Consider the following 42387-nt stretch of genomic DNA (forward strand, 5'->3'; position numbering starts at 1 on the left):
TCCGCACGCAAACTGTTGATGTCGATCGGTTGCATGGCCTGTCCTGTATTCGCCGGCGCCCATGGCATCGACGACCACAGCACCGATCCCGCCTATGCGAAGTACTACCAGCAGCCGGTGAACTGGGGAGGGTGCCCGCCGTCGCTGTTCACCGACGGCACGACCATCCAATGCGCCCTGGTCACGGTGCCCGTCGACTGGGCCGACCCGGGGCAGGGCGACATCGCCATCGGCATCTCCAGGCCGCTCGATCCGCCGCCGCACAGCCGTCTCCTGCTGGTGAATGCGGGTGGCCCGGACAACTCCAGCGCTTCCATGGCGGAGATGCTGGAACAGCTGCATCCGGAAGTGCAGACCGGTCACCTCGTGGTCGGCGTCGACCTGCGCGGCATCACCGACGGCACCGGTACCCAGGTCAGTTGCGACTACGCACCGCGCAGCGGTGCCGAGAATTTCATGGACGGCGACAGCCGCAATCCCACGGTCGCCGGCGTGCGGGCGCAGCAGGACTGGTGGAACCGCTCGATGAGCGCCTGCCTGCAACAGCACGCGACCTTACTGAAGGGCATCAACACGCCCAATCATGTTCGCGACCTGAACCTGGTGCGCGCCATCCTCGGCTTCCGTCGCGCCGACCTGTTCGGCGTGTCGAGCGGCAGCAGCTTGATGGCTTATGCAACGCGCATGTTTCCCGGCATGTTCGAGCGCGTGGTGCTCGACAGCAACATGAACTGGGAACACCTCGACTGGCAGCGCCAGTCGCTCAAGCGCATGGCGATGGACCAGTTGAGCGTGCAGCAGGCCTTCATGCCGTTCATTGCGCGGCACGACGACCAGTTCCATATGGGTACGACGCCGCAACAGGTGCTGACGACGTTCCAGCGCATCTACCGTGCCGCCTCGGAGCACCGCATGGGCAGCGTGACGCCGGACCAGGCATTGGGGGCGCTCGACGGCACCGGCATGTGGGTCTTCTGGGATCTGCTGGTGTCGCCCTCGCTGAGCGCGATGTCCCAGGCGCTGGATGGCGATCCCGCCCATATCGCCTATGCCGAGCAGATCGCCGCAATGACCTTTGCCGACCTGCGGACCCGGTCCAGCTTCAATCCCATGGCGTTCGCGCTGCAATGCAATGACTCCGGCTCGTCCGATCCGCGCGGTATCGCTCAGAAGATCGCCGACGTCCGCAGGTACTGGGCCATCGGTGCGTCCACGCTGGTGGACTACTGCCAGAACTGGCCCTGGCGCCCGGTCGTCGACCGCGCGCTGGAACGGCGTACCGTCGTACACGGCCTGATGCTGCAGAACGAATTCGATCCGTCCACGCCCTATTCGGAAGCGTTCGAGGATCGCCTGACGAACGGCCGCGACGTCCGCATGGTGCTGGTAAACAACGGCGCGACACACGGCATCATGTTCGACGACAACACCTGCACGAACGACACGGAATTCGCTTATCTGAATTTCGGGGTCATGCCCGCCAGGGATGTGGTCTGCCAGGCCGACCCGATGCACTCCTTCGCCATGCACGACAGCGTGACCTACGAATACGGCTTTCCCGCCACCGGGTGGTGGTTGCCGCTGCCGCCGATCGTCCAGCAGGTGAGCTGGCCGCTGGTTCCCTGAGTCTCCCAGTCTCGCGTCCAGACGGGACGGACGAAGGGGGCGGCGTTGCACCGCCCTCTCCTTTAGCAAGGTGTGGCCTGTTGTCGGCTCGCACCTTGCTCTTTTTTTTGCGCGGGTTTGCAAGACCGAATAAGGAATGGGACGATGCGGGTCCGCCTGCACCTGGCCGATTTCCTTGCTGAAGACCCTGATCTGGCGCCCGTTCCAGCGCCTCCTCGACTTCGTATCCGGCTCCGCCACCGGTGGATTCGTTCTCATGGGCGCCGCCGTGGTGGCCCTGGTGACGGCCAATTCACCCTTCAGGGATGCGTACGAAAGCCTTCTCGCGCTGCACATCGGTCCCCTGAGTGTCCTGCACTGGGTCAACGACGGCCTGATGGCGATCTTCTTTCTCCTCGTCGGCCTCGAAATCAAGCGGGAAGTCGTCGATGGCGAACTGGCGGACCGCCGTAGCCGCCTTCTTCCCGGCGTCGCCGCCCTGGGTGGCATGCTGGTCCCGGCGCTGATTTACCTGCTCATCAACGGCACTTCGGGCGAAACTTCCACGGGCTGGGCCATCCCCTCGGCCACGGACATCGCCTTTGCGCTCGGCGTCGCGGCCCTCCTCGGGAGTCGGGTGCCGTCATCCCTCAAGGCGTTTCTCGCGGCGCTGGCCATCATCGACGACCTCGGGGCCGTGATCATCATCGCGGTCTTCTATACCCCGCACCTCGACCTGCCTTCCCTTGGCGGCGCCATCGCGGTCGTCGGTGCGATGGCCGGGCTCAACCGCTTCGGCGTGCGGACGTTGTGGCCGTACCTGGCGCTCGGCGTGGCCCTGTGGTTCCTGGTCCACGCCTCGGGTATCCATGCCACGCTGGCCGGAGTAGCCACCGCCTTCTGCATTCCGCTGAGGGACGAGCAGGGGCGGGCACCATCGGATGGCGATTGCACGTACTCCCCTTTGCTGCGGCTCGAACACGCTCTCCATCGCCTGGTGCCGCTTACGGTCCTGCCCCTCTTCGGGCTGGCCAACGCAGGCATCGTGTTGTCCGGGATCGGCCTCGATCAGTGGCTGGCGCCCGTCACCCTCGGCGTCGGCCTCGGCCTCGCGCTCGGAAAAGTCATCGGCGTTTTCTCGACAGCCTTCGTCGCCATCCGCCTCGGATGGACAGCGATGCCGCGGAATGCCACTTATCGTCAGCTGCTCGGCACAGCGCTTCTTTGCGGCATCGGCTTCACGATGTCGTTGTTCATCGGCATGCTGGCTTTCCCGGAACAGCAGGCGCTTCAGGACGAGGCGAAGCTCGGCATTCTTGCCGGCTCGGTGCTTTCCGGCTTCGCCGGATGGATCTACCTGCGAGTCCCGGCGCGAACCGTATCGGCCTGAGCGCCGGCGGGATTATTAACTATAGATGTAGTTGACAATCGCCCGGCGGCCGCCTATATCTACTACACCGATAGTAGATAGCGGGGCGGGCGTTGGCCATGAAGATCTCCCTCACCGACCGCGAGGCGGACATCAAGCGGGTGCTCTGGGATCACGGCCCCTCTCTCGTGACGGATGTCCGCGAACGATTGAGCGACAAGCTCGCCTATACCAACGTGCTTACGGTGCTGCGCACGCTGCAGGCCAAATGGCTGGCAGAGCGGTCCGCCAAGGAAAAATCGTGATGCTCGCCTGGATGATCTATGCCGGCCTCGTCGCGATCGCGCTCAGTGGGGCGGCCCTGCTGGCCGAGCGGGCGGCCAAGCATCGTCGGATGCCCACGCGCTGGGCCTGGATTATCGCCATCGCGACGTCGCTGTTCCTGCCGATAACGATGGCGACGGTTTCCATGCCGCCGCCTCGCTCGCTCGAGCCGGCAGGTACGTCCGCGTCATTCACCCTGCGTGATACGACCTCCCTCCCGCTGGCGTCGACGGTCATCGACTGGAGTGGGGCAAAGTCGTACACGTCGTCCGTCGAGGTCAATTCGCTTCTGCGGGACATATGGTTGGCCGGTTCGATCACCCTGGTGCTGTTTCTGGGCGTGGGCACGGCCTTGTTCCATCGCCGTAAACGCAGCTGGGCACGGGGGACCTTGTGTGGCGTACCTGTACTCCTCTCCGACAACGTGGGGCCTGCGGTCGTCGGACTGATCCGTTCGCGCATCGTGGTGCCGGCCTGGGTGCTGCGGGAGTCGCCGGAACAGCAGTCCTACGTCATGGCCCATGAGCAATCGCATCTGAAAGCACGCGATCCGCTGCTTGTGGCCATCGCGTTGGTTCTCCTGGTGTCCATGCCGTGGAGCCCGTTGCTTTGGTGGCAGTTCCATCGTCTTCGCTGCGCCATCGAAGTGGACTGCGATGCGCGTGTCCTGGGCGATGGCGGAGATGTCGAGACCTATTGCGAAACGTTGATCCAGGTGGGGCAGAACCAGTCCGAGTACATCGCGGCGGTCACGGCGATGTCGGAATCCAGGTCGTTTCTCGAACGGAGGATACGCATCATGTTGTCGAAACCGGGGAAATTGGCAGGCGCGATGGCGTTCGGACTGATCAGCATTTCCCTCGGCATGGCGATATTCGCTGCAAGGGTCACGCCGCCTGTTTCCGCCGCACCGCTTGCGAACGGCGCGATAACGGTAAATCCGGGGCTTCTCGACGAATATGTTGGCTTTTACGAACTCAGCGATTACTCGCTGGTCACGGTGGCGCGCAAAGGGGACGGGTTGACCGTGGCACCCATTGGCCAGTTCGTCGCGCAGGGCGTCATCGATGTTTCTCCCCTCGGCGACAGGGAGTTCTCCATACCGAGCATCGATGTCACGCTCGAGTTCATCGGGGGTGGTGGAGGTCAGGCCAGGTCCCTGACGGTACGCGAGCATGGACGCATCGTCATGGAGGCTCCCCGCGTGGGTCCCGCCACCGCGGATCGGATTCGCGAAGACCTGGCGGCCCGGGTCAAGGACCAGAAACCTTTTCCCGACAGCGAGAATGCGCTTAAGCAGATATTGAACGCCTCGGACGCGCACAGTGCCGCAAGGCTTGGCTCGGTCGAGTCTTACAAGTTCGAAGGTGTCACCGACTACGGCTGGGATATCTACGATGTTCAATACGAGCATGGTGCGCAGCAGGTATTCATCCAGCTCAACAGGAACGGCGCGATCGCAAACTCCGTCATGCGTCGCCAGTAAGGACATCCGACATGCAGTTCATTCGAAAGCGCGCTTTCCATAGCGCGGCGGTTATCGCTGCGGCATGTTCCGCCCCTGTCCTCGCTGAGCCGGCCCGGTGCCCTGCCATCGACGAGGCGGCGGGCGGTCCCAGCAACGCCCATACCCGCTATGTCGAGGCCAATTTGCAACCGCCGGTCATCAAACGCGGCGACAAGCCGTTCAGCCTGGCCGAGCGCATGCGCCGATACGAAGTACCCGGTATCAGCATCGCCGTGATTCACAACGGCAAGATCGACTGGGCGCGCGGCTGGGGTGTGCGCGACACCGCAAGCTGTGCACCTGTGACGCCGGACACGGATTTCCAGGTCGCGTCGATCAGCAAGGTCGTGACGGCCGTGCTGGCGCTTCGGTTGGCGGGGCAAGGGTGGATCAGCCTGAACCGGGACATCGACGATGCGCTTGATTCGTGGAAGCTGCCCGAGGATCCGAAGCTGGCCCCTCATGGGGTGACCCTTCGCCAGCTGCTGAGCCATACCGCCGGGCTCGGTGTTCATGGCTTCGCCGGTTACGCGCCAGGCGCGCCGCTACCCACGCCCGCGCAGATCCTCGACGGCATGCCGCCTGCCAATACCCCCGCCGTGCGCAGCGTGCTCCCGGCGGGTGCGCAATTCGAATACTCCGGCGGCGGTTACGTGTTGACGCAACTCGCTCTCTCCGACGTGAGCGGCATGCCCTTCGAGAAACTTGCCCAACGCGAAGTGTTCGGTCCTCTCCACATGACACGAAGCGCCTTCGCCGCGGTGCCGCCGCCGGCGATCCGCGCCAACATGGCATCCGGTCACGAGAACGGCACGCCGATTCCCGGGGGCTACCTCGCACAGCCGGAACTTGCCCCCGCCGGGTTATGGACAAGCGCGGGTGATCTCGCCCGGTTGCTGATCGACGTCCAGGCATCCGCCGAGGGCAGGCAAGGTCATCGCCTCACGCCAGCCATGACCCGGAGGATGCTGACACCGGTCAAGGACAATTGGGGACTCGGCGTCGCGTTGTATACGGGTAAACAGGAGCGGTTCGGACACGATGGCGTGAACAGGGGATACGAATCCTTCATGGTGTCGTACGTCGGCAAGGGCGATGGCGTAGTAGTCCTGACCAATGGAGGTGACGGCCGCCGACTGATGAATGAAGTGGTGCGCGCCGTCGCCACCGACTACGGCTGGACCGACATCGCTGCCCCGGCGACCGAGGAGAAGATACTGTCGCTCGCGGAGCTTTCGAAAGCGAACGGACGCTTCGTCGGTGGCGGACTCAACGTGGTCTTCGAAGCGCGCCCGGACGGGTTGTATGCAAACGCGGGCGCCCCCGTTCCCGAGCGCCTGATCGCGCTCTCGCCCACGCGCTTTCGATCCGAGTCCCTGGGCGTCACGGGTGAGTTCGCTCCCGACTTTTCGAGCATGACCTTTATCGAAGGCGGCCCACCGATGAAGCTCAAGCGCGTGGAGGCAGCGCCGCCACCGAAGACGGCGGCCAACTAGCGCGAGCGGAGCATTGCGAGGAGCACCGTGGCTCCGGGCCCGGACGATGCGGGGTTCTGGCCGGTGACAAGGAGGCCATCGACCAGTACGTAGATCTTCCAGTCGTCCGTCTTGGAGAAGACGCCGCCATTCTTCTTCAACGCATCCTCGACGAGGAAAGGCACGACGTTCGTAAGCTGTACGGCATCTTCTTCGGTATTCGTGAAGCCGGTGACCTTCTTACCCTTCACCAGCCATTCGCCATCCGGCCCCTTCACATGGCGCAACACGCCGGGCGCATGGCATACAAACGCGATGTGCTTGCCGGCGGCGTAGAACGATTCGATCAGCTTGATCGAGACCGGGTCTTCGGCCAGGTCCCACATCGGGCCATGGCCGCCCGGATAGAACACGGCATCGAATCCTTCGTGTGAGACCTCGGAGAGCTTCACCGTCTTCGAAAGCCTGTCCTGGGCTACCTTATCCTTCTTGTAACGCGCGGTCAGTTCCGTCTGGAATTCGGGATCGTCGCTCTTGGGATCGAAGGGTGGCAGGCCGCCCTTCGGCGAGGAAAGCACCAGGTCCACGCCGGCTTCCTGGAACACGTAGTACGGTGCAGCGAATTCCTCTAACCAGAACCCGGTCTTCTTGCCGGTATTGCCGAGCTGGTCGTGGGACGTGATGACCATCAGGATCTTCATGGCTGCACCTCGCGCTTCGGAAGCGCAAGAGTGGAGCCTTCGACGTGAATTTTCTTGCTATAAGCCCGCCGGTCTTGGGGTTTCTTCCTGTGGCGCTCAGGGTGGCGGACGACACCATGATGATTCTGAAAAATGCGCTCAACGAGAGACAAGGGCAAAGCGGTTTTGGCGTCGACGGCATAGCTCATCAACCTTTCTCCTGACACGCGACGTAGTTAGCCTCGATCAGCTTACGCGGCCTTGTTAGGTAGCCAAGAAATTCTTCACCCGCCGGTTCAGGAAAAAATAGGCGCTCAAAGCCTCTTGATGCCTTCAGGCTCGAACGAGCTGGAAGGCGATCTTGATCGGACCGACCTGGCACGGCGGTTTATGCTCGGCATTTTCCGGATAAGGAGACCTCATGAAGCTCACCGTCGCTGTCTTCATCCTCGCCTTCCTCGCAACAAGCGCCGCGGCTGCCGACACCTATCGCTTCGGTTCCCAGGTGATCTCCACCGGCGACAGCGAAGGTCGCCTGCGCCAGGTGGCAGGCAAGCCGGATCGCGAAACCCCTATCGAGACCCGTCGTGGCGGCCTGGAAGGCTACCGGCTGGAGTACTACCGGCGCGGCAAGTCGGTGCAGATCGAGGTGGTGAACGGCAGGGTGGCCAAGATCACGCAGATCGACAGCTGACGTCGATTACCCCAAATGCGGCCACGCAAACCGGTGCCTATTTGGTACGAGCGTGCGCTCGCCGGGCTTTACGCCTTGGCGTGCATTGCAGCAGTCGCCATAAATCCCTAAATTGGTGCAATGCACGCACCAGACCAAGCCGAACTCCTGACGCTCCTGGGCACGGGCGTAGCCCTGCTCGAGCCAGACGGTCGCATGTCATGGCTCAATCCCGCCCTCGCCGAAATGCTCGGTGTAGGCCAGCGCACGGCTACCGGCCAGGATCTGACGACTCTTATGCGGAATCCGGCGCTGGCTCCCCATCTGGAACGAGCCCGCACCGAGCGGCGTGCCTTCAACCTGCGAACAGCCTGCCTTGGCGTCGGGCGTGGCCAGGAACTGGTCGCCGACGTCTCCATGCAACGGGTCGACGATGGCCGGATCCTGGTCGAGGTCCACCCACTGGCCGCCGACCTGGCCCCGGCCGACACGCCGTTGTCCGCCACGCTGCGCGGCTTCGCCCATGAGGTAAAGAATCCACTGGCAGGCCTGCGCGGCGCAGCCCAGCTGCTCGAACGCCGGGTCGGCGACGCCGACCTCCGCCGGCTTGCCGCCATGGTGATCGCCGAAGCCGATCGCCTCGCCACACTGGCCGACGGCCTGCTGCGTCACGGCGGCGCGGCGCGGATCGCGCCGGTCAACGTGCATGAACTCCTCGAGCGCCTCGGAGCACTGCTCGCCTCGGAGCCCCATGCCCCGGACATTCGGCACGACTACGATCCGAGCCTCCCCGACATCCTCGGTGACGCAGACCGTCTGCTGCAGGTGCTCCTGAACCTCGCGCGCAACGCCATCCAGGCAGACGCGGGCACCGTCACGCTCCGCACCCGCGTCGAACACGGCGTCCGCCTCGGTGATCGCATCGCGCGCGCCGCGCTTCGTATCGACGTCGTCGACAACGGCCCCGGGGTACCGGACGATCTGCGCGACACGCTCTTCCATCCGCTCGTCTCCGGCCGGCCCGACGGCACCGGCCTGGGCCTCGCCCTCTCGCGCGAAATCGCGATCGAGCACGGCGGCGACCTGCGTTACACGAGCCATCCCGGCGAGACGACCTTCTCGCTCTACCTCCCGATGGAGCGCCCATGACCGAGACCTGGATCGCCGACGACGACCGTGGCGTGCGCTTCGTGCTCGCCGAAGCCTTGCGCGACGCCGGCCATAGCGTGCGCGAATTCAGCACGGGCGACGCGGTGCGCGCGGCGCTCGCGGAAAGCCGGCCCGACCTGCTCGTCACCGACGTGCGCATGCCCGGCGAGGACGGCTTGCACCTCCTGGAATACCTGACCCGGCGCAACATCGGACCGGTGATCGTGATGAGCGCCTATACGGATGTGGCGACGACGGCTGCCGCGTATCGCGCGGGGGCCGCGGATTACATCGCGAAACCCTTCGACCTCGATCTGGCCGTGCAGGCGGTGGAGCGTGCGCTGGCCGCGGCGCGCGAGGAAGTCGTCGTGCCGCCGACGCGGGCGGACACCCACCCCCTGCTTGGCGAAAGCGCGGCGATGCGCGAAGTGTTCCGCCTGATCGGACGCGTGGCGGCGAGCGACCTCAATGTGTTGATCACCGGGGAAACGGGCACGGGGAAGGAGCTGGTGGCGCGCGCGTTGCACGACGAGAGCGCGCGAAGGGGCAAGCCTTACGTGACGCTCAATACGGCCGCCATCCCTTCGGACCTGCTGGAGAGCGAGCTGTTCGGTCACGAGGCGGGCGCCTTCCCCGGTGCCACGCGCCGGCATGCCGGCCGCTTCGAGCAGGCCGAGGGCGGCACGCTGTTCCTCGACGAAATCGGCGACATGCCGATCGCACTCCAGGCGCGGTTGCAGCGAGCGCTGGCCGGTGGCGAGTTCTACCGGGTCGGTGGCCGCGAGTTCATGCGCGGCGACGTGCGGATCGTGGCGGCGACGCAGCAGGATCTCGATGCACGGGTGACCGCCGGCCACTTCCGCGCCGATCTCAAGCACCACCTCGACGTGGCGCGGATCCACCTGCCGTCCCTGCGCGACCGCCGTGACGACATACCCCTGCTGGCGAAGCACTTCCTCGCGCAGGCGGCGACCGAACTGAACCTGCCGCCGAAGCGCTTCTCCCGCGGCGCGATGAAGCTGCTGGAACAGCGCGAATACCCCGGCAACGTTCGCGAACTGGAAAACCTCTGCCGCCGGCTGGCCGTCATCGCGCCCGCCGTGGAGATCCAGGCGGGCGACCTGGGCAGCCTGTCGATGGGCCAGGCGCGCGGTACCGAGTGGACCGAGGCCCTGCGTCTCTGGGCGCAGGACGCGCTGGCGCAAGGCGAGCCGGATATCCACAATCGCGCCCGCGAGGCGCTGGATAAAACCCTGTTGCAGGTCGCGTTGCTCGCCAACGACGGTCACCGGCAGAACGCGGCGGCGGCCCTCGGGGTCGGCCGCAACACCCTTACCCGTAAACTCGGCGCGTCGCGCAAGCGACGCCCATCGAATGGATGACCTCATGTCTCTGGAGATTCGTCGCGCGGCGGAACAGGATGCCGACGCCATCGCCCGCTGGAACATCGCCATGGCCTGGGAGACGGAGCGCAAGACGCTCGATCCCGCCACGATCGGTCGCGGCGTGAAGGCTGTTTTCGAGGAGCCGCGCCGCGGCTTCTATCTGGTGGCGGAACTCGATGGAACCGCCGTGGGCTGCCTGCTGGTCACGTATGAATGGAGCGACTGGCGGTGCGGCGACTTCTGGTGGGTGCAGAGTGTCTACGTCGCGCCGGAGGCGCGGCGGGCCGGTGTGTTCCGGGGGATGTACGCGCATGTGAAGGCGATGGCGGAAGGCGCGGGCGCCGTGGGACTGCGGCTTTATGTGGAGCTGGAGAACGAGCGGGCGCAGGCGACGTACGCCGGGCTCGGGATGGAGCGGTGTCATTACTTCATGTACGAGGCGCCGCTGGAGTCGTAGCCGTATCCGATGTAGGAGCCGCTATAGCGGCGAGGGCGAGCTTGCTGTCGTGCCGCGAGGTTTCCTCGCGGCTATAGCGGCTCCTACATGATCGTGTCAGTCCTGGATAACGGTCGGATCGCCCATGTCCACCACCGAGATGCGCTCCTCGAAGTCGCGGGCGGTCATGGGTTTGCCGAAGAGGAAGCCTTGCATCTGCGAGCAGCCGGCCGCCCCGAGGAACGTCGCCTGCTCCATGCTCTCCACGCCCTCGGCCAGCACCTGCTTGTTCATGCCCCTGCCCATCGCGACGATGGCGCCGACGATGGCGGCGCTGTCGTTGTCCCAGGCGACGTCGCGGATGAAGGCGCGGTCGATCTTGAGGATGTCGATAGGGAAGTGCTTCAGGTACGAGAGGCTGCAATAGCCGGTACCGAAGTCGTCGAGGCTGAGCGCGACGCCCAGCGACTTGATCTTGCGCAGCAGTTCCGCGATGTGGTCGCCGCCTTCCATCACGGTGCGCTCGGTGAGTTCCAGCTCGAGCAGCGTGGGATGCAGGCCGGTTTCGACGAGCACGGTGCGCAGCGACTCGTAGAAGCGCGTGTGCTGGAACTGCAGGGCGGAGACGTTGACCGACACGGAGAGCGGCCGGTACAGGCGCGTCCACGTCTCCGCCTGCCGGCAGGCTTCGCGCAGCGCCCATTCGCCGATGGGCACGATGAGGCCGCAATCTTCCGCGACGGGGATGAACTCCTCCGGGGAGTAGACATCTTCGCCGTCCGCCTGCCAGCGCAGCAGCGCCTCTGCGCCGACGATGGTGCCCAGTTCCACGTCCACCTTCGGCTGGTAGTGCAGGCTGAGTTCGTTGCGGGCGAGCGCCTTGCGCAACGCCACCTCGATGCGCATGCGCGCGGTGTTGCGCTCGTTCATGCTCGGGTTGAAGAAGCGGTAGCCGTTGCGGCCCTGCATCTTCGCTTCGTACATGGCGGTATCGGCGTTGCGCAGGAGCGATTCGGCATCCTCGGCGTCGTCGGGGTACACGCTGATGCCGATGCTGAAGCTGATGGTGAGCGCCGAGGCGTCGACGCCCAGTCCCACGGCCTGGCTGCAGGCGGCCAACACCTTGTCGGCCACCGCGCTGGCATCGCCCGGGCCATCGATGTGCGGCATCAGCACCACGAATTCGTCGCCGCCGAGACGGCTCACGGTATCGTCGGGACGCACGGCGCCGCGAATGCGCCGCGCCACTTCCTGCAACAAGGTATCGCCGGCGGCGTGGCCCAGCGAATCGTTGATCTGCTTGAAGTGGTCCACGTCGACGAAGAGCAGCGCGGCGCGCTGGTTGCGCCGTGCGGCCACGGTCACCGCGAATTCCATGCGCGAGGTGAGCAGCGCGCGGTTCGGCAGCCCGGTGAGCGTGTCGTGGTGCGCGAGGTGGGCCATCTTCAGCGCCAGGGCCCGCGTTTCGCTCACGTCGTGGAACACCACCACGCCGCCGACGACGTTGCCGGCGTGGTCGTGGATGGGGGCGGCGGAATCCTCGATGGGGCTGTCGAAACCGTTGCGGTGCACGAGGATGGCGTCGGTGGTGAGGCCCACGATGCTGTTCTTGTTCACCGCCATGATCAACGGGTTCGGGATCGGGCGGCGGGTGAGCGGATCGCGCAACTGGAAGATGTCGTCCATGGGCCGGCCCACGGCTTCGTGCTGCGACCAGCCGGTCATGGCCTCGGCGATGGGATTGATCGAGGTGACGACGAGCTGGGTATCGGTGGTGATGACCGCGTCGCCGATGGACTTCAGCGTGACTTCCGCCAGTTCGCGCTCACGGAACAGGGCGTCTTCGAACGCCTTGCGCTCGCTGATGTCCTGGATCTGCGAGATGAAATACAACGGCTCGCCATGCTCGTCGCGTACCAGCGACACGCTGAGCTGCACGTGCACGACATGGCCGTCGCGATGCATGTAGCGCTTTTCCATCTGGTAGGACAGATGCTCGCCCGACAAGAGGTTCGTGACGAAGCCGAGGTCCGCCGCCAGGTCGTCGGGATGGGTGATGTCCTGGAAGGTGGTGGCCATCAAGGCGTCTTCGTCGTACCCGAGCATGGCGCAGAGTGCCTTGTTCACCTGCAGCCAGCGGCCGTCGGGCAATACCAGCGCCATGCCGATGGCGGCATAGCGGAAGGCCTGCGAGAAGCGCCGTTCGCTTTCCTTCAGCCGGGCTTCGAGCACGCGCCGTCCGGAGATGTCGGCCAGCAGGATGACGAGGCCGAGCACGTTGCCGTCGTCGTCGAGGTCGGGCGAGAACGTGGCCTGCGCGTAGTGGTCGCCCACGCTGTTGCGGAGGCTGCGCTCGACCACCATGACGGTGCCGGCGAGCGCCGCGCGCAGGTCCGGCTCGATGCGCGCATACAGGGCCGGATCGATGACATCCGCCATGCGCCTGCCGACCACGTCGGCATCGTGGATGTTCATCCAGGCGAGATAGGCGGGGCTCGCGTAACGGTAGCGCGTCGTCGTGTCGACGTACGCGATCATCGCCGGTGCGCGCTCGAGCAGATAAGCGGACCAGTCGGAGGATGAGCCGTTCGCGGGGGGAGTGGAGTAGCGCATGGAGCCGCCGGGGTGACGTCGGCCCACTCTAATTCGTCAATCCCGCCGCGTACATCGAACGATTCGTGAAAAGCGTCTCAATGTACGACGGGCGCGGGAGCGGACAACGCGCCCTCGGCGTCGAGGAGCATGCGGCCCAGGGCATGGATTTCCGGAGTGGCGCCATAGCGCTCCACCATCGCGTCGAGCAGCGGCGCCAGGGCATCGGGTGCCAGCGGATAACCGTGGGCGAGGACGCGGGCCTTGCCCGGCGCGGGCTGGGCCACCGTGATCGCCGCCATGCCGAGTCCGGCGGCCTCGTGGGCGTACAGGGCGGGCGGCGGCAGGGCCGGGTCCGCCTCCGCCATCGGCTCCAGCAAGTAACCGGCCGTCCGGGCGGATTCGCCTTCGAGGTGCAGGGGCACGTGGTGAGCGGCCAGCAGGGCGGCGTACTGGCGGAGCTCGAAGAGCGTGCCGGCGAATTCGTGGGCGGCATCGCTACCCTTGCCGCCCGCGCGGGCGAACCAGGCGGCCGGGCCGGGAATGCCGACGCGGCCTTCGGCGTAATGCAGGGGCAGGCCGCGCGAACCGAGCGCGGTCTCGTCCTTGTACGGGGTGAGCAGGGCCGACTCGAGCACGGTCCACAACGGCGCCAGGTTCACGTGCTCGTACTGCACGCAGGTGAGGGCGATGAGGTCGTTACGGCTGAGATATCTCGCATGTTCCAGCCGCATGCCGAGGGTCCGCATGAGGAAATCCGCAGTGGCCGTGCCGGCTTCGCCGCGTCCTACCAGCTCCGTTTCCATGCGGCTGCCCATGTCCTCGGCCTGATCGGGCGGGACCAGCAGCATCCAGGGCAACAGCCGCATGGGGCCGCCCACGTAGGCGGGGTCGGGCACCAGCGGCTGGGCGGGCATGTGGCCCTCGTGGGTGCCGAAGGCCACCACGCCGCTTGCGTCGGTCACGCGGGGGATGCGCCGGGCCAGTTCCTCGAGTGTGGCGAATACGGGAAATCCGGGGCGCAGGAGCTCCACACCGTCGAACAGGGCGCCGGCCACGGCCAACCTGGCGGTCTCGATGCCCGGCAGGAGGGTGCGCAGGTCGTCGGCCATGAGGGCGGCGAGCGTCCGGGCTTCGTCCCGCGTGAGTTCCAGCCGGTCGGGCGATCCGCCCCCGGCCAGTTCCAGCGCCAGGACGGCGGGGCAGGCGATCAGCGACTCGTTCACGGCAGGTTTTTCCGAACGGCAAAGGAACGCGATTCTACCATCCGGCCAGGGCGGGCTTTCGCCGGGCGGGGATGCGGGTTAGCCTTGCCGATACGCGTACGTCGGCGATCGTCGGCGTCCGCGATCCCTTCTTCGCCTTGGCTGCCTGCGGGCATCCCCTCGTTCTGGACAGTTTTCTCAAGCATGGAAAAGTCGCAAAAGCGTGTGGGTGTGGTCGGCGGCGTCCGCATTCCCTTCTGCCGCAACAACACCGCCTATGCCGACGTCGGCAATTTCGGGATGTCGGTCAAGGTCCTCGGGGCATTGGTCGAGAAATTCGGATTGCATGGCGCCGAGCTGGGCGAAGTCGCCATGGGCGCCGTCATCAAGCATTCCTCGGACTGGAACCTCGCCCGCGAGGCGGTGCTGTCGTCGGGCCTGGCCCCGACCACGCCCGGCATCACCACGGCGCGGGCCTGCGGTACGTCGCTCGATAACGCCATCGTCATCGCGAACAAGATCGCCACCGGCCAGATCGACGCCGGTATCGCGGGCGGTTCGGACACCACCAGCGACGTACCCATCGTCTATGGCCTGAAGCTGCGCAAGCGCCTGCTCGCCATGAATCGCGCGAAGACGGTGAAGGAAAAGCTCCAGGTCGCCACGCGCGGTTTCTCGCTCAAGGAACTGAAGCCGTCGTTCCCGGGCGTGGCCGAGCCGCGTACCGGCAAGTCCATGGGCGATCACTGCGAGCTGATGGCGAAGGAATGGAAGATCGACCGGCTGGCGCAGGACGAACTGGCCCTCGCCAGCCACCGGAAGCTGGCAGCGGCTTATGAAGCCGGGTTCTTCGACGACCTCGTGGTGCCGTTCCGCGGCCTGAAGCGCGACGGCTTCCTGCGCCCGGACTCCACGCTGGAAAAACTGGGCACGCTGAAGCCGGCGTTCGACAAGACCTCCGGCCAGGGCACGCTCACGGCCGGCAATTCCACGGGCCTCTCCGACGGCGCCGCCGCGGTGCTCCTGGGCAGCGAGGAGTGGGCGGCCGCGCGCGGCCTTTCCATCCAGGCGTACATCACGCACGCGCAGGTCGCGGCGGTGGACTTCGTCCATGGCGAAGGCCTGCTCATGGCCCCGACCATCGCCGTGCCACGCATGCTGAAGCAGGCGGGGCTCACCTTGCAGGACTTCGATTACTACGAGATCCACGAGGCCTTCGCCGCGCAGGTGCTCTGCACGCTGCGCGCGTGGGAAAGCGAGGATTACTGCCGCAACCGCCTCGGCCTCGACGCGCCGTTGGGCGCGATCGATCCGGCCAAGCTCAACGTCAACGGCTCCAGCCTCGCGGCGGGCCATCCGTTCGCGGCCACCGGCGCGCGCATCGTCGCCACGCTGGCGAAGATGCTGGAACAGAAGGGGTCGGGCCGCGGCCTGATTTCCATCTGCACGGCGGGCGGCATGGGCGTGACGGCGATCCTCGAACGTCCCTGACCATGCTTGCCTTACGCACCAGTACCTCGCTCAGCGCCCTGGCACTCCTGATCGGCGTCGCCGGCACGAGCTGGCTGACCGCGCTGACCTATGAGCGCGCACCGAAGACGCGGGGCCTGGCCGAGGTGACGATGCCGACGGCCGCGCCGGCACGGGTGTCGAAGACAGTGTCCAGCGTGGCGCCGGCGCCGGTGGCCTCGCATGCCGACGGCGGCACCCGCCGTCATCGTGGCTCCGGCGAGGGGATGCCGGCGCGTACGGTATGGCGGACGCCGGTCGTCTCGGCGCCCCCCTCCCGGGCGCCCGCGGAACTGGTTCCCGTCTACATGCCCTCGCCGCGATACCCGATGTCGGCGCTGCGCGCGCGGCGCGAGGGCCGGGTGGTGCTGAGTGTGACGGTGACGCCGGAAGGCGATGTCGCGCAGGTCGCGGTGGGGCGTTCGAGCGGCGACGAGGCCCTGGACCGGGCGGCGGAAGAAGCCGTGCGCGGCTGGCGCTTCGCGACGGCCGACGACCGGACGGAGCGCTACACGGCCGACCTCCCGGTGAATTTCCAGCTGACCCGCACGAACTGATCCGCGGCTCCGACAGTTCGGTCAGAGAATGCCCGCGGCCGAGCTGCCGAAGGCCGTGATCATCCGGGTGTAGATGAGCTTCAGCGACACGTCGACTTCCGGGAAGTCGCCCACCGGTTCGTAGCACTCGAAGAAGCGCGGGTCGGACCAGCGCATGGGGATGCAGCCGGGCTTGAGGTCGTAGCTGGTGGCGTAGCGGAACGGCCACAGGTCGAAGAACGGCAGGCGTTCCGACACGTCGCCGATGAACTCGTTGATCGACGACAGCACCGGAATCGTCTTCCGGCGTGGCGCGATCACCCATGCGTTGCCGGGTGCGGTGTCCTGCATGATCGAATCGCGCAGGCGGTCGGCGAAGCGCTTGTCGTAGACGATCACGCCGGACTCGGTGTTGTAGTGGTCCGAGCGCGGATCGAAATTGTGCGTGCCGACCATCGCGAAGGTGTCGTCCACCACGATGGACTTCGCATGCAGGCCGAAACGGACGCCTGCTGTCAGAAGCGGCGCCGGGCGGTTGCGGGCACCGCGGCCGCCGCGGCTGCCGATGCCGAGCAAGCCGGAGTCTTCGGAAGGCGCCCCTATGTTCGCCGAACCGGCGTGCCGCCCGGCGCGACGTGCGTGCGCGCCGCTGCCGCGCGCGCCGTCCACCGGCGAACCCGCGATCGAGCCTTCCAGGGGCGGCGTGGCGACCCCTGTCGCCTGGCCCTCCAGGGCGTCCTCGTCGGCGTTGAAGGGATGCGGCTTCAGTTCGTAGATTTCGAAGCCGTAGTCGGTGAGGTAGCGCTTGCGATGCTTGTACGAAAGCGCATACACCGCGAAGGCGTCGGTGGAGGCCAGCGAATTGGTGGATACCACCACCCGGGGCGGGTCCGGCTGCCGGCCCAGCGCGCTGAAGATCTTCTGCGCCGGCTTGCTCATGACGAGATAAGGCGTCTGCAGCACGATCTCGCTCTTCGCGTTGCGCACCAGCCCCATGATGTGGCGCGTCAGGGCGCGCACCTCGCGGCGCTTCGGTTCGTCCGTCTTGCCCGGCAGGTCCGACAGGTATTCCACGCGGTTCATGCGCAAGGTGTTGCGGACGAGGTGCTCGTCGATCCAGGCGGGATCGGTGGCGTCCGCCACCATCCGCGCGACACGGTCCGGATGGTCGTACCGCGGCGGGTCCCAGTGGCGCGGATCGTCGGTGTCCGCCAGCAGCTCCCGGTTCACGTCGCGCAGGTGGGTGAGCGGCGCGGACCGCTTGTGCGTCCAGAACTGGTCGAAACTGGCACCCATCTCGCGTGCCGCGGGGCCGCCGACCATCACGTCGCGGTCGATGTAGTCGAAGGTGTCGTCCCAGTCGAAGTAGCGGTCTTCGTAATTGCGTCCGCCGGTGATGCCGATGAGGTCGTCCACCACCAGCAGCTTGTTGTGCATGCGCTGGTTGAATTTGTAGAAGCAGCAGAGGATGCCCGCCGCGAATTCCAGCGGTGGCGTGCGCGCACTGTGGAAGGTCGGGTTGTAGAGGCGGATCTCCATGCGGTCGCTGGCTCGGGCCAGCGCCGCCAGCAGGCCGGGGTCGCGGAAGGAGAACAGCTGGTCGGCCAGGATCCGCACGTGGACACCGCGTCTCGCGGCCTGCACCAGCTCGTCGAGCACGAGCTTGCCGGCATCGTCCTGTTCCCAGATGTAGGTCTGGACGTCGATGCTCTTCCTGGCCGCCCGGATGAGGTTGATGCGCGCCGCCATGGCGCTCTCGCCATCTTCGAGCAGCGTGGCCACGTGCACGGGCTTCGCCTCGGTGGAGGCCGCATTCGCCTCGAGGGCGGCGTCGATGAGTGGCGAAGGGGTGGCGCAGTGGCTGGCGTCGGCAGGATCGCAGGTGTCTTGCCGGTCCACGGTGAGGGTGACCACCGCGTCGGCCTTCTGGATGCGCGCCGGGGAAAGCGAGCAGCCGCCCGTGGCAAGCGTGGCGGCGAGGAGCAGGAGCGTAAGGAAGCGGCGCATGCCGCCGATCATAGGGGACGAGTCGCAACGCCACGTGAGTCCCTGGGCTTGCGCATCCCCCTCAGGGGGTTGTCAGGACGATCGCCATGCCCAGGTTCACCCGGTCCGACAGGGCGCCGCGGCGGCCGCGCATGTCGAAGTCGGTACGGTCGATGGTGCCCTTCAGCTGCAGGAGGCAGCCTTGGAGGGCCTGGGTGGGGCAGTGGTTCGGCAGCAGGTGGAGGGTGACCGGCTGGGTCACGCCGCGCATGGTGAGCTGGCCCTGCACGTCGCCACCCTCGCTCAGGAGGTGCAGGGAGACGGGCGCCGACTCGAAGTGGATCTGCGGATGGCGGCTGGCGTCGAAGAACTCGGGGGCGAGCACCCAGCGCCGCAGCCGGGCGGATTCCATGCGCACGCTTGCCGTATCGATGTCGGCGCTCACCACCGCGGTATGCCGCGCCGGGTCGATCGCCAGCTGGCCGCGGATACCGTCGAAGCTGCCGGTGACCGTGCTGACCCAGAGCAGGCGCACGCTGAATTCGGCGTGCGAGCGCACTGGGTCGATGCTCAGGTCGGCGGCGGACAAGGGCGTCGTCGCGAGGAGCGCGACGATCGCCGACAGCAGGTGGCGCATTCGAGCAGGCTCAGTTCGGGGGAGACCAGAATTCCAGGAGTTCGCCTGTGCCGGGGTTCAGTGGCCCCTCGAAGCGGATGCGCGCGATGCCGGCCGGCGGCATGCCCCGGTAGTCTTCGGAGCGGCCGTCGACGAGGAAGGCGACCAACTGTTCGATGCCGGGATTGTGACCGACGAGGACGACGCAGTCCGCGTCCGAATTCTTGTCGAGCACGTCGTAGAGGGTGCCCACGGTCGCGTCGTAGATGGCGTCGTCGTAGATGGGCTCGATCTTGCCCAGGGCGAGGGCGGCGGTTTCTTTCGTGCGGAAGGACGGCGAGCAGAGGATGCGGTCGTAGGCGACGCCCTCGATCTCGAGCCATTGGCCGGCGGCCTGGGCCTCGGCGCGGCCGTGGGGAGTCAGGGTTCGCTCGCGGTCGTCCTTGCCGTCCTTGCCGTGCGGCGTCGCCTCGGCGTGGCGTAACAGGATGAGTTCGTGCATGGGTACCGTCTCTCCGCAAGGCCACCTTCGGTGGCGTGATCGATGACGCGTCCCATGAAGTGCTAGGTGCTGCGCTTGATCCAGCGCAGGAGTTTCGCCCAGTCGTCCTGGTGGCCGCGTACGTTTTCCGAGTGGTAGTCGAAGATGCCTTTACCGAGCGCCGTGAGCAAGACGTACGCTTGCGAGTCGCGAAGTTCCGCGACGACAGGAAAAGGAGCGCGTTCGCCCAATTCGGCGAGGGCGGCCTGGCTTGCGTTGGTCCAGGGCTTGAGGCGATTCCCGACCAGCCCCACCGGCAGCTTGCCGCGCTTCACGCGATTGAAGCCCTTGAGCACCTTGAGGAAGTCGAGCGTGGCGTCCAGGTCGAAATGCGATGGAAGGACCGGCACCACGATCACGTCGGCGTGTTCGAGGTAGGGCTCCAGGTCCTTTTCGTCCACGCCGGCGGGCGTGTCCACGATCACCCGTTCCACGTCGCCGGGAAGACGGTCGAAGGCGCGGCGGCTGCCTTCGATGGCGGTGATGGCCGGCGCGTTCTCTGGGCGGCGCCCCACCCAGCGCAGGCTGGAATGCTGCCGATCCGCATCGATCACGGCCGTCTGTTTCCCCGCCTGGGCCCAATGGGTTGCGAGCTGGGTCACCAGCGTGGTCTTTCCGCAACCGCCCTTGCTGCTTGCCACGAGCGTCGTAAGCATTCGCGCGCACCTGCCTTGGGAGGCCCCTAGCGTACACGCTCAGAAAAGTTTGGTGCGCACCTTGGGCATCACCACGAGGATGAGGGTGGCCAGCGGGCCGAGGAACAGCGAGAGCACCCACCAGAGCAGGCCGCTGCGGTTCTTGCCCTGGGCAAGGCCGGCGTTGATCAGGGAGAGGGTTCCCCAGCCGACGAAGAAACCGGCGGGTGCGCTGGAGAGGAAGGAAAATTGGTCCAAGACGAGCTCCTGTTCTGTCGCAGGATTGATGGTGCGGTCGATCGGAATAAGGCCGGCGTTCCCCCCGCGCGGAACCCGATAGTAACAATGTGGCCGGGAAAGGGAGGTTTCGTCGCAGCTTCCGTTCATGGTCGAGCCGTATCCTTGTCGTTTTATTTCACGGAGATGGCCCATGCGCGGACGTCGCATCGCAGTCCTGGTCCTCGCGAGCCTGCTGTCCTTGCCCGCCCTGGCCGGGAGCCCGTGGCCCGGTGCCGCCAAGGGCCCGGCCAAGGGGCCGGTGGTGCAGAAGGACCAGACCAAGGCCCTGCTGCAGTTCCAGAAGGACCTCGCCAGCGTCCTCGCCTTGCGTACCGAGGCCGAGCCGCTGCTCGGCGCCGCCCTGTTGGCCCGGCCCCTGGCCAGCCCGCCCGAGGTGCTCTCCTACCACTCCCTGCTCGAGCGCGCGTCGCGGAACGCCGACGCCGGTCCCCAGGTGACCTGGGCGCGGCTCGCCGACTGCGACGCGAAGGGCGGCACGTGTCCGAATGCCGAAGCGCTGGGCCAGCTCCAGAAGCAGGCGCCCGACAATGCGGCGGTATGGCTGCTGAAGCTGGGCGTGGACGAGCACGCGAACGAGGGCGACGCGGTCCGCGCCGACCTTGGCCGCGCCGCCAATGCCAAGGTCTACGACGATTACCTCGGCGCGAGCCTCAAGGCCCTGGCCAATTCGGTGAGCCAGCTTCCGCCGCCGGCCGATACCTTCAACGCGTTGCAGGGCTCGGGCGCCGCCGGCGTGCAGATGGTGATCGTGTTCGGCCTGGCCAGCGCGCAGCCCATCCCCGGTTTCCAGGCCACGGCGAAGTATTGCGAAGACAACACGTCCGACGCCGCCGTGGTCGGCGACTGCCTGAAGCTGGCAAAGGTGCTCGAATGGGGCAGCAGCCCGCTCGGCCGCTCGCTCGGACTGCACCTGCGCGAGACGCTGTCGTCCAGCGAGGCCGACCAGCAGGACGCGAAGCATGCCCGCCTCAACCTGATCTGGCAGATGCAGCGTTTCGCCCAGCTCAACATCCAGGCCCAGGGCGACAAGGCCACCGCGCAGAAGCTGCTGGCGCTGGCCCGCAGCGGCGGCACGGAGATGAGCGTGATCCTGGCGTCGCTGCGCGCGTACGGCATTCCGCCGGAAGCGCCGGCCGGCTGGGAGCCGGCCAGGGTCGAGAAATAAACCATGGAAACCGCTCCTTACGGAGCCGATTCCTCTGTGGGAGCCGCTTCAGCGGCGATGGGTGCTCGCGGCAAGCCTGCCCGCTGCCGCGGGATCGCCGCTGAAGCGGCTCCCGCAGGGCAGCAGGCTTTTAAGGAAAGGCGTCTCAGTCGCCCAGCTGCTCGCGCATGAACTCCGGCTGCGCCAGCGCGCCCTTGTGGACGTCGGCGTTGTAGTACCTGGTGGCGAAGTTCTTGCTGATCGCGCCGCGCTCGCGGAAGCCCGACAGGTCGCCGTCCTTGCGCGCCATGGTGCAGCTCCACCAGCCGGTGGGATAGCACGGCTGCGGGAACGGCAGGGTGCGCACGGCCTTGAAGCCCGACGTGCGCATGGCCGAACGCATGGCCTTGATCAGTTCGATGTGCGCCAGCGGGGACTCCGACTGCTGCACGAGGATGCCGCCGTGGCGCAAGGCCTTGTAGCAGCTGGCGTAGAAGGCCGCGTTGAACAGGCCTTCCGCCGGGCCGACCGGATCGGTGGAGTCGACGATGATGAGGTCGATCGACTCCGGCTCGGCTTCCGCCATGTACTTGATGCCGTCGATGAAGAGCAGCTCGGCGCGCGGATCGTTGTTGGCGTCGCACAGCTCCGGGAAGTACTGCTCGGCGAGGCGGGTGACGCGCTCGTCGATCTCCACCTGGGTGGCCTTCTCCACTTCCTCGTGCTTCACCACCTCGCGCAGGGTGCCGCAGTCGCCGCCGCCGATGATCACGACGCGCTTGGCGCGGGCGTGGGTGAACAGCGCCGGGTGGGTCATCATCTCGTGGTAGAGGAAGTTGTCGCGGCCGGTGAGCATCACGCAGCCGTCGATCACCATGAGGTTGCCCCAGTCGGTCGTCTGGTAGATCTCGATGGTCTGGAACGGGGTTTTCTCGGCGTGCAACAGGCGCTCGACGCGGAAACCGATGGAGGAGCCCGACGCCTGGTGGGCTTCGGTGAACCAGCTGAGCTGCTGCTGCGACATGACGCTTTCCTGGAGACGGGTAGGGGGCTAAACGGTGGATTGTACCGCTCCAGGCCGAAAAGCGGCCAAGTCATTGACCCGATGAGATGTAAGGGGATACCGATGCCGGTCCGGGCGATACCCCGATGTCATGGGGCACCGCTACAATAGGCGGTCTGCCGCCCGCTTCCGGGATGCGCAGATCCCGTCTGGTCGGCCCCGCGGCGTGCGAGGCTCCCGGCCGCCAGGCCCGCTTCAGGTCAAGGTTCGCCGCTGCGACTGTTCCGCGCCCCCTTCCCGGGGACCCGACACAATCAATGGAGATCGTCACGCCCATGACGAACTGGACCACCGATCGCGCGAAGCTGACCTATGCGATCCCTCACTGGAGCAACGGCTACGTCGACGTGGCCGGCAATGGCCACCTGCTGATGCGCCCCCGGGGCGACGGAGGCCCGGCCCTCGACCTGCCGGCGATCGTCGACAAGGCGACCGCCGAAGGCCTGCGCCTGCCCCTGCTCATCCGTTTCCCCGACATCCTGGCCGACCGCCTCGCCCAACTGCAGCGGGCGTTCGGGAAGGCTATCGAGGACGCCGACTACGCGGGTTCCTACACCGCGATCTACCCGATCAAGGTCAACCAGCAGCGCGGCGTCGTCAGCGAACTGGTGGCCGCCGGCGAGGAGGGCTTCGGCCTCGAGGCGGGCTCCAAGCCCGAGCTCATGGCGGTGCTCGCCCATGCCCGGCCCGGGAGCATGGTGGTGTGCAACGGCTACAAGGATCGCGAATACGTCCGGCTGGCCCTCATCGGGCTCAAGCTGGGCCTGCGCGTGCACATCGTCATCGAAAAGCTGTCCGAGCTCGACCATGTCTTCGCCGAGGCGAGGGCGCTGGACGTCGAGCCGTTGCTGGGGGTGCGCGTGCGCCTGGCCTCGATCGGTGCCGGCAAGTGGCAGAACACCGGCGGCGACAAGGGCAAGTTCGGCCTCAGCCCCGGCCAGGTGCTGGAACTGATCGACCGTCTGGACGCGGCCGGCCTCAAGCACACCCTGAGGCTCCAGCACTTCCACATGGGCTCGCAGATCTCGAACGTGCGGGACATCGCGGCCGGCATGCGCGAGGCGGTGCGCTACTTCGTGGAGCTGCACCGTCTGGGCGTACCCATCGACGTGGTCGACGTGGGCGGCGGCCTGGGCGTGGACTACGAGGGCACGCGCTCGCGCAGCTACAACTCGATCAACTACAGCGTGGGCCAGTACGCCGCCAGCATCGTGCAGCCGCTCGCCGAGGCCGTGGCCGAGCACGGCATGAAGGCACCCACGATCTTCACCGAATCCGGTCGCGCGATGACCGCGCACCATGCGGTCATGGTGGTGAACGTGAGCGAGGTGGAGCCCGTGCCGGAAGGTGCGATCGCCGCCGGGCGCGAAGGCGAGCCCGCCGTGCTGCGCCACCTGCGCGACACGCATGCGGAACTCGGCCACCGGCCGGCGCTGGAACTCTTCCACGAGGCGCAGCATCACTTCGCGGAAGGCCAGGCGCTGTATGCGCTGGGTCAGCTCGACCTGCGCGACCGGGCGACGCTGGACGACCTGTTCTACGCCATCGCGAACGCGGTGCGGCCCCGTCTCCTCCCGGCCGAGCGCGCGCATCGCCAGGCGTTGGACGACCTCGACGAGAAGCTGGTCGACAAGTATTTCGTGAACTTCTCCGTGTTCGAGTCGGTGCCGGACATCTGGGCGATCGACCAGATCTTCCCCATCGTGCCCATCTCGCGCCTCGACGAGGAGCCCACGCGCCGCGGCGTGATCGCCGATCTCACCTGCGATTCCGACGGCCGCATCGACCATTACGTGGACGCCGAGGGCGTGGACGTGAGCCTGCCGCTGCACGCGCTGAAGGATGGCGAGTCTTACCGGCTGGGTATCTTCATGGTCGGCGCGTACCAGGAGACGCTCGGCGATATCCACAACCTGTTCGGCGACACCGACGCGGTGAACGTGCGTGCCACGAAGGATGGCTACGAGTTCGCGCACATCCGCCGCGGCGACACCACCGACCTCATGCTCGATTACGTCGGCTACGACGTGAAGGCCTTGCGCCAGTCGTACAGCGACCGCATCGCGGCCGCCGGCATCGCCGGCGCGGAGGCCGAGGCGCTGGCGGCCACGCTGAACCAGGGACTCACCGGCTACACCTACCTCGCGGAGACGACGGGGCGTTGATCCGGGCGCGGCAAGGCTCGAGTCTTGTCGCGCTCCACACTGGCTTGGAACGAAGATGACATTGAAAGCAGCTTTTATCGGACTCGGCGCGATGGGTGCGCCCATGGCTGGTCACCTCAAGACCCACGGCCTGCTGACCGCGCTGGGCAATCGCAGCCAGGCGAAGGCCGACGCGCTGGCCGCGGAGCTGGGTGTGGAAGCCCCGGGTATCGAGGCCATCGCCGCGTCCTGCGACGTGATCGCGCTTTGCGTCAGCGCGGATGCCGACGTGATCGGCGTGATCGAGGCGCTGGCGCCTTCGCTGAAGAAGGGCGCGATCGTCGTCGACCACTCCACCGTGGCCCCGGCCACCGCGAAAAAGGCGGCACAGCGGCTGGCCGAGGTGGGCGCGGCTTTCCTCGATGCGCCGGTGTCCGGTGGCGTCGAGGGCGCGAAGAACGGCAAGCTGTCGGTCATGGTGGGCGGCGATGCCGCCGTGCTCGAGCGCGCGCGTCCCGTGCTGGAGGCTTATGCCGCGCGCGTCACGCACATGGGCGGCGTGGGTAGCGGCCAGGCCACGAAGGCCGTGAACCAGGTGCTGGTCGCCGGCATCGCGCACGCGGTGACCGAAGGGCTGGCGCTGGGCGAAGCCCTCGGCCTGGAGGCGGATCGCCTGCTTCCGACGCTGGCCGCCGGCGCGGCGGGCAACTGGTTCCTCGACAAGCGTGGCGCCACGATGCTGCGCGACGAGTTTTCGGTGGGCTTCAAGCTGGCCCTGCTGCACAAGGACCTGGGCATCGTCCGGCAGATCGCCACGGAGGCGGGCACCGACCGCACGATCATCGAGCAGTCGCTGGCGGATTTCGGCGAACTGATGTCACGTGGCTATGGCGACGACGACATCTCGGCGCTGATCCGCCTGAAGCGCAAACCCTGACCGCCACTATGTGATTGGCTGCAGGATCCGCTATGGCGGCGAGGGACGTGCCGAAACTTGTAGGAGCGGCTATAGCGGCGAGAAACCTACGGAGCGATACGGCGGCAAGGCGGATTCCCCTCGCCGCCATGAGCGGATCCTACCGCTCGTTCAGCCGCCTTCCTTCAATGCGATGGCACTGATTCCTGCCGACTGCAAGCGCTGTTTCGTGCTCTCCAGTTCGGTGGCCGACTTGAACGGCCCGAGGCGCACGCGGTTGTAGGTCTGCGCGCCGACCTTCACCGACTGCACGTTGGCGACGAAACCCTGCAAGGCCAGCTTGGCCTTGAGTGCTTCGGCGTCGGCGGCGCTCGGGAACGCGCCCACCTGCAAGAGGTATCCGGAACTGCCCGACGCGGCGGCCGGTGCCCGCTGCGCGGGTACGGCGGTAACGGTCTGCGTCGTGGCTTTCGGCAGGTTGGCCGCCGCGGCGGCGGCCTGGGCCTGCTGCTGCGCGGCGGCCGCCTGTTGCGCGGCCTGCTGCTGGGCCGCCTGCTGTTGCTTCTGCTGCTGGGCTTCTGCGCTCGCCTGCGCGTGGATCTCGGCGTCGGGGATACGCACTTCCTTCTCCGAAAGCACCGAGTAGAAATCGTACGATGGTTTCTTCGGCTTCTCGGCGTCCGCCTGGTCCACGACGCCGGGGTCGCTGCCCTTCTGCGCCGTGGCCTGCGGGTTCGGTTCGGGGCCTTCGTGCGGGCGCATCATCGGCATCCAGGTGCCGCGCATCGCGAAAGCCATCAGCAGGGCGCCGGCGAGGATGCCGATCAGCGCCCAGCCCCAGCCCGGCATGCCGCTCGAGCCATTGCGGACGGCCTGACGGCCTTTGCCCTTCTTGCGTGTTGCCATTACATGCTCTCCGGGGCGGAAATGCCCAGCAGATCGAGACCGTTCTTCAACACCTGCTGCGTGGCGGCCACGAGGGCGAGGCGCGCATCGCGCAGATCGGCGTCGTCGACGATCCACTTGTGCTCGTGATAGTAGCTGTGAAGCGCGCCCGCGAGTTCGCGCAGGTATTGCGCGATCAGGTGCGGTTCCAGATTGGCGGCTGCCGATTCCACCATCTCGGGGTAGCGCGACAGCTCGACCATGAGCACCGATTCGTGTTCGGTGTCCAGGCGGTCGAGCTTTGCGAGGCCGTTGGCGCGGTCGGTGGACAGGCCGCGGTCGGCCAGTTCGCGGAACACGCGGCAGGCGCGTGCGTGCGCGTACTGGATGTAGTAGACCGGGTTGTCGTTGCTCTGCGAACGGGCCAGGTCGATGTCGAAGACCAGCTGCGAGTCGGCCTTGCGCGCGATGAGGAAGTAGCGCGTAGCGTCGCGCCCGGCCTCGTCGATGAGGTCGCGCAGGGTGACGTAGGAGCCGGCGCGCTTGGAGATCTTCACCTCTTCGCCGCCGCGCATCACCGTCACCATCTGGTGCAGCACGTATTCGGGCCAACCCGCCGGGATGCCGGTATCGAGTGCCTGGAGGCCGGCCTTCACGCGCGCCAACGAGCCATGGTGGTCGGAGCCCAGCTCGGTGATGGCGCGTTCGTAGCCGCGCTGCCACTTCGTGCGGTGGTAGGCCACATCGGGCAGGAAGTACGTGTAGCTGCCGTCGGACTTGCGCATGACGCGGTCTTTGTCGTCACCGAAATCCGTCGACCGCAACCAAAGCGCGCCGCCTTCCTCGTAGGTGTGGCCGTGGGCGACGAGTTCGCGCACGGTCTCCTCCACCTTGCCCTCGGTATAGAGCGAAGATTCGAGGTAGTGCACGTCGAAAGCGACGCCGAAGGCCTTGAGGTCGAGGTCCTGCTCGTGGCGCAGGTAGGCCACGGCGAAGCGGCGCACGTCGTCGAGGTTGTCGGCATTGCCGCTGGCGACCACCGTCTCGCCATCGGCCTCTACCGATTCCTTCGCCAGGAAGGCTCGCGCCACCTCGGCGATGTAATCGCCCCGGTAACCCGACTCCGGCCAGCCGGCCTCGTCGGGCGCGATGCCCTTCGCGCGGGCCTGGGTGGAGAGCGCCAGGTTGGCGATCTGCACGCCGGCGTCGTTGTAGTAAAACTCGCGGGAGACCTTCCAGCCGGCGGCCTCCAGCAGGCGGCTCAGGCTGTCGCCAATGGCCGCGGCGCGGCCGTGGCCGACATGGAGGGGGCCAGTGGGGTTCGCCGAGACGAATTCCACGCCTGCCGTGCGGCCGGCGCCATCACGATTGTGGCCGTAACGGTCGCCCTCGCCCAGGGCGCGCTCGATTTCCGCGTGGAAAGCGGCCGGGGCCAGGAAGAAGTTGATGAAGCCGGGCCCGGCGATCTCCACCTTGCCGATCAGCGGGGAGGCCGGCAGGGCCTCCACCAGGTCGGCGGCGATGTCGCGCGGTTTGCGGCCGGCAGCCTTGGCCATCATCATCGCGGCATTGGTCGCGAAGTCGCCATGCTCGCGGCTGCGGGTGCGCTCGATCACGAAGACCGGCGCCACGAAATCGGACGGCAGCCTGCCGGACTCGCGCAGGGCGCCAATAGCCTGCAATACCAGTTGTTTCAACTCTTGTTTCACGGGATGCGCGACGCGGCGATGGAACCGGTAATCCTATCAGAAGGGGCTCGGAAGACGCCCTCCGCCCACCGTTACAGGCTGTGGATAACTCTGTGGGCAAGAAAAGCCTCCAGCGGGCCGAGTCATGGATATCGCGCGCTGACATCGTCGCGTAACGAGTAATGAGCCGATAGATCAACAAGTTATGAGAGCGACTTGCGCGTCAGCAGGAACTGTGACGCCCAAGTTCAAAAATTCCCCGATGTGCATAAGTCGCCGTTCCACCACGGCGCAGGGCCGGTCACAGGCATTGCGGCGGCGCGTCATTCCGCTGTCATGGCTCGTTGTCATGATTCTCCACGTGCCCGGTGTCTCCCCGGCCAACGGCACGGCGGGTTGCCTTGCCCCCTCCCTCGAAAGGTGACCCATGACGGCGCGAGCGGCACTCGCGCCGTCTTTCTTTTCAGGCCTCGCGGATCAGCCCGCGCTCGGCCAGGGACACAGGCTGGCCCTGCCCGATGATCAGGTGATCGAGCACGCGGATGTCCATCAGGGCCAGGGCGTCGATGAGGGTCCGGGTGATGTCCACGTCCGCCGCGCTGGGTTCGGCCACCCCCGAGGGATGGTTGTGGGCGAGGATCACGGCGCTCGCATGGTGGCGCAGGCAGGCCCGGACCACCTCGCGCGGGTAGACGCTGGCGCCGTCGATGGTGCCCCGGAACAGCTCCTCGTAAGCCAGCACGCGGTGGCGGGTGTCGAGGAAGAGGCAGGCGAACACCTCGTGACGCAGGTGGACCATGCGGGCACGAAGGTACTGGGCGCTGTCGCGGGGGTTTTCGATGCGCGGCAGGTCGACCAGGCCCTCGCCCAGTGCGCGGCGGGCCAGCTCCAGCGTGACGATCAGACGGGCGCGCTTTACCGGCCCGAAGCCGCTCACGGGCGGCAGCTCCGCGGCCTCCGACAGCAGGCGGCCGAGACCGCCCGCGCGGGAAAGGAGCGCGCGGCCGGTGGCGACGGCATCCCTGCCGGCGCTTCCGCTACCCAGCAACACGGCAAGCAGTTCGGCGTCGGACAGCGCGGCAGCCCCGTGCGTGTACAGACGCTCGCGCGGTCGCTCGTGGGCGGCCCAGTCGCGAATGGGTTGTGAACGGTACGCCGAAGGCGCGAGGGGCGCATCGCGAACGGCGGACGGATCGTCGGACCCGGATGTCATGTTGCCTGCCTCGTGTCGATGCCGCGCGTGACTCGCGGCGCAGGCTTCAAGTTAGGGTTGTCACGGGGGCGTGGCGATAGAACGATTCTGAAAATGCGCGCGGAAATGCAGAGGCGTCCAGGCCGGAATCCGTTAAGCTAGCGGTCCTTTCGAAGAGCGCCGTTCCGCCATGAGTCTTCGCCAGCGTCGCATCCTCATTGGCGTTACCGGAGGTATCGCCGCTTACAAGGTCTGCGAACTCGTGCGCCGCCTGCGCGACCTCGAGGCCGAGGTGCGTGTGGTCATGACCGAAGGGGCCACCCACTTCGTCACGCCCACGACCTTCCAGGCCCTGTCCGGCCAGCCGGTCCGCGTGAGCCTGTGGGACGAGCAGGGCGAGGCGGCCATGGGCCACATCGAACTGGCCCGTTGGGCCGAGCGCGTGCTCATCGCGCCGGCCAGCGCCGACACCATCGCGCGACTGGCCCACGGCTTTGCCGACGACCTCCTGTCGACGGTGGTGCTCGCCACGGCCGCGCCCGTCTATGTCGCGCCGGCGATGAACCAGCAGATGTGGGCAAGCCTCGCCGTGCAGGCGAACGTCGGCACGCTGCGGGTGCGCGGCATGGGCGTGCTCGGCCCCGCCGACGGCGACCAGGCCTGCGGCGACATCGGTTCGGGACGGATGCTGGAACCGCACGAACTGCGCGACATCCTGGTTGCCTCGTTCGGCGACCAGCCCCTGCGTGGCCGCCGCGTGGTGGTGAGCGCCGGTCCCACTTACGAAGACATCGACCCCGTGCGCTTTATCGGCAACCGCAGTTCCGGGCGCATGGGCTTCGCCGTGGCCGCCGCGGCGCGCGACGCCGGGGCGGAGGTGACGCTGGTCGCCGGTCCTGTCCTGCTGCCCACGCCGCCCGGCGTGCACCGCGTGGATGTGCGCAGCGCGCGGCAGATGCACGAGGCCGTGCTGCGCGCGGTACGCGACGCCGATATCTACATCGGCGCGGCGGCCGTCGGCGATTACCGTCCGGCCGAGGTTTCCGAGCACAAGCTGAAGAAATCGGGGGGCGCGCCCCTTCACCTCGAACTCACCGAAAATCCCGACATCATCGCCTCGCTGGCGGCCGGTGCGGATCGTCCGTACCTGGTCGGCTTCGCGGCGGAAACGCGCGACCTCGCCAGCTACGCCGGCGAGAAGCTGCGCCGGAAGGGCATCGACATGATCGCCGCGAACGAAGTGGGCAGCGGCAAGGGGTTCGAGGTGGCCGACAATGCGTTGCACCTGTACTGGCCCGGCGGCGACGAGACGCTGCCCGAGATGCCGAAGACGGAGCTGGCACGCCGGCTCGTCGCGCGCCTCGCCGAACGATTCCTCTCCGGCACCGGAACCGCCTCTTGATCGACATCGAACTGAAGATCCTCGACCCTCGCCTGGGCGACAGCATTCCCCTGCCGGAACCCGCCACGGCGGGCAGCGCCGGCATGGACCTGCGCGCCGCGGTGGATGCTCCCGTGATCCTCGCCCCCGGCGACAGCACGCTGGTGCCGAGCGGCATGGCCATCCACATCGGTGACCCGGCCTGGTGCGCCCTGATCGTTCCGCGCTCGGGCCTGGGCCATAAACAGGGGCTGGTGATGGGCAACCTGGTGGGCGTCATCGACGCTGACTACCAGGGCCCGCTGATGATTTCCTGCTGGAATCGCGGAAACGCGAACGTGACCATCGCGCCGGGCGACCGGATTGCGCAATTATTGCTGGTACCGGTGGGTCGGGCGCGCCTGCGCGTCGTCGACGGGTTCACGCCTTCGCAGCGGGGCGAGGGGGGATTCGGTTCCACCGGTGTAGGCTGATTCTCCGGGGATACAAGGGGCACCATGGCTCGGAATGAGGGAGGGGCACGGCGCTTGCCCACGGTCGATCTGCGAAGGTTGCTGCCCCTGGCGGGAGCGACCCTGCTGGTCGTCGCGGGAGCGTTCTGCGCGTGGCAGGCCTGGCTGATCGCCGACGAAGGCGACGCCGCCGAGCGTACGCGCATGGCGCAACGACAAGCGGTAAGGGATATCGGCGAGCTCGTCGCGGCGAAGCGCGAGGCGCTGCATCGCGCGCTGGCCGACACCGGTCTGGCGGCGACGATCGACGACCACGAGGCGGTGGCGATCCGCTTGCGCGGGACGCTTCCCGGCGTGCGCGCCGTCGAGGTGTACAGCGGCGGGCTGGACGAGGTTGTCCGCGCGAACTACCGGGAATTCGGTTACGCGAAGGCAGCCCAGCTGATGGCCGCCCTCGGCAGCGAGGGCGTGCCTCCCGCGTCCACCTCGCTGGATCGCGGGGAACGCCGGCTCACGATGGTGATGCCCGTCACGAGCGGGGCGGGCGTGCGCGCCTGGGTCTGGCTCGAATATCCTTTCGACGAGATCGCCGCGCGTTTCGACGCCATCTCGCCGGGTGCCGGCCGCATCGAACTGCGCCAGGGCGATGGGCGCGACAGTCTTGCGCTGCTGTTCCGCGGCTCGCGCTCTGCCGACCTGGAATCCGAGGGTCAGCAGGTGGCCGGCACGTCGCTGTACGTGTTCGCCGCCATGCCGCGGGCTTTCATCGTCATTCCGCATTCGGAGGCACTGGCCATCCTGCTCACGCTGGTGGGACTCGGCGGCGGCGCGTTCCTGGTGTGGTCGATGCGCCGGCGGCCCGCGGCGCTTCCCGAGCCCGAACCCGAACCCGAAGAAGACATGCTGGTCGCCGATGTGGTGCGCAAGCCGCGGCTTCCTCCCGCGCCTTCCACGACCGCCGCGGCCACCGCGGCAGCGGCACCGGCGACACCGGCAGGCGCCGCCGAAGCCGTCGATCCCTCCATCTTCCGCGCCTACGACATCCGTGGCGTGGCGGGTTCCGCACTGACCGCCGGCGTGGCGCACCGCATCGGCCAGGCCATCGGCGCACGCATGCTCGAACGCGACCTGCGCGAGATCGTGGTCGGCCGCGACGGACGCCTGTCGGGCCCGGAACTCGCCGGTGCGCTGTCCGACGGCCTGCGCGCCGCGGGCATCGACGTGATCGACATCGGCATGGTGCCGACGCCTTTGGTGTATTTCGCCGCTTACCACTTCGGCACGGGTTGCGGTGTCTCGGTCACAGGCAGCCATAACCCGCCGGACTACAACGGTTTCAAGATCGTGATCGGCGGGGAAACGCTTGCCGAGGACGCCATCGCCGATCTCTACCGGCGCATCGACGAGGGCCGCCTGCCGGCGGACGGCGGCGGCACCTGGCGCGAGCAGCCCGTCGTCGACGCTTATGTGGCGCGCATCGCGGGCGATGTGGCAGCGGAACGTCGCCTCAAGGTCGTCGTGGACGCGGGCAACGGCGTGGCCGGCGCCGTGGCCCCCCGCGTGCTCGAGGACATCGGCTGCGAAGTGATCCCGTTGTACTGCGACGTGGACGGCCGCTTCCCGAACCACCATCCCGACCCCTCCGACCCGCACAACCTGGCGGACCTGATCGCCGCCGTGAATACGATCGGGGCCGACCTCGGTGTCGCTTTCGACGGCGACGGCGACCGCCTCGGCGTGGTCACGCAGGCGGGTGAGATCGTCTATCCCGACCGTCTCCTGATGCTGTTCGCCCAGGACGTGCTGGCGCGCAACCCGGGCGCCACGGTGATCTACGACGTGAAGTGCACGGGCCACCTTCGCCCCGTGATCCAGGAAGCCGCGGGCGTGCCGCTGATGTGGCGCACGGGGCATTCGCTGATCAAGGCGAAGATGCGCGAGACCGGTGCGGCGCTGGCGGGCGAGATGAGCGGCCACTTCTTCTTCGCCGACAACAACCGCTGGTACGGTTTCGACGACGGCATCTACGCCGCCGCGCGCCTGCTCGAGATCGTGGCTGGCGATCTGGAAGAGCGTACCGTCGCCGAGCTTTTCGACAGCTTGCCGAAGAGCGTCTCGACGCCGGAACTGCGCCTGCCGATGGCGGAAGGCTCGCATTTCCGCTTCATGGAGGCGTTCCGCGCCTCGGCCACCTTCGAGGATGCGCGCGTCACCACCATCGACGGCATACGTGTGGACTGGAGCGACGGGTGGGGGCTCGTGCGGGCCTCGAATACCTCGCCGGCCCTGATCTTCCGCTTCGACGCCGACAGCAGCCGGTCGCTCGAACGGATCAAGCAGGCCTTCCGCCAGCGTCTGCTGGCGGTGGACAGGAACCTGCCGCTGCCGTTCTGAGGTGGCGCCGGCCATCCTGCAGGAGCCGTTATGGCGGCGAGGGGAATCTACCTTGCCGCTTCTTCGCTCCGTGGGCTTCTCGCCGCTGTAGCGGCTCCCACAGTGATGACCAGCTCCCTCGCCGTATGGCGGCGCCTGCAACGAAAGGGCGGTCAGCGGCCGGGATTGGCCGCGTCGGCGGCTTTCAGCTCGCGATAGTGGCGCAACTGCGCCTCGGTATTCACGCGCGCAGCTTCCTTCGCCTCCTGCTGGCGCTGCAGCGTGGCCCGCAGCGCGGCCACGGTGTTGCGCTGCTCGGTGATACGGTCGGTGAGGTATTTGGGCACCTGCTGCTTGGCGCGCTCGAGGTCGCCCGCGCGATTGAGCAGGTCGGCCAGGGATTTTTCCTGGCCCTGCAGGTTGAGCCGGGTGGTGCGCGCCGCCTGCTCGAAGGTATCCAGTTCGGCGTTCTTGGCCGCGGTGAAGTCGGCCTCGGTGGGATAGGCATTGAGCATCTGCGCATCCTCGCGCTGCTTCTGCTGCCGTGCCTGTTCTTCGGCCGCCTTCTGCTCGGCGACTTTCTTCGCCGCCGCGCGTTCCGCGGCGGTCAGCTGGCGGTCGACGTGACGTACCACCAGTCCTTGCGAATTGACCACGTCATAGCCGGCCTTCATCGCCTCGGAGGTGAGGCTGTCGCTGAAGTAAGACTGCCCGGACGCGTCCTTCCAGCGGTAGCGGTAGGCGTTGTTGTTGGCCGGATTCTTCTGGGCGAGCGCGGCCGTGCCGATGCACAGGACCGCCCCCGCCAGGATGTAACGCGCTGCTCGCATGCCTTCCCCCTTCACTTGAGCCGAGTATAGCCAGCACGCGTGCACGGATTGTGCCCGCCGGGCAGACCGCTTCCGGCCGGTGACGCAGTTGGCGTTTTCCGCCGGGTCCGTCAGGCCTTGACGCCGTATTGCTCGCGGTAGGCAAGTAGGCGGCCGTGCTCGGCGGCGAGTTCCGGCCGCTCCCCGGCGTAGGCGAGCACGTCGGCCAGGCTGGCGATGGCGATGACGGGAATGCCGAACTGCGCCGAGACCTCCTGTGCCGCCGACAACTGGCCCTGGCCGCGTTCCTGCCGGTCGAGCGCGATCAGCACGCCGGCCGGCTCGGCGCCGTGGGCGCGGATCAGCTCCAGCGACTCGCGGACGGCGGTGCCGGCGGTCATTACGTCGTCCACGATCAGCACGCGGCCGCGCAGAGGGGCGCCCACCAGCGTGCCGCCTTCCCCGTGGTCCTTCGCTTCCTTGCGGTTGTAGGCCCAGGGGACATCGCGTCCCTGGGTATCGGCGAGGGCAATGGCCGTGGCCGCGGCGAGGGCGATGCCTTTGTAGGCCGGGCCGAAGAGCATGTCGAAGGGCACGCCCGAGCGTGCCGCCGCGGCCGCGTAGGAGCGGCCCAGACGAGCCAGCGCCGCGCCGGAATCGATCCGGCCCATGTTGAAGAAGTAGGGGCTGTTGCGGCCCGATTTCAGCGTGAAGTCGCCAAAACGAAGAACGTCGCGGGCGAGGGTGAGTTCGATGAATTCGCGCTGGTAATCGTGCACGGCAAGGCTCTCGGGGTCGGGAAGGGCGAAGGTGGTGCCGGTGGCTCGCGCGGGCCGGCATGGCCGCCATGGTACAACCCGTTATGATGGCCGGATCGCCTAACGTCCCCAGCAAGGTCCCATGCGCATCATTTCCCTGAACGCCAACGGTATCCGTTCCGCCGCCACCAAGGGCGTGTTCGAATGGCTACGCAAGCAGGACGCCGACGTGGTTTGCCTGCAGGAAACCAAGTCGCAGGAAACGCAGCTGACCGATCCGATGTTCCGTCCCGACGGGCATCACTGCTTCTATCACGACGCGCGCAGCAAGAAGGGTTACAGCGGCGTGGCGATCTACTCCAAGCGCGAACCGGACGAGGTGCGCGTGTCGCTGGGCCGCGAGGATTTCGACTGCGAGGGCCGCTACATCGAGGCGCGCTACGGCAACCTCAGCGTGGTCTCGTTCTATATCCCCTCGGGTTCTTCCGGCGAAGAACGCCAGCAGTACAAGTTCCGCATCATGGAATGGCTGACGGCCATCCTGCGCGAGTGGGCGGCCAGCGGCCGCGAGTACGTGCTGTGCGGCGACTGGAACATCGTGCACACGAAGAACGACATCAAGAACTGGACATCGAACCAGAAGAACTCCGGTTGCCTGCCCGAGGAACGGGCGTGGCTGGACCTCCTCTTCAAGGAAATCGGCTGGGTGGACAGCTTCCGTGCCATCAAGCCGGACGCCGTGGAATACACCTGGTGGTCCAACCGCGGCCAGGCGCGCGCGAACAACGTGGGATGGCGGATCGACTACCAGATCGTCACGCCGGGCCTGCGCGGGCGCTTGCGCGATTGCTCGATCTATCGCGACGAGCGGTTCTCCGACCACGCGCCCTATACCGTGGACTATGCCGAGTAAGCGATGACCGAAGCTGCACGCTACAAGGGGCTGCGCGGGGTCGCCGCGGCCTTCGCCCAGCCCGGCGCCGTGACGATGCTTTTCTTCGGCCTGGCCTCCGGCCTGCCGTTCCTGCTGGTGGGCAACACGTTGTCTGCGTGGTTGAAGGAAGCCGGCGTGGACTACGGCGCGATCGGCATCGCGAGCTACGTCACCTTCGCCTACAACTTCAAGTTCGTCTGGGCGCCCCTGGTCGACAAGTGCCGTCTGCCGCTGTTCGGCCGCCTGGGCCTGCGCCGGGGCTGGCTCATGTTCTCGCTGGTGCTGCTAGGTGCGGGGCTCCTCGGCATGGCGGCGATGCCGCCGGAGGTGTCGCTCCCGCGCTTCATGGCGGTAACCTTCGTCGCCGCCTTCGCGGGGGCCACCATCGATATCGTCGTGGATGCCTATCGCGTCGAAATCGCACCGCAGGAAGCCCAGGGTGCGCTCGCGGCCACGTACACGCTCGGCTACCGCCTCGGCCTGATCGCCGGCGGCGCGGGCATCCTGATCGTGGCCGACATCTTCGGCTGGCGGGGCGGCTACGTCGCCATTTGCGCGCTCCTCGCGATTCCGGTGGTGACCGTGCTCGTGGCGCGCGAGCCGACGCACCGCGTGCGCGAGCGGCTGCCACTCGGCCGTGCCGTGCAGGAGGGCTTCGTCCGGCCGTTCCAGGATTTCCTTGCGCGCTACGGCATCGCGCTGGCGTTGGGCCTGCTGCTCTTCGTCGCACTGTTCCGCCTGCCCGACCAGATGCTCGGGGTGATGGCGTATCCCTTCTACCTCGATGCGGGCTTCACCAAGACGCAGATCGCGGAGGTGTCGAAAGTCTACGGCGTGATCGTCGGCATCCTCGGCGCACTGCTCGGCGGGTGGGCGGTGATCCGCTTCGAGATGCGCCGCCTGCTGGTGGTCTCCGCCCTCGGTGTGGCCTTGTCCAACATGCTCTACCTGATCATGGCCATGCATCCCGGGCAGACCTGGGCCTTCGTCGCCACGCTCTCCGGCGACAACTTCGCGCAGGGCTTCGCGGGGCCGGTACTGGTGGCCTTCATGTCGGGCCTGGTCAACCGCAGCTTCACCGCCACGCAGTACGCGCTGCTCAGCGCACTGGCGAACCTGCCGGGCAAGCTGCTCGGCGGTTTCTCGGGGTTCCTGGTCAAGGAAGCGGGCTATCCCTCGCTCTTCGTGCTCAGCACGGTATCCATCGTGCCCACCCTGGTCGTGCTGGCGCTGCTGTGGCGGCGCATGCCCCGGCCTGTCGACTCGCTCACGGATTGAACCATGGAACGGGTCTTAGGCCGGACGGACGATCTTCGCAATGCGCCAAAAATGTGTAAGATCGCCGCCACAGGGGGCATGCGCGAGGAGGTCACGCACGTGCCAGATATCGTGGTGAGACACATCGACGAGCAGATGGCCGAGCGGATCAAGACGCTCGCTCGCGAACGACGCTGGTCGATCAATGAGGTCATCCTGCACGCGTTGCGCTATGGGCTTGGCTTGAGCCCGGGTGACGTGTTCAACGAGCTTTTGCTCGAACCCGGCGACATCGCGCACCTCACGGGCGCATGGGATGCCGAGGAGCAGGCCGCTTTCCAGGAGGCGCTCTCCGCCCTGGCCCAGGCCTCGCCGTCGACACTGGTCGACACCGCGCCGCGTCCCGCGAAGACCACCGAATCGTTCTGACGCATATCGCAGGGGCAACCGGCCCTGTGGGAGCCGCTTCGACGGCGAGGGGTGCTCGCCGCACGCTGGCCCGCTGCCGCGGGATCGCCGGCACAGCCGGCTCCCACAAGCTTCCTTTCGACCCTGCCCTTCTGTAGGAGCCCCTATAGCGGCGAGAAGCCCACGGCGCGATGAAACGGCGACGCAAGTTTCCCTCGCCGCTATAGCGGCTCCTACGGGAAGTTGGGCCTTGCCGACGGCGACGGGTACACCGCGCCCAGCAGGCGCAAGCCACGCGCGCCGGTAACGGCCGGCAGATTGCCCGGCTCCCCGTGCAGCCGTCGATACGCGAGCCACGCGAACGCCATCGCTTCCATCATGTCCGGGTCGATCCCGAACGCCGCGCTCGCATGCAGCGGCCGTCCCTCGAGCCGCGCGGCGATCGCCTGCATCAACCCCCTGTTGTGCACGCCACCGCCACAGGCGACGACGTCGGTGGCGTCCGCGGCGTGACGCTGGATCGCCTCGGCCACGGACACGGCGCTGAGGGCGAGGAGCGTGGCTTGTACGTCCTCCGGCGCCAGTTCCGCCACGCGCGGATGCGCGTCCAGCCAGGCGAGGTGGAAATGTTCGCGGCCCGTACTCTTGGGCGGCGGCAGCACGAAGTACGCGTCGTCGAGGAGTTCGCCGAGGAGTCCCGCGTCCACCTGGCCCATCGCGGCGAACGAGCCATCGCGATCGAAGGGCTCGCCGCGATGGCGCAGGCACCACGCGTCCATCAGGCCGTTGGCCGGACCGGTATCGAAGCCGGTGACGTCGCCGTCGGGCGTCAGCCGCGTGACATTGGCGATGCCGCCGAGGTTGAGCACCACGCGCGATCCGCGCTCGGGCCGCAGCACCGTGGCGTGGAAGGCCGGAACCAGCGGGGCTCCCTGGCCGCCCGCGGCGACGTCGGCGCGACGGAAGTCGGCGACGGTATCGATGCCGGTGCGCTCCGCGATCACCGAGGGATCGCCGATCTGCAAGGTGAAGGGAAAATCGCCGGTGGGCCGGTGGCGGATGGTCTGCCCGTGGGATCCGAGCGCCGTCACCTCGGCGGCCGCAACGCCGGCCCGCTCGAGCACGGCCTGCGCGGCATCGGCGAAGGCGATCGCGACGGCAACGTCCAGGCGTCCGTAGGCGTCGAGGTCGAGGCGAAGCTCGTCCTGCGCCACGGCGAGGATCCTGCGGCGCAGGGTTTCGTCCCACGGATGGGTCAGGCCGGCGACCAGGCTGGGCCGACCGTCGGCGAAGCGGACCAGCGCGGCATCGATGCCGTCCGCGCTGGTGCCGGAAATGAGGCCGAGGTAAAGGCCGTCCCTGCTGGCGGCCACGACTCAGTCGTTGGTCGCCGGAGCGGTATCGTTCCGGGCGAGCTTGACGTTGGTGTCCACGCGGTTGAGGCGGGCAAGCTGCGGGCCGACCACTTCCTTCTTGAACTTCGCCAGCTGCGCGGCGGGCAGCGGCTCCGGCTTCGGCAGCGTGACGGTCTGCGGGTCGCGCTGCACGTTATTGACGCGGAATTCGTAATGCAGGTGCGGGCCGGTGGCGAGGCCGGTCATGCCGACGTAGCCGATAGTGGCGCCCTGGCTCACATGCTGGCCGACGCGGAGATTGGCGAACCGCGACATGTGGCCGTAAGCCGTGCTGATCGTCTTGTTGTGCTGGATGACCACGAAGTTGCCGTAGCCGTTCATCCAACCGCGGAACTTCACCACGCCGTCGCCCGCCGCGTGGATCGGCGTGCCCGTGGGCGCCGCGTAATCCACGCCCTTGTGCGCGCGCATCCTGCCGAGGATCGGATGCATCCGGCCGGCGCTGAACTGCGAAGAGATACGCGTGAAGTCCACCGGGATGCGCAGGAACGAACCGGCGAGCGGGCGACCTTCCTCATTGAAGTAGCCGACCTTCCCGTCGCTGTTCTTGAAGCGGTACGCGGTGTAGCGCTTGCCCTGGTTGATGAATTCGGCGGCGACGATGTCGCCTTCGCGCAGGTATGCGCCGTCGCTATACATGTCGTCGTAGACGACGGTGAAGCTGTCGCCCACGCGCAGGTCCTGCACGAAGTCGATATCGAACTTGAAGACCTCGGCGAGCTTCAACACCATCGCGTTGCTCATGCCCGCCTTCGAGGCGGCACCGAACAGCGAGCTGTCGATCTCGCCATGCGCGATGTGCTCGCGGCGCTGCAGATCGCGTTTCTGCACGGTGAGCTGCGGCGCCGCGCCGTCGAGGCGCAGCGTGGCGATGCTGGCTTCGTCCTGGTCGAAGCGCACCCCCTTCAGCACGTGGTCGCCGCCGACGAGGAACTGGAATTCCTGGCCCGGATTGATCCGGTGGAACGCCTTCGAGCCGCCGGCGCCATCGATGACGTGCTGCAGGTCGGTCATCGTGAGGCCCTGCGCGAGGAAGATGTCGGCGAGGGTCTGGCCGGGCTGCACCTGCACCGTCTGCCATTCCTCGATCGGGAGGAGCGGCTTCGTGCTGGCGGGATCGATCTTCGGCACGGCCAGGGGAACCACGGCGTGCACCGCCGGCGCGGCGACGAAGGACGGTTTTTTCATCGCACCCGCCCAGGCGGGGATGACGAGCGCGGAAAGGATGACGAGGAGGAAGGCGGTACCGGCGAGGATCCAGCGCTCGCGGGTCCAGCTGAGGGGCTCCGACGAGGCATTGCGGCTGAACGACCAGTGGGCGCGGGCATCGTAGAAGTGCGAATGACGGCGCTGCGCCTTGCGCCGGATGGCCTGCTTGCGGGCGCTGTGCGCGCCTCTGTTCTGGTCGATCATCTTCTTTCTTGTACCCGCTCGCCCCGTGTTGTCGCGTACCATAACGGCCCTGTGCAAAGTACGTCAACGCCTTTCCCATCAAGGCTTTGCATCGCATCTTGCGGTTAACGCACAATTAACCGGCACGGCCTCTTCACATGCATTTGTGAAGGTCGAAAGATCCTACCTATAGAGAGAACGCATGAACGAGCTGGAGCACGCCCTGGCCTCGATCGCCCGCGGGGCCGACGAGATCATCAAGAAGGAAGACCTCGAGGCGCGCCTCAAGCTCGGTCGCCCACTGCGTATCAAGGCGGGGTTCGACCCCACCGCCCCGGACCTGCACCTGGGTCATACGGTGTTGCTCAACAAGATGCGCCAGTTCCAGGACCTCGGCCACCAGGTCATTTTCCTGATCGGCGACTTCACCGGCATGATCGGCGACCCCACCGGCAAGAACGTGACCCGCAAGCCGCTCACGCGGGAGGACGTGCTGGCCAACGCGGAAACCTACGCCGAGCAGGTCTACAAGGTGCTCGACCGGGAGAAGACCGAGCTGCGCTTCAATTCCGAGTGGTTCGGCAAGATGGGAGCGGCCGACATGATCCGCCTCGCCGCGCAGCACACGGTGGCGCGCATGCTCGAGCGCGACGACTTCGCCAAGCGCTACAAGGCCGAGCAGCCGATCGCGATCCACGAATTCCTCTATCCGCTCGTCCAGGGCTATGACTCCGTCGCCCTGAAGGCCGACGTGGAGCTGGGCGGCACCGACCAGAAGTTCAACCTGTTGATGGGCCGCGCCCTGCAGGAGCACCACGGCCAGGCGCCGCAGATCGTCCTGACCATGCCGCTCCTGGAAGGCCTGGACGGCGTCAACAAGATGTCCAAGTCGCTGGGCAACTACATCGGTATCAACGAGCCGGCCATCGACATCGTGACCAAGACGATGAAGATCGGCGACGAGCTGATGTGGCGCTGGTTCGAGCTGCTGAGCTTCGAGGTTTCCCTCGACGAATTGGCCCGGATGAAGGCAGACATCGCCTCCGGCGCCCTGAATCCGCGTGACGCCAAGCTGCGGCTGGCCCGCGAACTGGCGACGCGCTTCCACGACGCGGCCGCCGCCGAGCAGGCGATCGCCGGCTGGCATGCGGTGGTGCGGGGAGAGGGCGATACCTCGCTCCTGCCGCTCACCGATATCCCGGCGCCCGCCGAGGGCTTCCGGCTGGCGGCGCTGCTGACGGCCGCCGGGGTGACGCCGAGCAATTCCGAGGCGAACCGCAAGCTAAAGGAGCGCGCCGTTCGCATCGACGGCGAGGTGGTGGAGGATGCCTCGCGTGTCTTCATGACCGGTTTCGAGGGCGTGCTTCAGGTGGGCAAGCGAAACTTCGCGCGCATCCGGCTGATTTAACGCAGGTTTCAAAAAAAGTTCACGAAAGCTCTTGCGGCATTCTTAGGAATCCGTATTATTCGCGCTCCCGCTGCGGCCCACGTCGAACGATGAACGCAGCGGCAGCTGTATCGCCTCGTCGGCGACCTCGAAAAAAAGCTTCACGAGGGTGTTGACGGACAGGAAAAACGATATAGAATGGGCGGCTCACCTCGGGACGAAATGTTCAGAGGGTGATCTCGAAAGAGGTCGCAAGTGATTGATCT

General features: G+C 67.0%; 38 protein-coding genes. 21 read left to right on the forward strand and 17 right to left on the reverse strand.

Going from position 1 to position 42387, the window contains the following annotated elements; all coding sequences use genetic code 11:
- Positions 1-33 precede the first annotated feature (33 nt).
- The 5 genes from HBF32_RS14680 to HBF32_RS14700 all read left to right on the forward strand — a co-directional run bounded on the left by HBF32_RS14680 (position 34) and on the right by HBF32_RS14700 (position 6301).
- Positions 34-1626, forward strand: coding sequence for an alpha/beta fold hydrolase (locus HBF32_RS14680; protein WP_240147846.1), 1593 nt, complete (start codon positions 34-36; stop codon positions 1624-1626).
- 175 nt (positions 1627-1801) lie between these two features.
- Positions 1802-2995 (forward strand): Na+/H+ antiporter NhaA, encoded by a 1194-nt coding sequence (gene nhaA / locus HBF32_RS14685; protein WP_240147847.1) that lies wholly within the window; start codon positions 1802-1804, stop codon positions 2993-2995.
- Between the two features lie 98 nt (positions 2996-3093).
- Positions 3094-3279, forward strand: coding sequence for a BlaI/MecI/CopY family transcriptional regulator (locus HBF32_RS14690; protein ID WP_166700340.1), 186 nt, complete (start codon positions 3094-3096; stop codon positions 3277-3279).
- A complete protein-coding gene (locus HBF32_RS14695) occupies positions 3279-4784 on the forward strand; it encodes a M56 family metallopeptidase (protein ID WP_166700341.1) in 1506 nt (501 codons plus the stop codon). Before HBF32_RS14690 ends, HBF32_RS14695 begins: the two co-directional genes overlap by 1 nt.
- Positions 4785-4795: 11 nt before the next feature.
- On the forward strand, positions 4796-6301 hold the full coding sequence (locus HBF32_RS14700) for a serine hydrolase domain-containing protein (RefSeq protein ID WP_166700342.1): 1506 nt from the start codon (positions 4796-4798) through the stop codon (positions 6299-6301).
- Here HBF32_RS14700 and HBF32_RS14705 read toward each other — a convergent pair.
- Positions 6298-6981 carry a type 1 glutamine amidotransferase domain-containing protein gene (locus HBF32_RS14705; RefSeq protein WP_166700343.1) on the reverse strand — a complete coding sequence of 228 codons (684 nt, stop codon included), beginning with the start codon at positions 6979-6981 and terminating at the stop codon, positions 6298-6300. The two genes, HBF32_RS14700 and HBF32_RS14705, sit on opposite strands and share 4 nt — an antisense overlap.
- On the reverse strand, positions 6978-7169 hold the full coding sequence (locus HBF32_RS14710; RefSeq protein WP_166700344.1) for a hypothetical protein: 192 nt from the start codon (positions 7167-7169) through the stop codon (positions 6978-6980). Before HBF32_RS14710 ends, HBF32_RS14705 begins: the two co-directional genes overlap by 4 nt.
- A gap of 212 nt (positions 7170-7381) precedes the next feature.
- On the opposite strand from HBF32_RS14710, the gene HBF32_RS14715 reads away from it, so the two are divergent.
- From HBF32_RS14715 to HBF32_RS14730, 4 genes are all read left to right on the forward strand, one after another.
- Positions 7382-7654 carry a DUF2845 domain-containing protein gene (locus HBF32_RS14715; RefSeq protein ID WP_166700345.1) on the forward strand — a complete coding sequence of 91 codons (273 nt, stop codon included), beginning with the start codon at positions 7382-7384 and terminating at the stop codon, positions 7652-7654.
- A gap of 120 nt (positions 7655-7774) precedes the next feature.
- The gene (locus tag HBF32_RS14720; protein WP_166700346.1) at positions 7775-8782 is read left to right on the forward strand and encodes a two-component system sensor histidine kinase NtrB; all 1008 of its coding nucleotides are present in this window, start codon (positions 7775-7777) and stop codon (positions 8780-8782) included.
- Positions 8779-10164: a nitrogen regulation protein NR(I) gene (ntrC, locus tag HBF32_RS14725; protein WP_166700347.1), complete on the forward strand. Its 1386-nt coding sequence runs from the start codon at positions 8779-8781 to the stop codon at positions 10162-10164. The genes HBF32_RS14720 and ntrC overlap by 4 nt, the downstream gene beginning before the upstream one ends.
- 4 nt (positions 10165-10168) lie before the next feature.
- Positions 10169-10624 (forward strand): GNAT family N-acetyltransferase, encoded by a 456-nt coding sequence (locus HBF32_RS14730; RefSeq protein ID WP_166700348.1) that lies wholly within the window; start codon positions 10169-10171, stop codon positions 10622-10624.
- Positions 10625-10720: 96 nt separating this feature from the next.
- Here the strand turns inward: HBF32_RS14730 and HBF32_RS19530 are convergent, their stop codons facing one another.
- On the reverse strand, positions 10721-13216 hold the full coding sequence (locus tag HBF32_RS19530; RefSeq protein ID WP_166700349.1) for a sensor domain-containing protein: 2496 nt from the start codon (positions 13214-13216) through the stop codon (positions 10721-10723).
- Positions 13217-13293: 77 nt separating this feature from the next.
- Positions 13294-14421: a hypothetical protein gene (locus tag HBF32_RS14740; RefSeq protein WP_166700350.1), complete on the reverse strand. Its 1128-nt coding sequence runs from the start codon at positions 14419-14421 to the stop codon at positions 13294-13296.
- A 183-nt stretch (positions 14422-14604) separates the two neighbouring features.
- Here HBF32_RS14740 and HBF32_RS14745 point away from each other — a divergent pair, with 183 nt between their 5' ends.
- Complete coding sequence (locus HBF32_RS14745) at positions 14605-15891, forward strand: acetyl-CoA C-acetyltransferase (RefSeq protein ID WP_166700351.1); 1287 nt, start codon at positions 14605-14607, stop codon at positions 15889-15891.
- A 2-nt stretch (positions 15892-15893) separates the two neighbouring features.
- Entirely contained in the window at positions 15894-16466 is a 573-nt protein-coding gene (locus tag HBF32_RS14750) for an energy transducer TonB (RefSeq protein WP_166700352.1), read from the forward strand.
- A 21-nt stretch (positions 16467-16487) separates the two neighbouring features.
- Here HBF32_RS14750 and HBF32_RS14755 read toward each other — a convergent pair whose 3' ends face one another.
- The 5 genes from HBF32_RS14755 to HBF32_RS14775 form a co-directional block, all read right to left on the reverse strand.
- Positions 16488-18452, reverse strand: coding sequence for a phospholipase D family protein (locus HBF32_RS14755; RefSeq protein ID WP_193570371.1), 1965 nt, complete (start codon positions 18450-18452; stop codon positions 16488-16490).
- 61 nt (positions 18453-18513) lie between these two features.
- Entirely contained in the window at positions 18514-19068 is a 555-nt protein-coding gene (locus HBF32_RS14760) for a YceI family protein (RefSeq protein ID WP_166700353.1), read from the reverse strand.
- 10 nt (positions 19069-19078) lie between these two features.
- A complete protein-coding gene (locus HBF32_RS14765) occupies positions 19079-19549 on the reverse strand; it encodes a SixA phosphatase family protein (protein WP_166700354.1) in 471 nt (156 codons plus the stop codon).
- 62 nt (positions 19550-19611) lie between these two features.
- The gene (locus HBF32_RS14770) at positions 19612-20244 is read right to left on the reverse strand and encodes a ParA family protein (protein ID WP_166700355.1); all 633 of its coding nucleotides are present in this window, start codon (positions 20242-20244) and stop codon (positions 19612-19614) included.
- A gap of 39 nt (positions 20245-20283) precedes the next feature.
- Entirely contained in the window at positions 20284-20481 is a 198-nt protein-coding gene (locus HBF32_RS14775) for an antitermination protein NusB (protein ID WP_166700356.1), read from the reverse strand.
- Between the two features lie 172 nt (positions 20482-20653).
- On the opposite strand from HBF32_RS14775, the gene HBF32_RS14780 reads away from it, so the two are divergent.
- The gene (locus HBF32_RS14780; RefSeq protein WP_166700357.1) at positions 20654-21688 is read left to right on the forward strand and encodes a hypothetical protein; all 1035 of its coding nucleotides are present in this window, start codon (positions 20654-20656) and stop codon (positions 21686-21688) included.
- Positions 21689-21833: 145 nt separating this feature from the next.
- On the opposite strand, the gene speE is transcribed toward HBF32_RS14780, so the two are convergent.
- On the reverse strand, positions 21834-22691 hold the full coding sequence (gene speE / locus HBF32_RS14785; protein ID WP_166700358.1) for a polyamine aminopropyltransferase: 858 nt from the start codon (positions 22689-22691) through the stop codon (positions 21834-21836).
- Between the two features lie 314 nt (positions 22692-23005).
- Here speE and speA point away from each other — a divergent pair, with 314 nt between their 5' ends.
- Positions 23006-24895 (forward strand): arginine decarboxylase, encoded by a 1890-nt coding sequence (speA, locus tag HBF32_RS14790; RefSeq protein ID WP_166700359.1) that lies wholly within the window; start codon positions 23006-23008, stop codon positions 24893-24895.
- 55 nt (positions 24896-24950) lie between these two features.
- Complete coding sequence (locus HBF32_RS14795; protein ID WP_166700360.1) at positions 24951-25811, forward strand: NAD(P)-dependent oxidoreductase; 861 nt, start codon at positions 24951-24953, stop codon at positions 25809-25811.
- Positions 25812-25961: 150 nt separating this feature from the next.
- Here HBF32_RS14795 and HBF32_RS14800 read toward each other — a convergent pair whose 3' ends face one another.
- The 3 genes from HBF32_RS14800 to radC all read right to left on the reverse strand — a co-directional run bounded on the left by HBF32_RS14800 (position 25962) and on the right by radC (position 29576).
- Positions 25962-26696, reverse strand: a complete 735-nt coding sequence (locus tag HBF32_RS14800) for an SPOR domain-containing protein (protein WP_166700361.1) — start codon at positions 26694-26696, stop codon at positions 25962-25964.
- Positions 26696-28384 carry an arginine--tRNA ligase gene (argS, locus tag HBF32_RS14805; RefSeq protein ID WP_166700362.1) on the reverse strand — a complete coding sequence of 563 codons (1689 nt, stop codon included), beginning with the start codon at positions 28382-28384 and terminating at the stop codon, positions 26696-26698. The genes HBF32_RS14800 and argS overlap by 1 nt, the downstream gene beginning before the upstream one ends.
- Before the next feature lie 442 nt (positions 28385-28826).
- Positions 28827-29576, reverse strand: a complete 750-nt coding sequence (gene radC / locus HBF32_RS14810; RefSeq protein WP_166700363.1) for a RadC family protein — start codon at positions 29574-29576, stop codon at positions 28827-28829.
- 169 nt (positions 29577-29745) lie between these two features.
- Between radC and coaBC the strand changes: the two genes are divergently transcribed.
- The 3 genes from coaBC to HBF32_RS14825 are packed head-to-tail and all read left to right on the forward strand — an operon-like array spanning position 29746 to position 33782.
- Positions 29746-30957, forward strand: coding sequence for a bifunctional phosphopantothenoylcysteine decarboxylase/phosphopantothenate--cysteine ligase CoaBC (gene coaBC, locus HBF32_RS14815; RefSeq protein WP_166700364.1), 1212 nt, complete (start codon positions 29746-29748; stop codon positions 30955-30957).
- Positions 30954-31409 (forward strand): dUTP diphosphatase, encoded by a 456-nt coding sequence (gene dut / locus HBF32_RS14820; RefSeq protein ID WP_166700365.1) that lies wholly within the window; start codon positions 30954-30956, stop codon positions 31407-31409. The genes coaBC and dut overlap by 4 nt, the downstream gene beginning before the upstream one ends.
- A gap of 24 nt (positions 31410-31433) precedes the next feature.
- Complete coding sequence (locus tag HBF32_RS14825; RefSeq protein WP_166700367.1) at positions 31434-33782, forward strand: phosphomannomutase/phosphoglucomutase; 2349 nt, start codon at positions 31434-31436, stop codon at positions 33780-33782.
- Positions 33783-33934: 152 nt separating this feature from the next.
- On the opposite strand, the gene HBF32_RS14830 is transcribed toward HBF32_RS14825, so the two are convergent.
- Both HBF32_RS14830 and pyrE read right to left on the reverse strand, forming a co-directional pair.
- Positions 33935-34591: a flotillin family protein gene (locus HBF32_RS14830; RefSeq protein ID WP_166700368.1), complete on the reverse strand. Its 657-nt coding sequence runs from the start codon at positions 34589-34591 to the stop codon at positions 33935-33937.
- Positions 34592-34701: 110 nt separating this feature from the next.
- A complete protein-coding gene (gene pyrE / locus HBF32_RS14835) occupies positions 34702-35349 on the reverse strand; it encodes an orotate phosphoribosyltransferase (protein ID WP_166700369.1) in 648 nt (215 codons plus the stop codon).
- Positions 35350-35470: 121 nt separating this feature from the next.
- On the opposite strand from pyrE, the gene HBF32_RS14840 reads away from it, so the two are divergent.
- Genes HBF32_RS14840 through HBF32_RS14850 form a run of 3 tightly spaced genes read left to right on the forward strand, consistent with a single transcriptional unit; the run spans position 35471 to position 37948 of the window.
- Positions 35471-36241, forward strand: coding sequence for an exodeoxyribonuclease III (locus tag HBF32_RS14840; protein WP_166700370.1), 771 nt, complete (start codon positions 35471-35473; stop codon positions 36239-36241).
- 3 nt (positions 36242-36244) lie between these two features.
- The gene (locus HBF32_RS14845; protein WP_166700371.1) at positions 36245-37540 is read left to right on the forward strand and encodes an AmpG family muropeptide MFS transporter; all 1296 of its coding nucleotides are present in this window, start codon (positions 36245-36247) and stop codon (positions 37538-37540) included.
- Between the two features lie 51 nt (positions 37541-37591).
- Positions 37592-37948 carry a hypothetical protein gene (locus HBF32_RS14850; RefSeq protein ID WP_240147848.1) on the forward strand — a complete coding sequence of 119 codons (357 nt, stop codon included), beginning with the start codon at positions 37592-37594 and terminating at the stop codon, positions 37946-37948.
- A 212-nt stretch (positions 37949-38160) separates the two neighbouring features.
- Here the strand turns inward: HBF32_RS14850 and HBF32_RS14855 are convergent, their stop codons facing one another.
- Entirely contained in the window at positions 38161-39300 is a 1140-nt protein-coding gene (locus tag HBF32_RS14855) for an anhydro-N-acetylmuramic acid kinase (protein WP_166700372.1), read from the reverse strand.
- A gap of 3 nt (positions 39301-39303) precedes the next feature.
- Positions 39304-40755, reverse strand: a complete 1452-nt coding sequence (locus tag HBF32_RS14860; protein ID WP_166700373.1) for an OapA family protein — start codon at positions 40753-40755, stop codon at positions 39304-39306.
- 181 nt (positions 40756-40936) lie between these two features.
- On the opposite strand from HBF32_RS14860, the gene tyrS reads away from it, so the two are divergent.
- On the forward strand, positions 40937-42142 hold the full coding sequence (gene tyrS / locus HBF32_RS14865; RefSeq protein ID WP_166700374.1) for a tyrosine--tRNA ligase: 1206 nt from the start codon (positions 40937-40939) through the stop codon (positions 42140-42142).
- Positions 42143-42387 lie beyond the last annotated feature (245 nt).

This window comes from Luteibacter yeojuensis (assembly GCF_011742875.1).
In the GTDB taxonomy this organism is placed as follows: domain Bacteria; phylum Pseudomonadota; class Gammaproteobacteria; order Xanthomonadales; family Rhodanobacteraceae; genus Luteibacter; species Luteibacter yeojuensis.

Excerpts from the sequence above, each read along its gene's own strand:
- ntrC (WP_166700347.1), top strand. The coding sequence starts at position 8,779 with ATGACCGAGACCTGGATCGCCGACGACGACCGTGGCGTGCGCTTCGTG.
- HBF32_RS14755 (WP_193570371.1), bottom strand. The coding sequence starts at position 18,452 with ATGCGCCGCTTCCTTACGCTCCTGCTCCTCGCCGCCACGCTTGCCACG.
- HBF32_RS14720 (WP_166700346.1), top strand. The coding sequence starts at position 7,775 with ATGCACGCACCAGACCAAGCCGAACTCCTGACGCTCCTGGGCACGGGC.
- HBF32_RS14840 (WP_166700370.1), top strand. The coding sequence starts at position 35,471 with ATGCGCATCATTTCCCTGAACGCCAACGGTATCCGTTCCGCCGCCACC.
- HBF32_RS14765 (WP_166700354.1), bottom strand. The coding sequence starts at position 19,549 with ATGCACGAACTCATCCTGTTACGCCACGCCGAGGCGACGCCGCACGGC.
- HBF32_RS14830 (WP_166700368.1), bottom strand. The coding sequence starts at position 34,591 with ATGCGAGCAGCGCGTTACATCCTGGCGGGGGCGGTCCTGTGCATCGGC.
- HBF32_RS19530 (WP_166700349.1), bottom strand. The coding sequence starts at position 13,216 with ATGCGCTACTCCACTCCCCCCGCGAACGGCTCATCCTCCGACTGGTCC.
- tyrS (WP_166700374.1), top strand. The coding sequence starts at position 40,937 with ATGAACGAGCTGGAGCACGCCCTGGCCTCGATCGCCCGCGGGGCCGAC.
- HBF32_RS14730 (WP_166700348.1), top strand. The coding sequence starts at position 10,169 with ATGTCTCTGGAGATTCGTCGCGCGGCGGAACAGGATGCCGACGCCATC.
- HBF32_RS14680 (WP_240147846.1), top strand. The coding sequence starts at position 34 with ATGGCCTGTCCTGTATTCGCCGGCGCCCATGGCATCGACGACCACAGC.
- HBF32_RS14845 (WP_166700371.1), top strand. The coding sequence starts at position 36,245 with ATGACCGAAGCTGCACGCTACAAGGGGCTGCGCGGGGTCGCCGCGGCC.
- HBF32_RS14750 (WP_166700352.1), top strand. The coding sequence starts at position 15,894 with ATGCTTGCCTTACGCACCAGTACCTCGCTCAGCGCCCTGGCACTCCTG.
- HBF32_RS14745 (WP_166700351.1), top strand. The coding sequence starts at position 14,605 with ATGGAAAAGTCGCAAAAGCGTGTGGGTGTGGTCGGCGGCGTCCGCATT.
- coaBC (WP_166700364.1), top strand. The coding sequence starts at position 29,746 with ATGAGTCTTCGCCAGCGTCGCATCCTCATTGGCGTTACCGGAGGTATC.
- HBF32_RS14705 (WP_166700343.1), bottom strand. The coding sequence starts at position 6,981 with ATGAAGATCCTGATGGTCATCACGTCCCACGACCAGCTCGGCAATACC.
- HBF32_RS14800 (WP_166700361.1), bottom strand. The coding sequence starts at position 26,696 with ATGGCAACACGCAAGAAGGGCAAAGGCCGTCAGGCCGTCCGCAATGGC.
- HBF32_RS14760 (WP_166700353.1), bottom strand. The coding sequence starts at position 19,068 with ATGCGCCACCTGCTGTCGGCGATCGTCGCGCTCCTCGCGACGACGCCC.
- HBF32_RS14860 (WP_166700373.1), bottom strand. The coding sequence starts at position 40,755 with ATGATCGACCAGAACAGAGGCGCGCACAGCGCCCGCAAGCAGGCCATC.
- HBF32_RS14715 (WP_166700345.1), top strand. The coding sequence starts at position 7,382 with ATGAAGCTCACCGTCGCTGTCTTCATCCTCGCCTTCCTCGCAACAAGC.
- HBF32_RS14850 (WP_240147848.1), top strand. The coding sequence starts at position 37,592 with ATGTGTAAGATCGCCGCCACAGGGGGCATGCGCGAGGAGGTCACGCAC.
- HBF32_RS14780 (WP_166700357.1), top strand. The coding sequence starts at position 20,654 with ATGCGCGGACGTCGCATCGCAGTCCTGGTCCTCGCGAGCCTGCTGTCC.
- HBF32_RS14695 (WP_166700341.1), top strand. The coding sequence starts at position 3,279 with ATGCTCGCCTGGATGATCTATGCCGGCCTCGTCGCGATCGCGCTCAGT.
- HBF32_RS14710 (WP_166700344.1), bottom strand. The coding sequence starts at position 7,169 with ATGAGCTATGCCGTCGACGCCAAAACCGCTTTGCCCTTGTCTCTCGTT.
- HBF32_RS14770 (WP_166700355.1), bottom strand. The coding sequence starts at position 20,244 with ATGCTTACGACGCTCGTGGCAAGCAGCAAGGGCGGTTGCGGAAAGACC.
- HBF32_RS14825 (WP_166700367.1), top strand. The coding sequence starts at position 31,434 with ATGGCTCGGAATGAGGGAGGGGCACGGCGCTTGCCCACGGTCGATCTG.
- speE (WP_166700358.1), bottom strand. The coding sequence starts at position 22,691 with ATGTCGCAGCAGCAGCTCAGCTGGTTCACCGAAGCCCACCAGGCGTCG.
- radC (WP_166700363.1), bottom strand. The coding sequence starts at position 29,576 with ATGACATCCGGGTCCGACGATCCGTCCGCCGTTCGCGATGCGCCCCTC.
- speA (WP_166700359.1), top strand. The coding sequence starts at position 23,006 with ATGACGAACTGGACCACCGATCGCGCGAAGCTGACCTATGCGATCCCT.
- HBF32_RS14795 (WP_166700360.1), top strand. The coding sequence starts at position 24,951 with ATGACATTGAAAGCAGCTTTTATCGGACTCGGCGCGATGGGTGCGCCC.
- HBF32_RS14690 (WP_166700340.1), top strand. The coding sequence starts at position 3,094 with ATGAAGATCTCCCTCACCGACCGCGAGGCGGACATCAAGCGGGTGCTC.
- HBF32_RS14700 (WP_166700342.1), top strand. The coding sequence starts at position 4,796 with ATGCAGTTCATTCGAAAGCGCGCTTTCCATAGCGCGGCGGTTATCGCT.